The organism is Mesorhizobium sp. M7D.F.Ca.US.005.01.1.1 (assembly GCF_003952545.1).
GTDB classification, from domain to species: domain Bacteria; phylum Pseudomonadota; class Alphaproteobacteria; order Rhizobiales; family Rhizobiaceae; genus Mesorhizobium; species Mesorhizobium loti.
On the sequence record NZ_CP034453.1, the window covers coordinates 1,194,174 to 1,250,368 of the forward strand.

The window sequence follows — 56,195 nt, forward strand, 5'->3', positions numbered from 1 at the left end:
CAAGATCGGTCAGTCCAACGACTGAGCCAAACGGGAGGTTGAACATGAAATCCTTGATACGAAATGCATCCGTAGCCGCGACCGCGCTGCTGCTTGGCCTGTCGGCCACGGCAATCGCGCGCGCCGACGACAAGCCGACGCTGGCCTTCGTCGTCAACGGCGCTTCCGATTTCTGGAAGGCCGCCGAAGCCGGCGTCAAGAAGGCACAGGGCGAGCTGCCCGACTACAATCTCGAGCTCAAATATCCCGAGCAGTCCTCGGTCGCCATCCAGCAGCGGCTGATGGACGATCTGGTGACGGCCGGCGTCAAGGGCATCATGGTCTCGGCGGTCGATCCGAAGACCTCCACCGATGGCCTCAACAAGATCGCCTCGGAAACGGCGCTGTTCACCACCGATAGCGACGCCCCGCAGACCAAGCGCGTCGCCTATATCGGCTCGTCCAATGTCGATGCCGGCAAGCAGGCGGCCGAAATCGCCAAGAAGGCGATGCCCAATGGCGGCAAGTGCCTCGGCTTCGTCGGCCTGCTCGGCGCCGACAATGCCAAGGAGCGCATCCAGGGCATGAAGGACGGCCTGGCCGGCACCAAGATCGAGCTGATCGATGTGCGCGGCGACGACATCGACCAGGCGCGCGCCAAGAAGAATGTCGAGGACGCGCTGGTCGCCAGCCCCGACGTCACCTGCATGGTCGGCTTCTACTCCTACAACACGCCGCGCATCTATGAAGCGCTGCGCGACGCCGGCAAGCTCGGCTCGATCACCGTCGTCGGTTTCGATGACGATCCGATCACGCTGGGCGGCGTCAAGGAAGGCACCGTTGCCGCCACCGTCGTGCAGCAGCCCTTCGAATGGGCCTATCAGGGCATGAAGCTGATGGCTGCCTATCTCAAGGGCGACAAGTCGGGCATCCCGGAAGGCGGCCTCATCATCATCCCGACCAAGATCATCGGCAAGGATGACGTCGACGCCTACGCCGCCAATTTGAAGGCGATGTCTGGAAACTAAGACTTGAAGCAGTTCAGCCGGCTCAACGTCGCTTGGGCCGGCTGCTCGCATTGACGAACACCGCGAGGATCGTCAGTCTGCCAAAAGGTCGGCCCGCCAATCGCTGTCAGGCATGATGAATTATTCCGATACATCCATCGTCGCGACTACTCCGTTCCTCAGCCTTGAGAACGTGCGCAAGACCTATCCCGGCGTTGTCGCGCTCGACGGCTTCTCGATGGAGGTCAGGCCGGGCGAGGTCATCGGCCTCGTCGGCGAAAACGGCGCCGGCAAATCGACCTTGATGAAGATCCTTGGCGGCGTCACCACGCCTGACAGCGGCACGATCACGGTCGACGGCACCGCGCATGACAGGCTCTCCGTTGAAGCCAGTATCGGTTCGGGCATCGCCTTCGTCCACCAGGAACTCAATCTGTTCGACAATCTCGATGTCGCCGCCAACATCTTCTTTGGCCGCGAGCCGCTGCGCGCCGGGCCGCTCAAGCTCGTCGACCGCGCAAAACTGCGCACCATGGTGGCGCCGCTGCTGAAGCGCGTCGGCGCCAATTTTTCCGCCGACACACAGGTCGCGACCCTGTCGCTGGCCCAGCAGCAGATGGTCGAGATCGCCAAGGCGCTGTCGATCGAGGCGCGGCTGGTAATCCTCGACGAGCCGACATCGAGCCTGCCGCTCGCCGAGACCGACAAATTGCTCGACGTCATCAAGGCGCTGAAGGCGGACGGCATCAGCGTCATCTTCATTTCGCACCGCCTGCACGAGGTCGAACGCGTCGCCGACCGTGTCGTCGTGCTGCGTGACGGCATGCTGGCCGGCACTTTGCAAAAGCGCGACATCGGCCACGACCAGATGGTCAAGCTGATGATCGGCCGCATGCTGAAGGAGCGCGAAAAGGCCTCCGAGGCGGCGCGTGCGCCCGGCGCCACGGCGCTTTCGGCCAAGGCCATCCGCACCCCGGCCTATCCCGGCCGGCCGGTCGATCTCGACGTCAGGCGCGGCGAAATCCTCGGCCTTGCCGGCCTTGTCGGCTCCGGCCGCACCGAACTGGCGCGGGTGTTCTTCGGCATCGATAGCAGCCTTGGCGGCGCGCTCGAGCTCGACGGCAAGCCGCTTGCGCTGGCTTCCGCGGCCGATGCCGTCGCGCATGGCATCTTCCTGGTCCCGGAAGACCGCAAGCTGACCGGCATCCTGCTCGACCTGTCGATCGCCCAGAACATTTCGCTGCCCAATCTGCCGGCGCATGCAAAGCGCTCCCTGGTTTCGGCCAGCGCCGAGACCGCCACCGCCGAGAAGCAGAAGAGCAATCTCGGCATCAAGGCGCCGTCGGTGCAGACGCGCACCGGCACGCTGTCGGGCGGCAACCAGCAGAAGGTCGTGCTCGGCAAGTGGCTGGCCATGAATCCGAAAGTGATGATCCTCGACGAGCCGACGCGCGGCATCGACATCGGCGCCAAGGCGGAAATCTATGGCCTGATGCGCGCATTGGCCGATGCCGGCGTCGCCGTGCTGATGATCTCCTCGGACATGGAAGAGGTGATCGGCGTGTCCGACCGCATCGCCGTCATGCATGAGGGCCAGATCTCGGGCATTCTCGACAAGGACGGGTTCAGCCAGGAAAACGTGCTGCTGCTGGCGGTGGGCAAGCAGCCGAAATAGTTTTTTGTTTTTGCCGCAGGTCTCGCGGAACCTGCCCGGGCAGGCATTGGGGAGAAGACGATGAGCAAGAAAGATCTCGGCCTGCTGATCCTGATCCTGGTGGTCGGCGCGATCGTTGCGATCATCAATCCGCGCTTCCTGTTGCCGATCAACCTCGCCAACACCTCGAACCTGATCGGCCTGTTCGGCATCCTGTCGATCGGGCAGGCCTTCGTCATCATCACCGGCGGCATCGAACTGTCGGTCGGCTCGGTGGTCGCGCTCCTAGGGACGCTGTTCATCGACTTCATCGCCGTGCGCGAGGTGGCGTGGCCGCTGGCCTTCGTGCTGATCCTCGTGCTCGGCGCCATCATCGGCCTGGTGCATGGCTGGCTGATCACAAGGCTCAAGCTGCAGCCCTTCGTCGTCACACTGTGCGGCCTGTTGATCTATCGCGGCGTCGCCCGTTTCTACACCGCCGACGGCACCGCCGGCTTCGCCTTCGGCCAGAACTTTCCCGACCTCGAATTCCTCACCGCCGGGCGCTCCTATGGCGTGCCCAACAGCTTCATCGCGCTGATCGTCATTTCCATCGTCATGTGGGTGGTGCTGCACCGCTCGGTGTTCGGCCGCTATCTCTACGCCATCGGCAAGAACGAGGAGGCGGCGAAGTACTCCGGCATCCGCACCGGCCGCGTCGTCATGGCGGCTTACGTCATCTGCGGCGTGCTGACGGCGCTGTCGGCGATCTATTTCGCCATGTACACGCGCTCGATCTCGCCGGCCAGCCACGGCCAGTTCTACGAGCTCTATGCCATCGCAGCCGCCGTGCTCGGCGGCTTCTCGCTGCGCGGCGGCGAGGGCTCGCTGATCGGCGTCATCCTCGGCACGGTGCTGCTGCAGGAGCTGCAGAACCTCGTCAACCTGCTCGGCATCCCGTCCTCCCTCAACTTCGCGGTGATGGGCGGCGTCATCCTCATCGGCGTGCTGGTCGACCAACAATGGGGCGTATTCCGGGAACGGCGGCTGATGGTCGACGCCACCCGCAAAAGCGCTGCCGGCGCGGCCGCGGAATAACCGCCGGCCGCGACACGACAGCTTGTCCGCGCTTTGAGATTATTATAATAGCATAACCCGAACTGGTCGGGGACGGACGAGACATGCGCTGCGATTTGCGAGGCAAGGTAGCGCTGGTCACCGGAGCCGCGGGCGCGATCGGCAGTTCCATCGCCAAACGCCTGTCCGACAATGGCGCCGCGGTCGTCGTCGCCGACATCAACAGCGAAGGTGCGAGCCAGGTCGCGGCCGGTTTGAGCGATGCGATCGCCTGCACCGTCGACATCCGCGATGCCGCCTCGGTCGACAGCGCCGTCGCCGCCATCATGGAGCGCTACGGCCGGCTCGACATCCTCATCAACAATGCCGGCGTCAACACGCTGGCGCATCGCGTCACATTAGACGAATTCCCGGCCGACGAGTGGGACCGCATCACCGGCATCGATCTCGACGGTCTCTACATCATGAGCCGCGCCGCACTTGCGCCCATGCTCGCCGCCGGCAGGGGCGGGCGCATCGTCAACATCGCCTCGGTCGTCGGCCTTGCCGCCATGCGGCTGCAAAGCCCCTTCGTCGCCGCCAAGGCGGGCATCATCCATCTGACGCGGTCGATGGCCATCGAACTGGGCGCCAAGGGCATCCTGACCAACGCGATCGCGCCGGGCTCGGTGATGACGGCGCTGACCGCAAAACTGTTTTACGGCGATGACGGCAAGTTTGCCGGCCGCACGCAGGAATTCCTCGCCCATGTCCCGCTCGGCCGTCCGGCCCAGCCCGAGGAAATCGCGGAAACCGTGCTGTTCCTGGCCTCGCCGGCCGCCAGCTACATCAACGGCCAGGTGCTGGCCGTCGATGGCGGCTGGACGGCGGGGTACATGATGTGAGTGCTGCCATGGAAATCGACCTCGATGGCGCAGCGATCGCGCTCGATGGCGACAGCAACCTGATCGCCGAGGCAGCGCTTGTTGCGTTGCAGGCCAATGGCGGCCAGCTGGTCGAAGGCTCGCATGCGCGGGAAGCCGATATCCTGCTGATGTCCTGTCCGCTGCGGCCGGGAACGGTGGCGGGCGATCCGAGAGCGCTCTACGCCGATGCGCGCAAGGCTGCCGTGACCATGACCGAGCGTGGGCGCGGCCGCATCGTCTTCCTGCTGTCGGCCACGGCCGGCATGCCGATGCGCCGCCACCCGCGCTTTTCCATGGACAACGCCTCGATCCTTGCCGGTATGCGCACGCTGGCCATGGAGTTCGGCCCCAAGGTGCTGGTCAACGCCGTCGGCGTCGGCGCGGTCGCGGATGAAACCATGGTTTCCGGCGACAAGGCGATGCTCAGCCACACCCCAGTCGGCCGCGCCGGCGGCATCGAGGAAGCGGTTGCAGCCGTGCTGTTCTTCTGCGATCCCCTGAACACCTACACGACAGGCCAGATGCTTTGTGTCGATGGCGGCTGGATGGCAGGCTATGGGCGCAATTTCTGAGCCGTTGACGCTCAAGGCCGGAGTGCTGGAGGTCGAGCTCGCACCGCAAATCGGCGGCAGCGTGAGCGCGCTACGCTGGCGCGGTATCGATCTCATGCGCCGGCTTTCGGACCGGGATCGCGAAGCCGGCAATGTGCTTGGCGTCGCCATGTTTCCGATGACGCCCTATGCCAATCGCATCGCTGGAAACGCCTTCGACTTCGCATCGAAACGCTGGCAGGTCCTGCCCAACAACCCGCCGGAAAAATTCAACGTGCATGGCAGCGGCTGGCAGCACGCCTGGGCTGTCACTGAGGCAGGAGCCGCCAGCGCGACGCTGGCGCTGGACATCGCCGCCGGTGCCGAGCCCTATTCCTACCGCGCGACGCAGGCTTTCGCGGTTACCGGCGAGGGTCTGAGCGTGACAACGACACTGACCAACGCCGGGCCGGCTTCCCTTCCGTTCGGCTTTGGCCTGCATCCCTGGTTCGATCGCGACCAGGACGTGACACTGCAGTTCAGGGCCCGGCGCTTCTATCTCGAAGAGCCCGAGGGCATTTCGGGCGACCCGGTCACGCTTCCGCCCGAACTCGACTTTGCTGATGCCCGGCCTTTGCCGAACGGCTGGCGCAACAATGATTATGGGGGCTGGGCCGGGGAAGCGACGCTTCGCTTTCCAAGCCGCGGGATGGGCCTGCGGATCAAGGCCGATCCCATCTTCAAGCACCTGATGTTCTACGCCGATCCGACAAAGCCGTATTTCTGCGTCGAGCTGCAAACCAACGCTTCCGGCGCCTTCAATCGTGGCGGATGGGATGATCCGGACGAGGGCGTGATCGTGCTCGCCTCCGGCGAAAATGCCGCCGGCACCGTCTCGTTCCTGCCTTTTGAACTAGAGTAGCCGCGCCAGCAGACCGCCATCCACCTGCATGGCGCTGCCGGTGACGAAGGATGCGGCATCCGAGATCAGGAAGCCTATTGCCGTGGCGATCTCTGAAGGATTGGCGATGCGGGCGATCCGGTTGGGCTCGAAGGACAGTCCCAGCGCTTCCGCACCGCCCGCTGCCTCCAGCCCGTCCAGCGTCATTCTTGTGGCAACGGAGCCGACCAGCACGGCGTTGACGCGGATGCGGTCGACGGCATAGTCCAGCGCCATCTGCCGTGACAAGCCGACGACCGCCGCCTTGGTCGCGGCATAGGCTGGCACGCCGGGCACCGTGGCGTCGGCATGCACGGAGGCGATGTTGACGATCGATCCGCCCCCGGCCGCGCGCAACAGCGGCAGGGTCGCGCGGCAGACCCGGAAAATGGCTGTCAGGTTGACGGCAATGGTCCTGTCCCAGTCCTCGTCGGAAAGCTCTTCGAGCCGCTTGCCGGTCGGATAGATACCGGCGCAGTTGACGACCGCGTCGAGCCTGCTGAATTGCTGGGTCGCCGCCGCCACGGCCGCCTGCACCTCGACTTCACGCGTGAGATCGCACTCGCGGAAGATCAATTGGCTCTCGGCGTATCGGCCAGCAAGCCCCTTTCCTTCTTCCGCATCCAGCCCGGCCCCAAAGACCCTGGCGCCCTGCGCGACGAGGTACTCTGCGGTTGCCCGGCCGATGCCGGTCGCAGCCCCCGTGACGAAAACGCGTTTGCCGGCAAACATCATGGTGAAACCTGGGAAGCCATGGCGTGGCGCTGCGCCTGCGCCGCGGTCACCGAACGCAGCACGCGATCCTCGCCGCCCTCGCCGCGGCTGAATTCGTCGACGATGTGGCCATCGGCGACGACGAGGCAGCGATCGCAAAGGCCGATCAGCTCTTCGAGTTCCGACGCAACAATGAGGAGGGCCACGCCCTTTTCGGCCAACTCGACCACGAGCCGGTAGATTTCGTGCCGGGTCGCCGCGTCGACGCCCTTGGTCGGCTCGTCGAGCAGCAGCACTTTCGGCGCCCGCATCAGCACGCGGGCAAACAGCAGTTTCTGCTGGTTGCCGCCCGACAGATGCGTGACCGCGGCCTGCGGCGACGACGCCTTGACGTTGAGCGCGCGCATGGCGCTCAGAATGGAACTCCGTTCCCGCCCGCCGCGCACCATGCCGTGCCGCGACAACGGCGCGAGATTGCCGATGGTGATATTGGCGCCGACAGGGAGATTGAACAGCAAGCCATCGCGCTTGCGGTCCTCGGTCAGCAGCGCAATGCCGGCGGCACGAGCGTCGCCCGGTGATCTGATCGGGACGGGCTCGCCGGTAACACGGATTTCGCCCTCTGCCGGCACGCGGCCATAGATGCCATGCAGGATCTCGCTGCGGCCGGAGCCGAGCAGGCCTGCCAGCCCGACGATCTCGCCGGCGGCTACGGAGAGGTTGATATCCTTGGCGCCATGAACAGCGCCGCCGTGACCGGCGACCGTGAGCCGGCGAACCTCCAGCGCGGTCGGTGCGCCGACGGGCGCCGCATGCTCTGGAAACAGCCGCTGCAGCCGCTGGCCCGACATCGAGAAGATGAAGGTTTCGGCGTCAAAGTCCTCCCGCGCGATCCGCACGGCCACTTGCCCATCACGCAAAACGGTGGCGCGGTCGCAGATGGCGAGCACTTCAGGCAGGCGATGCGTAATGTAGATCATCGCCACGCCTTGCACCTTGAGGCGGCGCAGCACGCTGAACAGCGCGTCGACCTCAGTGCCGGAGAGCGAGGCGGTCGGCTCGTCCAGCATCAGCACGCGCGGCTTCAGCACGATGGCACGCGCAATCATCACCAGATGCCGCTGCGCCGAGGTCAGCGACGCCACATAGGCCCTCGGATTGATGTCGATGCCAAGCTCGGCAAAGATTGCGCCGGCCCGCTGTTCGAGCTTGCGCTGGTGCACCAGCATGCCGTCGCCCAGCCCGGTGCGGCCGGCAAAGACGTTCTCGGCGACCGAGAGCTGTTCGAGCACTTCGATTTCCTGCGGCACATAGCCGACGCCGTTCGACCGCGCATCGGCGGGCGAGGCAAAACTGACGGGTCGGCCGTCGAGTTGGATGGTGCCGGTGTAGGAGCCGGCCGGGTGCACGCCGTTGAGGATCTTGACCAGCGTCGACTTGCCGGCGCCGTTCTGACCAAGCAGAGCGTGGATTTCGCCCGGGATCACATCGAAATCGACACCGCGCAGCGCCTGCACGCCGCCGAAATTCTTGGCGATGCCGGTGGCAGCAAACAGCGGCTCTTGCGTGGTGTTGGACACGACGATCCTCTCAGGAGATGCCGGATCCACGCAAGGCGCGGACCCGGCGGCAGGCGTTACTGGCCGGCGCTGTCCAGCATCTTGTAGTAGGGGTCGAGATCGGCAGCGGTGATCACCTTGGCCGGCAGCGGGTTGCTGTAGGGCACGGTCTTGCCCTGGGCGAGATCGCCGAGCAGTTCGGCAACCTTGGCGCTCTCCTCATACAGCGGCTGAGCGACGATGCCGTAGGCGGCGCCCGACTTCACCAAATCGAGATTCTGCCTGATGTAATCCATGCCGATGATGACGACATCGCGTCCGGCCTTGCGCGCCGCACCCGACCAGGTCTGGATGCTGTTGCCGGTGGTGCCGAAGGCGGCGGTCACGTCCGGATTGCCTTGCAGGATCGCCACGGCCTTGGCCTCGGCCGCTGACGGCTCAAAACCTTCCATCTGCGTGTCGAGCACCTTGATGCCGGGATATTTCGCCGCGATGGTCTTGCGGAACGCATCCGACATGGCGTTTTCGGTGTCGTTGGAAGCACCTTGCGTCAGCGCCACCGTGCCCTTGCCGCCAAGCTTGTCGCCGATGGCGATTGCGGCATTGGCGCCGACATCGGCGATGTCTTCGCCGGTCGCTGCCTTGAGGCCGGTGACTGTGCCTTCCGGCGGCAGCACATGCCAGGTGACGATAGGGAAGCCTTCCTTGGCCAGCTTGGTGATGTAGGAATAGATCGCCGGATCCACCCCGTAGACGCCGATGGCGTCGTATTTGGTACGGGCAAGGGCTGCCTCGGCCAACGGCAATGTCGCCGGAATATCCCAGTTGGTGGCGCTCGGGTCGCCGACGACCTCGCAGGTATAGCCGAGTTCCTTGCACTTGTTGAGGAAGCCAGCCTGCATCAGCCGGTGCACGGGATGATCCTTCATCGCCTGCACCCACAGCAGATGGATGTCGGCCGCCTGGGCAAGGCTCGCCGAGCCCAGCGACGTGGCAACCACCGCCGCGGTGAGCGCAGCGCGGATCAGCCCTTTTTTCAGATCGAGTTTCATGTCTTACCTCCCTTGGTTCACCGGCCTTTTGCCGGTGTAATGTCCACGTTCTCCCGCGGGTTGCTCAAGCGCCGGCGATGAAGTAGCGGCGGCGCAATATGTCGAGGCCGACGGCCATGACCATGATCACGCCGACCGCGATCTGCTGCCAGTTGGAGTTGACGCCGATGACGACGAGGCCGCTCTGCACCACTTTCAGCATCAGGATGCCGACGACGCCGCCGGCAACCGTGCCGGCGCCGCCGAACAGGCTGACGCCGCCGACCACGACGCCGGCGATGACGGTCAGTTCCCAGCCGCTGCCGATCGAGGTGCCGCCACTGCCGAGATCGGCCATGACGAACATGCCGGCGATCGCCGACAGCGCACCAACCACGATGAAGGCGCCGATTTTGTAGGCATTGGTGTCGATGCCGACGAGATGCGCCACTTCCTTGTTGCCGCCGGTTGCATACATGTTGCGCCCGAGCACGGTGCGCCGCAGGACGAAGTCGGCGATCACCGCGGCGATGATGAAGAAAGCGAAGCTCCAGCCGAGCCCGAAGGCGAGATCGGTGCCGCCGATCGTATTGATCGTCTGTGGCAGCGGGTAGACCGGATAGCCGCCGGTCACCACTTGGATCAGGCCCTGGCCGATGAACAGCATGCCGAGCGTCTGGATGAAGGCGGGGATGCCGAGCCTGACGACGATCAGGCCGTTGACGAGGCCGATCAGCGCGCCGACGCCGACGCCACCGATTATAGCGATCGAGACCGGCAAGGCGGCTGCCGTCATCAGCTTGGCGGCGACCACGGCCGACAGTCCGGCCACCGAGCCGACGGACAGGTCGAACTCGCCGGCGACCAGCAGGATGGTCTGGCCGATGGCGATGATGCCGACAAACGACACAACGTTGAGAATGGCGCGGATGTTTCGCTCGGACAGGAAGGCCGGCTCGAGCAGCCAGAAGAAGGCGATCAGCAGGGCCATGGCGGCCAGCACGCCGACTTCGCCGACGGCAATGAAGCCGATCAGCCGCCGCCGGAACGATTGCGCGTCCCGGGGCGGCGAGCTCACGTCTGCCGCGCTGTTCATTCCTGACCTCCCTGGCGGTGCCTGCTGCCGGCTCTGCGTCCGGCACCATTTACCCGCGCCAAACCTGGCACGCCTCGACCTCATTAAGATTATAATATTATAACTTGTCAACGGCGAAATGTTTGGCGGTTGCTGCAACCGGCGCATCGCTGGAAAGCGCGCGCCGCAACCGCTATGAATGGGCTGATGTCGCGTGGTCCGGAGATTGTTTTTGATGGATCGCGCTCTCTTGGAGCATGGTGATGACCGATAGACCGCCGGCGGGCGAGAAGAAGCCGCAGCGCCTTGGCGTCCGCGAGATCGCCAAGCGCGTCGGCGTCGCGCCGATGACGGTATCGCGCGCGCTCTCCAATCCCGACATGGTCTCGCCGGAGACGCGCGCCAAGGTGCTCGAGGCCATCGAGCAGGCCGGCTTCGTGCCGAACCGGCTGGCGTCGAGCATGCGCGGCAATGGCCGCATGATCGGCACCGTGGTGCCGCCGCTGATCAATTCGGGCATCGCCGAACAGGTGCAAGGCATGTCCGACGAATGCCATGAGAGCGGCTATTCGATGCTCCTGGTCCAGGGCGAGTTCACACAGGAAGCCGAGGAGAAATCGATCCGCAATCTGCTCGGCTGGCGTCCGGTCGGCATGATCCTGCAGAGCTTCGTGCAAAGCGAGACGGCGCGCGCGCTTCTCAAGAGCAGCGGTGCGCCGGTGGTCGAGATATCCGAGATCAAGGGCCGCAAGCCGATCGACATGGTGGTCGGCGTCTCCAATTTCGAGACCGCCTATGCCATGACCATGCATCTGGCGGCCAAGGGCTACAAGCGCATCGGCTTCGTCTCGACGCCGATCCATGGCAATGACCGCCTGCAGCAGCGCCGCACCGGCTATCACGCCGCACTCACTGAACTCGGCATCAAGAACCATGACGACATGGAGGTCGAGGTGCCGATCACCGCCCAAGGCGGTGCCGAGGCGCTGGTGACATTGACCTCCCGCCACAAGGACATCGACGCCATCTTCTTTTCCAGCGACACGCTGGCCGTCGGCGCCGTGCAGGAATGCCATCGTCGGCGCTGGGCGGTGCCGGGCAGGATCGCCATTGCCGGCTATGGCGACATGGATCTGGCAGCCCAGCTCTATCCGCCGCTGACCACTGTGAAGGTCAATCGCTACGAGATGGGCCGGCGCGCGGTGCGGCAATTGCTGGCAAGGCTCGGCGGCAACACCAAGGTGCCGACCATCACCAGCCTCGGCTTCGAGATCGTCGACCGCGACAGCGCCTGATCAGTTCTTCCGCTCTTCCCGTCGCCCGAGGCGCTTTTCCCAGCCTTCGGCATGGACGTTGAGATAGGCATTGGGATCGTAGGGGTGATCCTTGATCGCATCGATGTTGAGATCGATGCCGAGCCCCGGCGCGTCCGGCAGCGACAAGTGGCCATTGTCCGGGTTGACGGCCGGATGCCAGGTGACGAGGTCGCGCGTCCACGGGTCGTTGAAGGCGTCGAAATGTTCCTGGATGAGGAAGTTCGGCACCGCCGCGGCCAGCTGCAGGCACACTGCCGTCGCCACCGGTCCGCCGCTCTGGTGGGGCGCGATATGGCTGCCATGAGCCAGCGCCAGATTGGCCACCTGCATCGACGGCGTGATACCGCCGAGCGACATCGGCTCGGGCTGGAAGATGTTGACGCCACCGCCGGCGGCAAGCGTGTAGAACTGCCCGACCGTGTCGTACATCTCGCCGGTCGCCACCGGGATCGGCGATCGATGCGCCACTTCGTGCACGGTTTCCTGCCGGTCGCGCGAGGTCGGCTCCTCCCACCAGTAGATGTCGAGATCGGCGAATTTTTGGGCCGCCTGCAACGCGGCGATCTCGGTGAAGCGGGCATGCACATCGATCAGGATCAGCGTGTCCTTGGGCAGTTCATCGCGCAAGGTCCGGCAGATCGCGTAGGACAGGTCCAGCTCCTCGCGCGCTATAAAACCTTGCGCGGTGCCGAACGGATCGAGCTTGAACGCCTTGAAGCCTTTGGCCAGCACCGCCTTGGCGGCCTCGAGAAAGGCTTCCGGCGTGCGCTCGGTGCGATACCAGCCATTGGCGTAGCCGAGCACGCTGTCGCGCACCTGGCCGCCGAGCAATTGATGGATCGGCACGCCGAGGCTCTTGCCCAGAATATCCCAGCAGGCGACCTCGACCGCCGCGATGACCGTGCGGTGGATATGGCCGCCGTCGAGCGAGACACTGTCCAGCATGCGTTTGGCCAGCGCATTGATGCGGCGGGGATCCTGGCCGATGGCCAGATGCTTGAGTTCATGCACGCCGGCTTCGGTGGTCTTGATGAAGCCGTTCAGCGTGCCTTCGCCGACGCCGTGAATGCCGCTGTCGGTATGGACTTTGACGAATAGCCAGTTCTTCCACCCGGCGCCGACGGCAAAGGTCTCGATCTCGGTGATCTTCATGCGAAAGTCCTAGCCCAGCGCAGCAATCGTTGCGATGACGGCCTCGGTGGTCAGGCCGTATTTCGCTTGCAGGGTCGGCACCGCGCCGCATTCGATATAGCGGTCGGGCAGGCCGATACGCGTTACCTTCTTCGCAATACCGGCATCGAACAAGGTCTCGACGACAAGGCTCGCTAGCCCACCGACAACGACGTGGTTTTCCGCCGTGACGATACGGCCGACGCCGGCCGCGAACTCAGCCACTGCCTCGGCGTCGAACGGTTTTATGGTCGGCACATGCAGCACGCCGGCTGACATGCCTTGTTTGCGCAAGGCGTCCGCAGCGTCCAGCGCCCGCTCGGTCATGAAGCCGGTCGAGATGATGCCGACATCCGACCCTTCGCGGAGCCGCCGCGCCTTGCCGATCTCGAAGCGATAACCGGGTTCGAACACGACAGGCACGCTGCCACGCAGCAGCCGCATGTAGACCGGACCCCGATGCTCGGCGATCGCCTCGGTCGCCGCCTCGATCTCGGTCGCGTCGCAGGGATCGATGATGGTGAGACCGGGGATCATCCGCATCAGCGCCAAATCCTCGATCGCCTGATGCGTGCCGCCATAGCCGGTCGTCAGGCCGGGCAGGCCGGCGACGATCTTGACGTTGAGGTTGGAGTGGGCGAGCGCGATGGCGACGAAATCATAGGCGCGCCGCGTTGCGAACACGCCATAGGTGGTGGCGAACGGCATCTTGCCGGCGCGCGCCAGCCCGGCGGCGACGGCCACGAGATTCTGCTCGGCCATGCCGACATTGAAGAAGCGGTCCGGGAAGGCGTCGCGGAACGGCAGGATGTCGGTGTATTTGCCGAGATCGGCGGTCAGCCCGACAACGTCTGGATGGCTCTGGCCGAGCCGGGCCAGTGCCCGGCCGAACGGCGCCTCGACGCTTCGACGGCCGCCGCCGACCGCTTCATCCTGGCCCATGGCCAGCGTGCGGCCGGCCTCCACTGCCGCGCCGCTCATGGGGCCGCTCCCGCGCTCTTCTCGAACTCGGCGATGATGCCGTCCCATTGCGCGACGTCGATGCGGAAGAAATGCGATTTCTCGCTGCTCTCGATGCGCGGCACGCCCTTGCCCGGCAGCGTGCGCAGCACGATCGCCTTCGGCTTGCCGTTGCGCTCACGTGCGCCAGCCAGCGCGCCGACCACCGCCGTCATGTCGTTGCCGTCGATCTCGAATGTTTCCCAGCCGAAGGCGCGCCATTTGTCGGCTACAGGCTCCATATCGAGCACGACAGGTCCGTCGGCCTGAATGCCGTTGCAGTCGATCAGCGCCACCAGCCCGTCGAGCCTGAAATGGCTGGCCGACATCGCCGCTTCCCAGGTCGAGCCCTCTTGCATCTCGCCATCGGAAAGCTCGACGAAGACGCGCGCGTTATAGCGATCGACGCGCAAGCCCAGTGCCTGGCCAACGCCTTGTCCCAGGCCATGGCCGAGCGAGCCGCCGATCATCTCGACGCCGGGCGTGGTGTCGAGCGTCGACATCTCCAGCCGGCTGTTGTCGGCGCCATAGGTGACCAGTTCCTCGACCGGAATGATACCGGCCTCGGCAAGTGCGGCCCAAAGCGCGATGGAATAGTGCCCGGTCGACAACAGGAAGCGGTCGCGATCGGGCCAGGCCAGATTGTGCGGGTCATAGCGCAGTTCGTGGAAATAGAGTGCGGCCAGCGCATCGGCGATACCGAGACCCTGGCCGATATAACCCTGCCCCTGGCCGCGCGCCATGGTCAGCATGTGGCGACGCAAACGTGTTGCCTTGCGTTGGAGCGCGCCGATATCGGCGGTACCAGGAGGGGAGTTTCGCAACATTTGGATCAGTCCTTGTCGAGCCCGCCCGACATGTTGAGCCGCTCGGCAGTCATGTATTTGGGCGAATCGAGGCACAGCCAGACGACCGCTTCGGCGACCTCGGAAATCTCGGCGCGTCGGCCGAGCGGAATGCGGCGGGTGCGCTCGTCGAGAAAGGCCTGCAGATCATTGCGGCCGTTGGCGCGGGCGAGATCGGCCTCTGTCGAGCGCTGCATCTCGGTGTCCATCATGCCCGGCGCCAGGCTGTTGACCAGCACGCCATAGGGCGCCAGCGCCACCGCAGCAGCCCGCGTGATGGAGTCGACGCCCGCCTTGCTGGCGGTGTAGGCGGTGTAATCGGGCAGCGCCATGCGCGAGCCTGGCGAGGTGATGTTGACGATGCGCCCCGAACGCTGCTCGCGCATCACCCGGCCGGCCGCCTTGCAGGCCATGGCAAGCGCGGTGACATTGAGCGCCAGCGTGAGCGTCCACGCTTTGAAGGTGGCGTCGAGGAACGGCTCGATCACGCCGTAGCCGGCATTGTTGACCAGGATGTCGATCCCGCCCCAGCGCGCGACCACTTTTTCCACCGCCGCTTCCGGCGCTCCCTCCAGCGTGAAATCGCCTGTTATGGCTTCGGTTTCCGCGCCGGTATCCCCGATTTGCCGGGCGGTTTCGGCCAGTCCATCGCCATTGATGTCTGCAATTGCGACGGCACAGCCGCGCCGAGCCAACTGGATCGCCACCTCGCGGCCGAGACCGCCTGCGGCCCCGGTGACCAGTGCCCTCGGTCGCGTGGTATCGTGAGTTTCGGCAGGCAAGCGAGCACCCTCCCGGTGGCCATCTTGACGGGATTGATACCGGTACCATAAATGACTGTCAACGGGGATATGCTATTGCAGGCCGAGCCACACGGCTCGTCGGAATCGGGAGGAAAGAATGAAAGTCGTCGCGCTCGAAACGCTGCAGCTGGCCGAGTTCCCGTTCCTGTTCTGGCTGCGCGTCCACACCGATGCCGGCGTCATCGGCACCGGCGAGACCTTCTGGGCGCCGGGGCCGGTCGCCTCCTATATCCACGACAATGTCGCCGCCTATCTCCTGGGCAAGGACCCGCGCGACATCGAGTTGCATGACCGCACGCTGGGCAGCGTCTATGTCGGCGCGCGCGATTCCGGCGCCGAGGTGCGCGGCAATTCCGCCGTCAACATCGCGTTGTGGGACATCTATGGCCAAGCGCTCGGCGAGCCGGTCTGGCGGCTGCTCGGCGGGCGCACCCACAGAACCGTTCCGATCTACAACACTTGCGCCGGCTACAAACATGTCCGCGCCACAAAGAAGAACGCGCTGTTCGAGCGTGGCGAGGACTGGTCGCTCAAGGCTGGCGATTCGAATGAGGGACCGTACGAGGATCTGCTTGCCTGGCGCTACAATGCCGGCGACCTCGCCAAGAGCCTGAAGTCGGAAGGCATCGGCGCCATGAAGATATGGCCGTTCGACATCGCCGCCGAAGCGTCGAACGGCGCCCGCATTTCGCTTGCCGACCTCGACAAGGCGCTGGAGCCCTTCCAGAAGATCCGCGATGCCGTCGGCCGCGACATGGAGATCATGGTCGAGCTGCACGGCCTGTGGACCCTGCCGCCAGTGCTGCGCATCGCCGAGGCGTTGAAGCCCTACGACGTCGCCTGGCTGGAGGAGCCGATCCGTTACAACGAGCTCGACGCCATGGCCGAGCTTGCCCGCCACACCTCGATACCCGTCGCCGCCAGCGAAAGGCTGGCCTCGCGTCAGATGTTCAAGCAGCTGATCGACAAGCGCGCGGCTAGCGTGATCATGATCGACCTCGCCTGGTGCGGCGGCCTCTCGGAAGCGCGCAAGATCGCCAACATGGCCGAAGCCAGCGAACTGCCGGTGACCCTGCATGACTGCACCGGGCCGATCGTCTATGCCGCCAGTTGCGCGCTCTCAGCCACCTTGCCGAACGTCAATTACCAGGAAGCGGTGCGCGCCTATTTCACCGGCTGGTACACCGAGATCGTCGCCGACATACCGCCGGTCAGCAATGGTCATGTCGCGCCGCTCGAAGGGCCGGGGCTTGGTCTCAGCCTGCGGCCCGAGCTGTTCCAGCGGCCCGACGCGACCGTGCGCATCACGAAAATCTAGCCGTCAGCGGGCTCTTTTCTGAGCCAGTAGACATTATGCTATTATAATCTATGATGGACCGAAGCGGGCGACCCACAAGCTCGCCGCCGGCGTTGTGCTGACCGGCGCAGACGGGTTCAGGGAGGCTTTGGTGGCAATTTCTGCGGCGCGCGCACGCGAGGATTCCAGGGGTGCGCCAAACCTCCCCGACCGGAAGATCCTGCTCGACCTGTTCGAACGCATGGTGCTGTTGCGCCGCTTCGAAAGCATTGCCCAGATCGCTTGCCGCAAGGGCGAGACGCCCGGCTTCCTGCATCTCTATATCGGCGAGGAGGCGACCGGGGTCGGCGTCTGCGCGCATCTGCGCCCGACCGACTGGGTCACCTCGACCCATCGTGGCCACGGTCACGCGCTGGCCAAGGGCGCCAACCCAGGGCGGGTGATGGCCGAGCTGTTCGGCAAGGCCGACGGCATCTGCGGCGGCCGCGGCGGCACCATGCATCTCTACGACCGCTCGGTCGGCCTGTTCGGCACCAATGGCATTGTCGCCGCCGGCATCGGCCATGCCGTCGGCATCGGCATGAGCGCGCGCCAGCAGGGGCGTGACGACATCGGTGTCGCCTTCTTCGGCGACGGTGCCGCCAACCATGGCGGCTTCCACGAGGCGCTCAATTTCGCCGCCGTGCAGCGGGCGCCGGCGGTCTTCGTCTGCGAGAACAACCTCTACGCCACGGCGACGCCGCTCAACTCCGTCACGCTCAATCCCGAGATCGCCACCAAGGCCGCCTCCTACGGCATGCCCGGCGTTGCGGTCGACGGCAACGACGTCTTCGCCGTCTGGCTGGCGATGAAGGAAGCCACCGAGCGCGCCCGCGCCGGCAAGGGCCCGACGCTGATCGAGGCCAAGACCTATCGCACCGTCGGCCACCATGAAGGCGACCCGGTCATCGGCACCTACCGGACGCAGGAAGAACTCGACGCCTGGATCAAGCGCGATCCGATCGACATGTTCCGCAAGAAGCTGGTCGAGGAGTATGGCGTTGCCGATGCCGAGGCATTGGCGGCCATCGAAAGCCGTATCGAGAAGGTGGTCGAGGAGGCGCTGGCCTTCGCCCGCAACTCGCCCGAGCCCGACCCGGCGACCGTGCGCCTGCATGTCTTTGCAGATCCGATCAACCCGCCGGCCGCCTTGGCTTGGCGTGCCGTCGGCGAGACGCGCACGCAAGGCTGGCTGGAGGCGGTGCGCGACGGCATCGCCGAGGAGATGCGCGCCGATCCGGCGATCCTCTATTTCGGCGAGGGCACCGGTGAACGCGGCGGTAGCTTCGCCCACACCAAGAACCTCTGGCAGGAGTTCGGCGCCGAGCGCATGGTCGACACGCCGATCTCCGAACAGGGTTTTACCGCCGCCGCCGTCGGCGCCTCGGCCACCGGTGCGCGCACTGTCTCGGACCTGATGTTCGCCGACTTCGCCTTCGAGACCGCTGGGCAGATCTTCCTGCAGGCAGCGAAGCTGCGCTACATGACCAGCGGCCTGATGAGCGCGCCGATGGTGGTGCGTGTCGGCGCCGGCGCGTTGCGCAGCTCCGGCCCGCATCACAGCGGCATCTATCACCCGGTCTTCGCCCACATGCCGGGCCTCATCGTCTGCGTGCCCTCGACCCCGGCCGATGCGAAAGGCCTGATGAAGACGGCGCTGCGGGCCGGCGATCCCGTCATCATGCTCGAACCCAAGGCTCTGTTCGCCTCCAAGGGCGAGGTGCCGGTCGGCGAACATTATGTGCCGTTCGGCGTCGCGCGCATCGCGCGGGCCGGCACCGACATCACCATCGTCGCCGCCGGCCAGATGGTGCAGCGCGCGCTGGAGGCGGCTGCGGCATTGGCGGCGGAAGGCATCGAGGCCGAGGTGATCGATCCGCGCACCATCATGCCGCTCGACATCGACACGATCGTCGCCAGCGTGCGCAAGACTCACCATCTGCTTATCGTCGACGAAGCCTGGGCGATGTGCGGCCTCGGCGGCGAGATCGCGCAGGCCATCAACGAACTCGCCTTCGACGAACTCGACGCGCCGCCCGGCAGGCTGCACACTGCGCCGACCTCTCATCCTTTCGCGCCGGTGCTGGAGCGCGCAATGCTGGTCGACACGGCGCGCATCGTCCAGGGCGTGCGCGACGTCATCGCGGGCAAGCCGCCGGTGCCGGATCACTGGTACACGGTCGGCCTGAAAAGTGCTGCGCCGGCTAAGCCTGTGCCCGCTCCAGCCAAGCCGCAGCCCGCCACGCCGGCGCTAACGACTGCACCTGCCGCCAGCGACGACGAGCCGATAACCATGCCGTTCGGCGACCTCACCGTCAGCGAAGGCACCGTCGTCAAATGGCTGAAGGCGGTCGGCGATGCGATCAAGGAGGGCGAACTGATCGCTGAGATCGAGACCGACAAGGCCGTGGTCGAGATCGAGGCGCCGATCAGCGGCACGCTAAGCGCGATCGACCAGCCGGTCGGCGCCGTCGTGCCGATGGGCGGCCGCATCGGCTGCATCAAGAAATAACCACCTCCCACGTGAAATCCGAAGGGCAAAGCATGAAGATCCTGTGCGCCAATTGGCAAGCCGCCGACGAGGCCGAACTTGAGCGCGAGCACTATCCTGACATCGAGCTCATCCTCGCCCGGTCGACCAACGACAAGGCCGCCAGTCTCGATCCGGCTGTCTGCGAGACGGTCGATGCCGTCATCAACTATTCGCCCACCCACAATGTCGCCGCCGCTCCGACCGCTTTCCCAAAGGCGAGGATCGCGGTGCGCTCCGGCGTCGGCTTCGACAACATCGACACGGCAGGCTGGGGCGCGCGCGGGATCCCTGCCTGCAATGTGCCGGACTACGGCACAACGGAAGTCGCCGACCACGCCATCGGCCTGATGCTGGCGCTGACGCGCGGCACCTCGGCCTATGGCACGGAGCTTGCCGGCCATGGCACCGAGGGCTGGCATTTCTCCAAAGCGCCGCTGGTGCGCCGGCACAAGGGCGCCATTTTCGGCATTGTCGGGCTTGGCCGCATCGGGCTGGCCACGGCGCGCCGCGCCGCCGCCTTCGACATGAAGGTGGTGTTCTACGATCCGCATCTTCTGTCCGGCGTCGACCTGTCGACCGGCTACGAGCGGGTCCATTCGCTGGCCGAACTGATGGGGCGGGCGGATGTGGTCAGTGTCCACGCGCCGTTGAGCGAGGAAACCCGCAAGCTGCTTGGCGAGGCCGCCTTCGCCGCCGCCAAGCCTGGACTTGTCCTCATCAACACGGCGCGCGGCCCGATCGTCGATCTCGACGCGCTGGAAGCCGCGATGCGCAAGGGCACAGTCGCGGGAGCGGGGCTCGATGTGCTGCCGAACGAACCCGGCGACCTCGACCATCCGTTGCTGGCGGCATGGCGCCGCCGCGAGCCGTGGATCGCCAACCGGCTGATCGTCACACCGCACGCGGCCTTCTACAGCCCGGCATCGATGCGCGACCTCAGGCTGAAATCGATCGAGGTCGTGCACGCCTATCTCGCCGAGGGCCGGCTCACCAACTGCGTCAATGCAGAGTATCTGAAATGAACATGGCGGTGGCGCAGACACCGCGGCTGGCTGTTTCGCCCTATGCACGCCGCCTGGCGCGCGAGCGCGCTCTTCTGCTCGAAACCCTTCGTGGCAGCGGACCGGGTGGCCGCATTCTGGCCGCCGATGTGCTGGGCTTCGTTCCGGTCGCCACGCCCGTAAACCTGCCTGGCATCGTCGCCCCTTCCGTTGCTGCTCCCCGCACTGCCGCCTTTGCGGCGTCGGTTGCGCTGATCGCGCTGCGAGACCTGCTGGCCGCGCTGGAGAGCACAGGGAGGGCGTTCGACTTTGACGACGTGCTGTTGCGCGCGGTGGGTCGTGTATGCGGTGAGATCCCGGATGCCGCCAAGGCCAGCGACACTTCGGTGGCGATGGAACTGGCAGGCCGGCAAGCGGTGTTTGCGACCGTCCCCGAGATGCCCCTGACGTCGCTGCACGCGACGCGGCTTGCAGGCCTGGCCGACAGTCGCGACGACGCGGAAATGCCGGCGCTGCTGTCCATCCGCCTGCTGCCGGCGAGCGACATCCGGCCGCTGATGCTGCCGCTGTTGCCGGGCCGCGCCATGCGCCTGGCTGTCTCGGTCAGCACCGCAGGCGACCATGCCGAATGCCTGCTCATCACGGATGCGGCAAGCGTTGACGAGGTTACCGCCGCGGCGTGGCTCACCGCCCTGAAATCGGCGATCGAACATCCGCTCCGCCTCTTGGTCTGATGTTGCCGATCGTCGTCGGCATCGCCTAGCCTCCGGGCAAGGAAGCTATTATAAAAGCTTCGACACAGGCGCGACGAGGCTCATGGATAACTCCGTTCCCACCATCGACAGTCTTCCCCGGCGCACGCTCGGCCGCTCGAACGGGCCGCTGTATCGCCAGCTAGCCGACATACTGCGCGAGCCGATCGGCAACGGCACCTTCCCCGTCGGCGGCGAACTGCCGAAGGAAGCGACCATTGCCGAGCACTTTGGTGTTAGCCTGATCACGGTGCGGCAAGCGTTGCGAGACCTCGAGGCCGACGGGCTGATCAGAAAACGGTCGGCGAAGCCGGCTGTGGTCACGGCGCGCAATCCGTCGGTCAATCTGAGCTGGAAATTCAAGAATTTCGCCGACATGGCGGCGTTCACCAAGGACGCGCAACTGACGGTGAAATCCTATCGCAAGGAGGTTTCCCCCGTGCTCCAGCGCCATTTCGGCATGGCCAAGGACGAGGCGGGTTACTGTCTTCGCGGCATCCTGTCGGTGGGCGAGCAGAAGAAGGCGCAGATCACCAGCTATTTCCCGCCTGCTGTCGGAGCGAAGCTGAAGCGGGACGATTTTTCCGACGTGCTGATCTTTCGCTCGGTGCAACGGCATCTCGGCCTTCGGCTGGACGTCGCGCATGTCACGGTCCGCGCCGAGATCGCCGACGAGGCCATCGCGGAAGACCTCGGCGTCGCTCTTGGCAGTGCGGTCCTGAGCGTGGAGATGCTCTATCAGTCTGCCGACCAGCAGAGCATCGAGTTCACCATAGCCCGTCATCCGGCCGATCTCTTCAGCATCAGCTACGACGCGCCGAACGACCTGGCCTGAACCCGCCCGGCGGGCCCGATCGGCGCGATTGTCCACGCGGATTTCCGTATCGCGCCCATGGACAGTTTTATAAAATTATAATAGCATCATAGCTAGGATGAAGGCCGCGCCGAGAACCACGATCGAACGTGGATGCGCGACCACATCCGCTGCCGAGCATTTGCCTGGGGCATGTCGCCCAAATGTGCGCAGCGGTTCCGGGGTAACGGCATGCACGAAACAAAGTCTGTCCATAAGGGGGCGTGCCTCGAAGGCACTTGACTAGGCGGCGGCGTTCGCGCGGCCGACAACAAACACGGGAGGAGGAAGTCATGAAAGCAGGCGCATTTTTCGCCGGCCTTGCGGTGATCGCGACGACGTTGCTGTCGATCGATGCCGTGCCGGCCAACGCACAGGACAAGAAGCCCTACACGATCTATCTCTCGAACAATTTCGTCGGCAATGACTGGCGCCAGCAGATGCTTCGCAGTGCCGACATCGCGGTGAAAAAACCGCCGCTCGCCGGTCGTGTCGATCTGAAGGTCGAAGTGGTCGAGACCACGGTCCAGGCGCAGATCAATTCCCTCAACAACATCATCCGCAACAAGCCCGACGCCATCATCATCGATGCGGGCTCGGGCGAAGCGCTCAACCCGACGATCCAGAAGGCTTGCGATGCAGGCATTCTGATTATCGCCTTCGACCAGATCGTCAGCGCGCCCTGCGCCTACACGATGGAGTCCGACTGGGGCCGAGCACCGCGCGTGGAGGCCGAATGGCTGGTCAAGAAACTCGGCGGCAAGGGCAAGATCCTCGTCGATCGCGGGCTTGCCGGCGCTCCGATCTCTGCCCAGCTGCAGGGTGGTTTCGAGGAAGTCATCAAGAAATACCCGGGCATTGAAGTGGTCGGCTATTTCAACGGCGACTATGCGCTGGGACCGGAACAGGCCGGCGTCGCCAGCCTGCTGGCGGCCCACCCGCAGGTCGACGCCATCTTCGTCCAGGGCTACGGCGCCGGAGCGATCAAGGCGCTGCAGGATGCCGGCCGTCCGATCGTTCCGATCACCGGCAGTCCCTTCAACCTGACGACGACGACCTGCGCCCAGACGCAAGGCGCCCAGTGTATCCTGGCGCCCAACCCGGCCTATCTGTCGGCCGAGGCCCTGAAGCTGGCGGTCGAGATCCTCGACGGCAAGAAGCCGGCCGAGAAGAAGATCCTGCTGCGCAATGCCTTCCTCACCACCGATCCGATCGCGTCGGAATTGTTCCCCGATGCGGCCATGCAGAAGATCGAGGTCGGCAAGAACGCCTTTCCGGACATGGCGCCCGGCCTATTTCTTCCGGTCAGCCCGGACTGGGTTGAAATCACCCCGGCCGAGGCCGCCGGCGCGAAATGAGCGGCGTCTGCCAATCGGCGGCGAAATGGTCGCCTCGAAGCGCCCCCAATGCGCCTTGGCTTAAATTGACAAGGCGTTTTGGTACCGGTATCAATTTGCATGCAGCACCCACCAAGATGGCGAAGTCCGTCGCTGGCTGATGCAGGAAACACGAAGGAGGAGAGACCATGAAACTGAAGACAGTTTGCATAGGAGTGGCAGCGCTTGCCATGTCTGCAATCGCCATCAGCACGACGCCGAGCCGCGCCGAGGACAAGAAGCCCTACACCATCTACCTCTCGAACAATTTCGTCGGCAATGACTGGCGCCAGCAGATGGAGCGCGTCGCCACCGTTTCGGTCAACAAGGGACCGCTGAAGGGCCGCGTCGACCTCAAGATCGAGAATGTCGAGAACACCGTTCAGGCGCAGATCAACTCGCTGAACAACATCATCCGCCAGAAGCCGGACGCCATCCTCGTCGATGCCGGCTCGGATTCGGCTTTGAACCCGACCATCAAGAAGGCTTGTGACGCCGGCATCGTCGTCATCAGCTTCGATCAGGTGGTGACCGAGCCCTGCGCCTATGCCGTCGCTTCCGACTGGGACCGCATCCCCTCCGTCATGGCCGAGTGGATGGCCACGCAGCTTGGTGGCAAGGGCAACATCATCCTCGACCGTGGTCTCGCCGGCGCGCCGATCTCGGCCCAATTGCAGCAGGGCTATGAGAAGGTGCTGGCCAAATATCCCGACATCAAGGTGGTCGGCTACTACAACGGCAATTACGCGCTTGGACCGGAGCAGTCGGGGGTCGCCGCCTTGCTTGCCGCCAATCCGCAGATCGACGGCATCATGACGCAAGGCTACGGATCGGGCGCCATCCAGGCGCTCAAGGATGCCGGCCGGCCGATCGTCCCGGTCGTCGGCTTCTCCTACAATGTAGCCGCCCTTACCTGCGCGCAGACTAAAGGCGCCAAGTGTATCCTCGGCTCGAACCCGGCCTATCTCTCTTCGGAATTGATCAGGCTGGCGGTCGATATTCTCGACACCGGCAAGAAGCCGGCCGAACGCTCGATCTCGGTCAAGGGCGACTTCGTCACCACCGATCCCTTCGAGTCCAAGCTTTATCCGGGCACCAAGATGATCAAGATCGCGGTCGGCGAGAATGCCTTCCCCGACCAGGCGCCCGGCCTGACGCTGCCGATCACGCCCGACTGGGTCGAGATCACCGCTGCGGAAGCCGCTGGCAGCAAGTAACATCCTGTGACCACGACCCTGTCTCCCGGCATCGCAAGATGTCGGGAGAGCTTTTCGAAGGCGCATTCATGGACCTCGTCACCGTCAAAGGCCTGTCCAAACGCTACGGCGGCATCGTCGCGCTGAGCGAGGCGACATTCAGTGCCCGCGCCGGCGAGGTACACGCGCTGCTCGGCGAGAATGGCGCGGGAAAGAGCACCTTCATCCAGATCCTATCCGGTGCTGTGCGGCATGACGGCGGCTCGATCCTGGTCGATGGCCAGGACTATCGCCCGGCCAATCCGGATGCTGCCCAGGCGCGCGGCATCGCCGCCGTCTTCCAGGAACTGTCGCTGATCCCTGATCTGAGCGTCGAGCAGAACATCTGGTTTCGCCACGAACCAAGGACGCTCCTGAGCACCGTCAATCGCGCAGAGATGCGGCGCAAGACGCTGGCGCTTCTCGACAAGTACAAGTTCCCCGCGCTGCGCCCCGAGCAGGAGTTGCGCCGGCTGACATTGGCCGAACGGCAGATCGTCGAGATCGCCAAGGGCCTGGCCAAGGATCCGCGCATCCTGATTCTCGATGAGGCGACCTCGGCGCTGCCCGCGCGCGAGGCCGAATGGCTGCTGAAACTCACCCGGCAACTGGCCGCCGAGGGCAGGCTGGTCATCTTCATCTCGCACCGCATGGCCGAGGTGCGCGCCATCGCCGACCGGCTGACCATCTTCCGCAATGGCAGCACCATTGCCGTTCATGAGGCCAATGCGGTGTCCGACAACGAGATCGTCACCCAGATGATCGGCCGGCATCTCGACAGGCTCTATCCCGAACGGATTGCCACCGCGACCGATCGCGTCGCGCTCAGCGTCAAGGGCTTTTCCAGCGGCAGCCGGCTCTCCGGCGTCGATTTTGCGCTGCGCGAGGGCGAGGTGCTCGGCGTCGGCGGGCTGCAAGGCCACGGCCAGCGCGAACTGTTCCAGTCGCTGTTCGGCGCCAGCAAGGCGAGCGGCACCGTCGAACTGTGGGGCAAGCCGGTTTCGATCGGCAATCCGCGCCAGGCGCTGACCGGCAAGGACGGCATCGCGCTGGTGCCCGAGGACCGGCGCGGGCAGGGCCTGCTTTTGACCAAGAGCGTGCGCGAGAACCTGACCCTGTCGGTCATCAAGCGCTTCACCGAAAATGGCTTGCTGAGCCGACAAAAGGAAGCTGCCCTGGTCAAGGAGATGGTCGATTTCCTGCGCATCAAGGCCGGCACGCCGGAGCAGCTTGCCGGCACGCTGTCCGGCGGCAACCAGCAGAAGGTGATCTTCGGCAAGATGCTGCTCACGCAAGCGCGCGTGCTGCTGCTCTACGACCCGACGCGCGGCGTCGATGTCGGCACCAAGGGGGAAATCTTCCAGCTGATGCGGGATCTCGCGGCCAAGGGCTATGCGATCCTGTTCCATTCGAGCGACATGCCGGAACTCGTCCATGTCGCCGACCGCGTGCTGGTGATGCGCAACGGCGGTATCGCCGCCACTCTGGAGGGTGACCGTATCTCGGAAGCAAGCATTTTGCGCGCCGCCATGCTTGAAAGCGAGGCGGCCTGAGGCATGGTGATGTCAGTCGCAGAGAGACCTGTTGAGATGGCGCAAAGGCCAGTCGAAATGAACCCCGCCAGGCCCGGCATCGATTGGCGCGGCCGCGCGCTCGACCGCGCGCCGTTCCTGGTCGCCTGCCTGATGCTGGCCTTGATCGTTGCCATCTATGGCAGCCTGCAGTCCGGTGTCTTCTCGCTGGACGAGATCAACCTCGACACGGCGGCGGCGATGACGCTGATGCTGGCGGCAACCGGCCAGACCATCGTGCTGGTGCGCGGCGGCATCGACCTGTCGATCGGCGGCATGATCAGCCTCGGCACGGTGATCGCGGCAACGCGCTTCACCGACGACCCGTCGACCGTCGCGTTGTGGACCCTGGCCATTCTGGCCCTCGGCTTCCTGATCGGCGCGCTCAACGGCCTACTGATCTCACTGCTGAAACTGCAGCCCTTCCTGGTCACGCTCGCCACCTGGTCGATCCTCAACGGCGTCGCCATGATCATCCTGCCGACCGATGGCGGCAGCGTTCCCGGCTGGTGGGTCGGCTTCGGTTATGCCCAGCTGTTCGGCCTGACCAGCCCGGTCTGGATGCTGCTGGCACTTTTGCTGTTCTGGTGGTGGTTCCGGGCGACGCGCGTCGGCGTCACCATCCAGGCGACGGGCTCCAACGAAAAGTCGGCCTTCCTGTCGGGCGTCTCGATCACCCGGGTCAATGTCATCACCTACGGTCTCTCAGGCCTGTTCGCGGCGGGTGCGGCGCTCTACCTGACGACACAGACCGGCGCCGGCTCCCCGACCATCGGCAAGGACTACATCCTGCCTTCGGTGGCGGCGGCGGTCATCGGCGGTGTCAGCCTGTTCGGCGGCCGCGGGCATCTGGCCGGCACCCTGATCGGCGCCTTCGTGCTGACCCTCATCGGCAATCTGGTCTTCGTCCTGCATGTGTCGAGCTACTGGCAGCCGGTTGCTTCCGGCGTCATCCTTCTGCTCTCGGTGCTGGCGAGTTCCGTCGCCGAAAAGGCCGCAAGGAACCGTGTCCAATGAGCGCCTTCCTCGCCCGCAACCGCCTCATCGTGCTCGGCTATGCCGGCATGGTCGTGCTGCTCCTGGTCACGGCTTTGTTCTCGCCGGGCTTCCTGTCGGTCTCCAACATGCGCTCCACCGTCGTGCTGGCGGCCTTCGTCGGCATCGTCGCGCTCGGCCAGACCTTCGTCATCATCGGCGGCGGCATCGACCTGTCGGTGCCCTGGGTGCTCAATTCGGCGGCCATCGTCATGGCGCTGCTATGCGGCGGCCAGGACGTGCCACTGGTCTGGGTCATGCCGTTGCTGCTTGCCGGCGGCGCCTTTATCGGCCTGATCAACGGCGTCGGGGTCGCCCAGTTCGGCGTACCGCCGATCATCATGACGCTGGCCACCAACGTCATCCTGCAAGGGTTGATCCTGGTGCTGACCGGCGGTTCGCCGACCCCTTCGGCGCCGGCCCTGATCCAGTTCCTGTCGGTCGGGCGCATTGGCGGTTTCCCGGTGATCGCGCTGATCTGGCTGGCTCTGACCCTGGTGGCGACGTTGCTGCTTTCCAAGGCGGCGTTCGGCCGCCATCTCTATGCGCTGGGCACCAGCGCCACCGTGGCCGAATTCTCCGGCGTGCCGACGGCGCGCACCACCATCCTGACCTATGTCATCTCGGGCCTCACCGCCGCCTTTGCCGGAATGCTTCTGACCGGCTATTCCGGCCAGGCCTATCTCGGCATGGGCGACGCCTATCTGTTCACCTCGATCGCGGCGGTCGCCATCGGCGGCGCCTCGATCCTCGGCGGCAGCGGCCACTATCTCGGCACCGTCGCCGGCGCCATGGTGCTGACGATCCTCACCGGACTGCTGCCGGCGCTCAACCTGTCGAGCGGAGCACTGCTCATCGTCTACGGCGCGGTGATCCTGCTCACCGTGTCGATCGGCAGCGAGACCTTCGCCGGCCTCGGCGGCAGGCTGCGCAGAAGAGAGGGCTGACCATGGTCGAAATTTCTTGCGTCGTCGATGCCGGAGCCGAGCTTGGCGAAGGCACGCTTTGGGACCCCAAGGCCGGTGTGCTCTGGTGGATAGACATCTGGAAGAAGCTGATCCACCGCTACGATCCGTCGACCGGCAAGGACGATGTGTTCGAGACGCCGGAATATCTCGGCTGCCTCGGCCTGCGCGAGAAGGGCGGCTTGGTCCTGACGATGACTAACGGCTTCCATTTCTTCGATCCGGCGACCGGCACGTTCGAAGCGATCGTCGACCCGGAAGCGCATATGCCGAAGACCCGCTTCAACGACGGCAAGCCTGACCGCCAGGGCCGGTTCTGGTCGGGCACCATGTTCGAGGTGCCGGGCCAGCCGATCGAATTCATCGGCGCGCTCTACCGGCTCGATCCCGACCTTTCGGTACACAAGATGATCGACGGCATCGGCTGCTCCAACGGACTGGCCTGGAGCCCGGATTCAAAGGTCATGTATTTCTCCGACAGCCATGCCGGCGCGGTCTGGGCCTATGATTTCGACCCCGCCACGGGCGACATCGAAAACCGCCGCACCTTCATCGACATGACGGTGACCGGCGGTCTCGCCGACGGCGCCACCGTCGATGCCGAGGGTTGCTACTGGGTGACCATCCCGGTGACCAGCAAGGTCTGCCGCTACGATCCCGATGGCCGGCTGATGCAGACCGTGCTGTTGCCGACCGACCTGCCGACCTGCTGCGAATTCGGCGGCAAGGATCTAGACATCCTCTATGTCACCTCGGCCGTGCTCCGGCGTCCGGCCAGCCACTTTGTCGGCCAGAAGAATCCGGGCGGATTGTTTGCGCTCGACGTCGGCGTCAAGGGCTTGACCCTGCCGGCGTTCAGGGGATGAGCTAGACAGCCGACATCACCAGCGGCGCTTCGACCTTGCGGGTCATTCCGGTAGCGAAACGACGCTCGAGATAGCCGGCATAGAGCGACAGCGGCCAGCATAGAGCGAAGTAGATCAGCGACACCGTGCCGAACACCATGACCGGCTGGAAGGTCACCGTGTTGACCTGCGTGGCGGCGCGGGCGAGCTCGGTCAGCCCGATCAGCGAGGCGATCGACGTCGTCTTGACGATCTGCACCATGAAGCCGACGGTCGGCGGCAGCATCAAGCGCACCGCCTGCGGGATGATCACCAGCCGCAGCGTTCGCGTGAAACGGAAACCGAGCGCGGTCGCCGCTTCCCACTGCCCCTTCGGGATAGCCTCGATGGCGCCGCGGAAAATCTCGCCGAAGAAGGCGCCGCCATTGAGCGAGAAGGTCACTGCCGCCGCCACCCACGGGTCCGGCCGGTAGCCGAGGAACGAAGAACCGTAATAGGCCATGAACAGCTGGATCAGGATCGGCGTGCCCATGAAGAACTGGATGTAGCCGGCGGCCAGCCAGCGCAGCGGCCGCGCCGGTGCGACGCGGATCGCCGCCACCACCAGACCGATCAGGCCGCCGCCGGCAAAGGCGATCAGCGCCAGCAGGATCGTCCAGCGCGTCGCAAGCAGCAGGAACATCAATTCGTTGGGGCCGAAATCGCGCAGGCTCATTGCTTCCACCTGAATATGAGCTTGCCGAAGCCGGCGAAGAGCAGGCTGGCGGCCTGTACCAGCACAAAATAGATGACCGCGATGATGATGTAGACCTCGAAGCTGCGGAAGGTCTGCATGACGAGGTTGTTGGCGACCGCCGTCAGCTCCTCGGCCGCAATGGCGCCTACGATCGAGGTGCCCATGATCTGCAGGATGAACTGCGCCGACAGCGACGGGTAGACCGCGCGCGCCGCCGGCACCAGGATGACATGGCGGATGATGCGGTAGCGGCTGAGACCGAGCGACTTGGCCGCCTCGATCTGCCCTTCGGGAATGGATTCAATGCCGGCGCGCAGGATCTCGGTAGCGTAAGCACCGAGATGGATCGAGAGCGCAACGACGGCCGCCATGTTGCTCGACAGTTTGAAGCCGAACAGCGGCAGCGAGAAGAAGACGAAATAGAGCTGGATCAAGAGCGGCGTGTTGCGGATCAGCTCGACATACCAGGCGATCGGCCACGACAGAAAACGCGGACCGAAGCTGCGGCCGACGGCGCCGAGGATGCCGATGGCGGTGCCGAACAGGATCGACAGCGCAGCCAGCTGGATGCTCTTCGCCAGACCGCGCAGCAGCAGGTCGAGATGGATGAGGATCGGGCCGAATTGCAAGGCGGTTTGCATGGGCATCCCGTCACGAGGTCAAGAGAGCGGGGCCGGCCTGGCCCCACCCGATAATGGATGCGTTGATCAGAACACCGGCAGCGTCGGCAGCGGCTGGTTGCGGTACTTCATCGACAGTGCATCCAGCGTGCCGTCGGTCTTCATGGCGAACAGCCAAGTGTTGACCCATTGGCGCAGATTGTCGTTGCCCTTGGCGACGCCGATGCCGAAGTAGAAGGTCTTGAGCACGTATTTCTGCTCGAAGGCATCGCCGTTCTGCGCCTTCTTCAGATAGATCTCGCCATAGTCGCCGCCGCCCATGGCGTCGATCTGGCCCGACACCATGGCTTGCAGCAGCGACGAATAATCATCGAAGCGCAGGATTTCGATGCCCGGATTGGCTTCGGCAGCTTTGGTCAACAATCCGTCCTCGCCGGTGCCGCGTGTCAGCCCGACCTTCTTGCCGACGAGGTCGGCAACGCCCTTGATAGCGGTGCTCTTCGGAGCGATCACCACAGCCGACTGTCCGGCATAAGGGATCGAATAGTCGATCTGGATGGCGCGCGCCGGCGTGATCGAGAAGATCGAGATCACGGCATCGACCTGCTTGGTCAGCAGCGCCGGAATGCGGCCGGGCGAGGTGACGGTGACGAATTCGACCGGCACGCCGAGCGCTTCGCCCATCCTGTTGGCAACTTCGATGTCGAAGCCAGTCGGCTTCAGGTTGGCGTCAAGAAAGCCGTATGGCGGCGTGGTGGTGTCGATGGCGACGACCAGCTTGCCGCGCGAGATGATCTCGTCGACCGTCTGCGCTGAAGCAATCGACGGCTTGAGCGCCGACAGCGCCAGCACAATGCCGGCCAGCAAGGCACCGGCCCCTCTCAGGAAAGTCCGCATGTTTTCCTCCCATGCATTTTTGGGCGCCTTTTGTCGGCATCGCTCGTGCGGGGCGCAGACCGCACGACGACGTAAAATGGGGTCGAAATTTCGCTCGCTGACGTCCCTTGCAAACCGGGGATAGAGCGCTCCTCCACGACTTATAATGGTATGCTATTATAATATATAAAGCCTGTCCATGAGCGCACTACCCAGTTCCGCCAACCATGACTGGTACCGGTACCATAATTTTCCATTTTATGGATGCCGTCAAGTCGCAACGGGGATTGGATCGGAGCTTGGCGCTGTCGATGTGATCGAGGAAGGATTCGATGTGGTGTGACGGGTGCGGCGACGGACAGCAGGCTCATGCGTCTCAGTCTGGGGCGGTTCAGCGGCGCATTGTTGCCTCTACGGTGGCCGGCAGCACCATGCGGTCCCCGCCGGAGCCTATCCGGCATCGAACCGCATGCCCGCCGCCGTTACCGATTGGTCGCGCGTGCCGCGCGGCGAACGCTTTGCAACAGGATGGCGAGGCAGCCCGCCAACAGCAGGCCGCCGCCAAGCAGTGGCGGGAGCGCCAGTAGCTTTACCGCCGCCGTCACTCCAGCAATGACGACCAGAGCCAGTAAGGCCAGGTTGCCGTCGTCGACAAACATGCCAATGAGTTCGTTCAGAACCAGACGGATGACGTTCATCTGGCGAGTCCTCCAGTGAGGGTGGGGTAGGTGCTGCGCAGCCAGCGCACCATGGCCAACGAGGCCAGCGCGACGGTGGCGAAAATGGCAAGCAAAGCGAGATCGGCGCCCGGCCAGTCGGCGCCGATGCCTTCGCCGGTCCAGAAGATGCCGAAGCTGGTCAGCATCAGCCCGACCACGAATTTGAGCGCATTCTCCGGTACGCGCGCCAGCGGCCGGTGGACAGCCAGGCCGATAAGCATCACCAGGACGAAAGCCGCCAGCGCGCCTAGGCTGGCGTAAAGCGTCTGCCCGTGAGCCGCGCCGACGGCAATGATGATGAACACCACCTCGACGCCCTCGAGCAGCACCGCCTTGAACGACGCCAGCCCGGCGAGGTAGTCGGCTCGGCGGTCGTTGGCCTGCTGGTGCAAGGCTGCGGTTTCCTTGGAAAAGGCTGCCCCCTCGTCATGAAGGGCGATGACGCCGACACTGCGCAGGATGGCTTTTCGCAGCCAGCGCATGCCGAACAGGATCAGCAGGACGCCAACCACGAACTGCAGCGTGGCTATGGGTACGAGTGCCAGCAGCGGGCCGAACGCCAGCACCAGGGCCGCCAGCACCGCCAGCGCCAGTGCGGCGCCGGTCAGTGCCGGGCGCCAGCCGCGCGTGACCCCCACAGCGAGCACGATGGTGAAGGCTTCGACGACCTCGACGAAGGAGGCGAGAAATGCCGCCGTGATCGTCGAAAGGATAGGTGTCAGACTATGCATCAAGGCTTCCTGTATTGCTTCATTCTACCATGATCTCTTTGAACCGTGGTCCAGGATCACCATTGCCGTCCGCACCACACAGCGCTCCGCTGGCAGCGAAAAAGCAAGCGAAGCACCAACGGACGGAGTCGAGCCGCACGCGCTGCGGCTCGAGATCGACCGCCAGCCACCAGCATCGGCCCTGGAAGGCGCTCGACAAGCGCTGGAAGCCTAGATCAGACCCGACATGTCGGAAAATGCCATCGCCTTGCGCAGCACCTCGGCAAAACGCTCGCCCGCGGCTTCGCGCGGGCCACTGTTGTCGATCGAAGTGACACCAGGGCCGGACAGGCTCACATTGGCGCTGCGCGCCAGTCGCGCCAGCACTTCGCCACGTGACTCGCGGCCGCGCATTGCCAGCCGCTCCGCCAGCACGTCCGGTGAGGCTGTGATCTCGACGATGGCCAGGTTGGCATAGCGTTCGCGCAAGGAGGGGATGATCGCGCGCGACACATTGGCGACAGCAACACGGCCATTGGCGACAGACCAGTCGACATCGGCCGGGATGCCATAACGCAAGCCGTGCGCTTCCCAGGAGATGGCGAAGGCGCCATCGGCTTCGGCTTCGATGAAGGCGGCGTCGGCCAGCGTGTCGTGATCCTCGCTGGCGGCATCGCTCGGCCGCGTGATGACGCGGCGGACAAACTCCAGCCTTGTCTCGTCGGCAAAATGGTTGCGGGCGTAGCCGATCACCGTGTCCTTGCCGGCGCCACTCGGTCCAACCACGGCGACGAAAACGCCATCGCGGATCGGAAACGTCTCGGCGGACAATTCTCGCTCGATCAGCGCCGACACCATCATGCGACCCGGCGTCCCTGCCGCCAGACGGTGCGTACGACCGGAACATGGTCGTCGACGCGCACGCGCACCAGATCGGCGCGGCGGCCCTGCTCGATGACGCCGCGGTCGGTCAGGCCAACTGCATCGGCCGGGTTCTTCGAGACCATGGCGACAGCCTGCGGCAGGGAAATGCCTTCGACGACATCGCCGAGGAAGAACGCCGACTGTATCAGGCTGAAGGGAATGTAGTCGGACGACAGGATGTCGAGCAGCCCGTCGCTGGCCAGCGTGCGGGCCGAGACGTTGCCCGAATGCGAGGCGCCGCGCATGACGTTGGGCGCGCCCATCAGCACGCCGAGCCCAGCTTCTTTCGAGGCCCTGGCGGCTTCTTCCGTGGTCGGGAACTCGGCGACGCGCACGCCCTGCTCGATCGCCTCGCCGACATGGCCAATGGTGGCGTCGTCATGGCTGGCCAGCACGATGCCGCGCTCATGGCAGGCGGCGGCGATGTGGACACGGTTCGGCCCCGAATTCACGGCCGATTCCCCCATCCGCTTTTCGCAGAACAGCTTGAAGTCACGGTCGGTCAGCTTCAGTTTGCGCTGGTAGTAATAGGCATAGGTTTCCAGGTTGACGAATTGGCGCTGGCCTGGCGCGTGGTCCATCAGCGATGCCAGCTTGACCCGTTCGTCGCCATCGAAATTGGCGAAAGCCCTGAGGCAGTCCGGTGCCGAAACCTCGCAGCGCAGATGGATGAAATGGTCTGCGCGCAGACGGTCCTGCTGGACGCTGTCCTCGATGGCATCGGCCAGCTTGCGGATGTCTGTCGACGTCAGGTCGGCGTCTTCGTCCATGCCGACACGCAAGGCGTCGAGCACGGTGGTGATGCCGGCGGTCGCCACCTGCGCGTCATGGGCGAGCACGGCGGCGATCGGGTTCCAGCGCACCTTGGGCCGCGGCGCGTAGTGGCCTTCGAGGTGGTCCGTATGGAGTTCGACCAACCCGGGAATGATGTAATCGCCGCCCATGTCCTCGCCGTTGCGGCTGGAGCCGGCTTCGATGCCGGCGATAAAGCCGTCACGCAGCACCAGCGAACCCTCGACGATCTCGTCGGCAAGCACGATGCGGGCGTTGTGGAGAACAGTTTCGGCGGTCATTTCAGGCAGTCCTTGGTTGTTCCGGGTGGAGTCATTCCGGCAGAGGTGTCAGGCAGTTTTTCTGGCCGGGCGGCGCCCGAGCGCGTGATGCGAGAGCACCATGAAAGGTGCGCCCGGTTCGGTTTCGACAAACAATGTCAGCGCATCCACCAGCACCTTCTGTCGCAGAATGTCGGCGAACAGACTGTCGATTGCTGCGCGCAAACGAGGGCTTTCCTGTGACGCTGCCCGGCCCGACAGCGTCATGTGGAAGCGAAAGGTTTCGAAGACATAGGGGTAGCCCCATTGGCAGAGGTTGCGGAACTCGGCCGGCTTCAGCGAATCCGGGCTGCGCCGCTCGATTTCCGCCTCGGTCAACGGCGCGCGAAACCGGTCGAAGCCGAGCACCACGTCATCGGCGAAGCGGTTGAGCGCCGGCAGTGGTCCTTCCGGCACCAGTGCGAAGAAGCTGTCGATCTGGCTGACGACCAGGCGGGGGATGGTCACCACCGGCGTCGCCTCGGCAAAATGGTCGAGTGCGGCGCGCAGCGAGGCTTCGGTCTCGTTGGCAGCCAGGCGGAAAGGGGCTTTCAGCGTCGCGTGAAAGCCATAACGGCGCGCCGAAGCGGTGTGGAAGGCGACTTCCGCCGCCGACAGGTCGGCCACCGCCTCGACCGGCCTTGTCGCGGCGCCAAACGGGTCGCGGCCGAGCCAGTTGGCGGCGATCCGCGCCAACGGTTCGTCCTGCCGGGGGGTGAAATAGATGGCGTAGCGCATCGGTAGTCCTCGTCAGTCCCGCTGCCATAGGTGATTTCCATGACGGATTGACGAAGCTTTGAAGGGTTTTCGAAGGCAAATCGACCTTGTGGGTCCTTAGCCGACGATTTTTTCTAGCTGGACCAATAGCTTCACCTGGGAAGGTATGATCGGTCAGGCCTTCATCAACCATTCGTGCTCGGGCGCGTTGTGGAATTTCCACGTCCGTTTCGGCCCGGCCATCACGTTGAGGTAATAGAGGTCATAGCCGTGGCAGGCGGCACAGGGGTGATAGCCCCTGGGCACCAGCACGACATCGCCGTCCTCGATCGCCATCGCCTCATCCAGCGCACGATGGCCATTCTTGTCGGCGTCGGTGTAGACGCGCTGGAAGGCAAAGCCCTGCGGCGGGTTGAGGCGGTGATAGTAGGTTTCCTCGAGGTAGGATTCAGCGGGCAGATTGTCCTGGTCGTGCTTGTGCGGCGGGTAGCTCGACGTATGCCCGCCGGGCGTGATGACTTCGACCACCAGCAGCGAATCGGCCGGCTTGCCCTCCGGCAGGATGTTGGTGACGTAGCGCGTGTTGGTGCCTTTGCCGCGCACCTCCTGGCCAAGATCGTCCGGTGCGATGACGCGAACCGGCAAGCCGCCGCCAAGGCCCGGCGCCGAGCAGACCGCCAGTTCCAGCTCGGTATTTGCGGTCACCGACCAGTCCGAGCCTTGCGGAACATAGACCGACCACGGCTTGCCCTCGAAGGGCGACATGCGCTCGCCGAGCAGGCCGAGATCCTTGCCGCCGGCTGACGCCTTGCCCTTGCCGGTGACGAACACCAGGCAGACTTCGCGATCCTCCGTTTTTCCGGAGGCGCTCTCGCCAGGCTTCAGCCGATGCAGGTCGAAACCGACATAGGTCCAACCCGCGATTTGCGGCGTCACATGGGCGACGCGGCCATGGCCCTTGTTGGCTTTGACGAGCAGCTTCGACATCCCAGTCACTCCTTCGGTTCGGGCTCGGCCGCTGCCTTGCTCTCGTCGGCCGGCTTGTAGAGATAGAAGAACTGCCAGACGGCGTAGCCGGCGAAGCCGAGCGCGATCACGCCCCAGAACGGCGTGCCGGTGGCGAACTCGATGATCGACCAGATGACGCAGACCGCGACGACGGCGACACGCCGCCACAAAGGCCGGAAGAAGGGGTGCTCGTAATCTTTCATCGGGCCAATCTACAGCAATCGGCTTCGCCGGGAACCCATCGCATCAGGCATTGAGGAAGCCCTAGGCATTGGGAAAGCCCTGCGTCTCGACCGTGTAGCCGGCGGCGGTCATGACGCGCATCAATTCCTTGTAGCCGACCTCTGCCATCCTGAGCGGCGGGTTCTTCTTCGGGTCCTGCTCGGCCTCGACCACGAACCAGCCCTCATAGCCATGGTCCGCGAACCGCTGCACGATGGCGCCGAAATCCAGCGAGCCGTCGCCCGGCACGGTGAAGGCGCCCAGCGCCACGGCGTCGAGGAAGGACTGTTTCGTGCGGTCGAGCCTGTCGATCACGCCCATGCGCACATCCTTCACATGCACATGGCTGATGCGAGTGTGATGGTTGTCGATGGCGCGCAGCACGTCGCCGCCGGCAAAGGCCAGATGTCCGGCATCGAGCAGCAGCGGAATGCCGGCGCCGGAATAGCGCATGAAGGCATCGAGTTCCGGCTCGGTCTCGACCACGGCCGCCATGTGGTGGTGATAGGAAAGCGGCATGCCCTGTTCGGCGCACCATTCGCCAAACGCGGTGAGGCGCTTCGCATAGGCCTTCATCTCGTCGTCCGAAAGCTTCGGCTTGGTGGCCAGCGGCTTCGAGCGGTCGCCCTGGATCGAGCGGCCGACCTCGCCATAGACGATGCAAGGCGCGTTCACGGCCTTGAACAGGTCGATCATCGGCTGGATGCGATCCTTGTTGTCGGCCATCTCCCCATCGACCAGCGTGCCGGAGAACCAGCCACCGCACAGCGTCACGTCGGCTGCCTTCAGGATCGGCAGCATGACATCGGGATCATTGGGAAAGCGCCGGCCCATCTCCATGCCGGTGAAACCGGCCGAGCGCGACTGGCGCAAACATTCTTCCAGCGACACGTCATCGCTGAGTTCCGCAAGATCGTCGTTCCACCACGCAATGGGGGACATGCCCAGTTTGGCTTTCAAGTCGTCGCTCCGGTCCTAAAACAGTTCATTTCTTGCCCGTTGGCGCCGCCCCCCATCTGCCTGCCGGCATCTTCTCCCCTATAGAGGCGGGGAGAAGGAGGAGCTTCAGCGCCTATATCACTCGCCAATGGTCTGCATCTGCCGCTTTTCGTCATACGCCTTGCGCGCCGCGTTAACCTGCGGCCGTGCCGACACTTCCGGCACCGCCACATCCCACCAGTGACCGCCGGCATCGGTGGAAACCAGCGGGTCGGTGTCGATGACCAGCACCGTGGTGCGCGCATTCTTCTTGGCCTTCTCCAGTGCGTTTTCCAGCCCGGCGATCGACGGCACCTTTTCGGCAATCGCCCCCATGCTGGCCGCATGCGCGGCAAAGTCGATGTCGGGCAGGATCTCGTGGCGCGAGTCCTTCAGGAGATTGTTGAAGTTGGCGCCGCCGGTCGCCATCTGCAGCCGGTTGATGCAACCGTAGCCCCTGTTATCAAGCAGCACGATGGTGAGCTTGAGGCCGAGCATCACCGAGGTGGCGATCTCCGAATTCAGCATCAGGTAGGAGCCGTCGCCGATCATGACGACGACCTCCTCGTTTGGCTTGGCCATCTTGGCGCCGAGCCCGCCGGCAATCTCGTAGCCCATGGTCGAGAAGCCGTATTCCGCGTGGTAGGAGCCGGGCGCGCCGGCCTGCCAGAGCTTGTGCAATTCCCCCGGCAAGCCGCCGGCGGCATGCAGCAGCGTCACGCCAGAGCCCATCGCGCGCTGCACGGCGCCGATCACTTGCGCGTCGGAGGGGTAGGCGGCATTGGTCGACGCCGTCACTTTCGCTGCTTCTGCCTGCCAGGCCTTCTTGCCGGTGGCCGCATTGTCGGTCCAGGTGGAAGGCGCCTTCCAGCCCTTCAGCGCAGCACCGAGTTCAGCCAAACCCTCGGCCGCATCAGCGACCAGCGGCAGCGCGCGGTGCTTGCCGGCGTCGAAGGGCTGCACGTTGAGCCCGATGATGGTCTTGCCGGAATTCTTGAACAGCGCCCACGAGCCGGTCGTGAAATCCTGCAGGCGCGTGCCGATGGCCAGCACGACATCGGCTTCTTCCGCCAGCCGGTTGGCGGCAGAAGTGCCGGTGACGCCGACCGCCGCCATGTTGAGCGGATGATCGTCCGGCAGCGAGGATTTGCCGCCTTGCGTCTCGCAGACCGGAATGCCGGCGCCCTCGGCGAATTTCGCCAGTTCGTCCGAGGCCTGCGAATAGAGGACACCGCCGCCGGCGATCACCAGCGGCTTTCTTGCTCCCTTGAGCGCGGCGACAGCAGCCGCAAGCTCATGGCGGTCCGGGCGCGGCCGGCGCTGATGCCAGACGCGCTCCGCGAAAAAACTCTCGGGATAGTCATAGGCCTCGGCCTGGACATCCTGGCACAGCGACAGCGTCACCGGCCCGCATTCGGCCGGATCGGTCAGCACGGCCATGGCGCGGCTGAGCGCCGGGATGATCTGCTCCGGCCGCGTGATGCGGTCGAAATAGCGCGACACCGGACGGAAGCAGTCATTGACCGTCGCCGTGCCGTCGGAAAAGTCCTCGGCCTGCTGCAACACCGGATCGGGGATACGGTTGGCGAAGACGTCGCCCGGCAGAAACAGGACGGGCAACCTGTTTACATGGGCGAGCGCCGCCGCCGTCACCATGTTGAGCGCGCCGGGACCGATCGAAGAGGTTGCGGCCATGAAGCGGCGGCGGAAATTGGCCTTGGCATAGGCGATCGCCGCATGCGCCATCGCCTGTTCGTTGTGGGCGCGGAAGGTCGGCAATTCGTCGCGCACCTGGTAGAGCGCCTCGCCGATGCCGGCGACATTGCCGTGACCGAAGATCGCCCAGACGCCACCGAAGATCGGGACTTTGCTGCCGTCGATCTCGGTCATCTGGCGCGACAGGAAGCGGGTCAGCGCCTGCGCCATCGTCAGGCGGATTGTCTTGCTCATGGTGGTTTCCTCCGCAGTCCTTGTGCCGGGCCTTCTTATGCCGCCTTGCGGCCGCGCGCGGCAAGCCACGCTTCGGTCAGCTGTTCGAAGCGCTGCGCCATGTCGGCGATCGCCTCGTCATCCGACATCTTGCCGGCCAGCCATTGTTCTGCCGCATGGACGAAGATGGTGCGGCCGACGGCAAAGCCCTTGACGATAGGCGCCTTGGCGGTAGCGGCGAACGCCGCTTCCAGCTCGTCCTGCGGCGCCTCCAGGCCCAGCAAGACGACGCCGCGGCACCATGGATCGTGCTTCAGGATCACCGCTTCGATCTTGGCCCACGCCGCTGCCGAAGCCTGTGGCTCGAGCTTCCACCAGTCCGGCTTGATACCGAGCGCATAGAGCTCTTCCAGCGCGCGCGGGATCGTCGTGTCGTCGAGCTTGCCATGCTTGCCAGCAATGATCTCGATGAGAAGTTCTCTGCCTACTTTCCGCGCGCCTTCGAACAGCGCGCGCAGCTTCTGCTGCTGCTCTTCCTTCAGCGCCGCCGGATCGTCGGGATGGTAGAAGCACAGGCACTTGATGCAGTGATCGACCGGCCACTCCACCAGCTGCGAGCCGATGTCCTGCGAGAATTCAAAGCGCAGCGGTCGCGACCCCGGCAATTCGACTGGCCGCCCGAGCCAGGCGAAGGAATGCCTAGCGAATTCGAACATCGCCTCGCGGCCATGCTTCTCGTCGATCAGCATGCCGTAGCCGTCGCGTCCGGCGGCGACCTTCGCCGCGGCCTTGACCGCCAGCACCTTGAAATCGTGGATGCGGGCCGGATCGGCACCGGCCTTCGCCGCCACATCCTCGAGCTGCACGCGGTGGTCGCAGGCGAGCGCCATCAGCGAGGGGATGTCGCGCCGGCGCGTCGTTGCCCAATGGATGTGGTTGATCGCCTCATCCTTGCGCAGCGCCAGATGCTTGCTGCCGTTCTTGAGGAAGAACTGGAGCTCGTCGAAGGTCGGATATTCCGGTGCGCAGAGCAGCCGCGACACGGCGAAGGCGCCGCAGGCATTGGCCCAGGTCGCTGCCGTCGCATGGTCTTCGCCACCCAGCCAGCCGCGCAGGAAGCCGGACATGAACGCGTCGCCGGCGCCCAGCACATTGTAGATCTCGATCGGAAAGCCCTTGCCGACGACACCGTCTTCCAGGTCGTCGCTGATCGGTCCGTCATAGACGATGCAGCCCATGGCGCCGCGCTTCAGAACGATGGTGGCGGACGACAGCGAGCGGATCGTCTTCAAGGCACTGAGGCAATCATCGGCGCCCGACGCGATCATGATCTCTTCCTCGGTGCCGACGATGAGGTCGCAATCGGGCAGCACCGTCTTCAGCTGGGCCGAGACCCGGTCCGATTTCACGTAGCGCTCGAAACCTTCGGCGTGGCCGGCGAGGCCCCATAGATTGGGCCGGTAGTCGATGTCGAACACCACCTTGCCGCCCTTGGCTTTCATGATGCGGATCGCCTTGCGCTGCGCGGCGTCACTGTTGGGGCGGGAAAAATGCGTGCCGGTGACGACGATCGAGCGGGCCGAGGCGATGAAGGCCTCGTCGATGTCTTCCGGCGCCAGCGCCATGTCGGCGCAGTCCGAGCGGTAGAAGATCATCGGCGATACGCCTTCGTCCTCGACCGACAGCAGCACCAAAGCGGTCAGCCGCTCCTTGTCGGTCTTCAGCCCGTCGACATTGACGCCTTCACGCCTCAGCTGCTCGCGGATGAAGCGCCCCATCTGCTCATCGCCGACGCGGGTCAGCAGCGCCGAGCGCAGGCCGAGCCTGGCCGTGCCGACCGAAATGTTGGCCGGGCAGCCGCCGACCGACTTGGCGAAAGAGGTGATATCCTCCAGCCGCGAGCCGATCTGCTGGCCGTAAAGGTCGACGGAAGCGCGACCGATGGTGATGACGTCGAGCGGCGCCTGTTTCGCGTCCACGGCTTCGCTCATTGGAACCTCCCGTCGGCCTTGTTGTCTTGGGGTACACGCGCGAGCGGCAGCGTGGCGCCGGGAATATGAAATAATAATTCCAATCCATAGTCAATATGGAATGAGCATTCCTTCTGTGAAAAGTACCACCAGGTGTCGCGTGCAGGAAGAGGCTTTGGCGGGTCTGGCTCCGTTCACCACGGAAGCGGGCCATCGTCGTTGAAGTACCCGGCGTTCGGACCATCGGCATCCAGGGTCGCCAGATGGATGACGATCTCGGCCGCTTGCTGCACGGTGCGGTGGCCCTTAAATCCATTCAGGTCGGTGGCGGTATATCCGGGCGCCGCTGCATTGATCTTGATGCCCTGCGGCGCAAGCTCGCGGGCGAACGCGACGGTGATGGCATTCAGGGCGGTCTTGGAGCTGCCGTAACCCATCAAATTGACTGACTGGTTCGGCGTGCCGGAATCGAGCGCGCGCCCAATGGATCCCGTGGAACTGCTCACCATCACGATGCGGGCGGCCGGCGCGGCAAGCAGCAGCGGCAGGAAGGCCTGGGTCACGCGGATCGGTCCGAAGACATTGACGTCATAGGTGGCCCTGACATCGGCAAGATGCTGTTGGCTCGGCGGCAGCTCGTAGTTGATGGCGATGCCGGCATTGTTCACCAGCACGTCGAGGCAAGGGCTCTCCGCCCCGACAGTCCTGGCTGCAGCCGCCACGCTTTCGTCCTGTGTGACATCCAGCCTAAGCCACTCAACATCCAGACCTTCCGCGCGCAATTCCTGCGCCGCCGCCATGCCACGCTCGGCATTCCTGGCGCCAAGCCACACCTTGAAGCCCATCGTCGCCAGACGCCGGGCGATTTCGTGGCCGATGCCCTTGTTGGCGCCCGTCACCACAGCGGTTTTCGATCTCGTCATTTGGGTTCTCCATCTCTCCATGTCGAAGACCCAGAGATGGCGCCCCGTGGGAAACGCCGCGCGCCGAAAACTCTCCAGCTCTTGCCTAATCCTCTCATATGGATTGCGCGGCGCACCTGGATGCGCGATGCTTAGGTTATGAGCGAGGCACTGCAAGAGTTGATCGATATTGCCGGCCGTCATGCGCGCGGACGACGAACGACCACGGCGATCCCCCGCGTTTCAATCGGCCGCAGCGAAGTCGCCACGGCACCAATGGCGGGGGTATGGGGGTCGGGGGTGCTGTTTGTGCTGCAGGGCGCGAAAACGGTTCTGATCGGAGACCGGACCCTTCGATACGATCCCGCCAGCTATTTCATCTACACTGTCGACACACCCACCATCAGCCAGTTGGTCGCGGCGAGCTCCAAACATCCTTACCTGGCGATCGGCTTCACTCTCGACCTGCAGGCCGTCGCCGCCCTCCTTGTCGAGCACGAGCCCGCGCTCGGCGGCGACAGTTTCTCCACCTCACCCGTCAATGAGGACCTGCTCGACGCATTGCGTCGAATAATGCGGCTGCTCGACCGGCCAGCGGAGATCCCTGTGCTTGCGGCCATGCTCGAACGCGAGATGCTGTTTCGGCTGCTGCAAGGCCCGCAGGGCGGAAAGCTTCGCCAGCTTGCGCGTGCCGACGGCCATCTGTCCCGGATTGGCCAGGCGATCGCCTGGATCCGCACACATTGCCATCAGCCGATCCGGGTCAGCGATCTGGCCGAAATCGCCCATATGAGCGACGCTGCATTCTACCGCCACTTCAAGGCGGCGACGGCCATGAGTCCGATCCAGTATCAGAAACAGATCCGGCTGCTGGAGGCCCGCCATTTGCTGCTTGCCCAGCCAGGCAATGTTGCAAGCGTCGCTTTCGCCGTCGGCTATGAGAGCGCTTCCCAGTTCAGCCGGGAGTATGCCCGCCAGTTCGGCTCGCCGCCCGCGCGCGACGCAGCGCGGCTTTCAGCGGCAGGCGAGGTGGCCGTAGAGATCATCTAGACCTTGCGCTTGCGGCTCGTGTCGCGTCGCTTCTCGCCGACGCCGACGGTCAATGCCATGGCCAGTGCCATCGTTGCCGACAGCGAACGGAAGCCGGCGAAATCCGCCTCGGCGACCTCGAACCAGACCTTGGCGAACTGGGCGAGCGGCGAAAACGAGCTGTCGGTGATGGCGACGATCGGCACGCCCTGTTCCGAAATGCTGCGCGCCTCGTCGATGGTGGCCGGGGCGTAGGGCGAGAAGGAGATGGCGATGACGGCATCCGCCGGCGTGGCGAAACCGATCATCTCGGCATTCAGGCCGGCCGCCGATTCGATCAGCTGGTTGCGGATTTTCAGCTTGCCCAGCGCATAGGCGATGTAGGATGCCACAGGATAGGAGCGGCGCTTGGCCAGCACATAGATGGTCTCGGCCTTTGCCAGCAGGGAGATCGCGTCTTCCAGATGTGCTTCGTCCAGCGTGCGCGAGATATCGTTGAGCGAGGTGCTGGCGGCGGCGACGAAGCCGTCGAAGATCGCCCGGTGGCCGGCGCCGCCTTCGGCCTTGGCGCGCAGCGCCTGCAGCCTTTCGTCATAGGATGAGTTGCGCTCGCGCAGCCGCTCGCGAAACACCTGCTGCAGGCTGGTGAACCCGTCGAAGCCAAGCTGCTGGGCAAAGCGGATCAGGGTCGATGGCTGCACGCCGGCCGAAGCGGCGATGCTGGCGGCGGTGCCGAAGGCGATATCGTCTGGATTGTCGAGCGCATAGGCGGCGATCTGGGCAATGCGCTTCGGCAGGCTTTCGCGCCGATCGAGGATCGTTGCGCGCAGCGTCTCGAAGTCGCGAGGTACCCGTTCGTCCATCGTCGCTCTGTCCAAGCTCATGCGTGAAGCGTCCCTCTGTGCCTTATCATAGCCAGCCTGCGCAAGAACGCCATAAAAAATGAGGCAGACATTCCATTCCCAGAGAAAATGGACTAATTCATCCACGCAACGCTTCAGGCAGTGGAGAAACGGAAAATGGTCGGCGTCGGTCTCATCGGCACGGGTTTCATGGGCAAGTGTCACGCCATCGCGTGGAGTGCCGTCGGCGCTGTCTTTCCGGACGTCGCCAAGCCACGGCTTGTCCATCTCGGCGAGGTCAATGAGGAGCTTGCCCGACGCAAGGCAGGCGAGTTCGGCTTCGCCAAGGCGTCCGGCGACTGGCGCGCCGTCGTCAACGATCCGGACGTCGATATCGTCTCGCTGACCACGCCCAACCAGTTCCATCCGGAAATGGCCATCGCGGTTCTTCAGGCCGGCAAGCATCTGTGGTGCGAAAAGCCGATGGCGCCGAGCTTTGCCGAAGCCGAGGCGATGGCAGCGGCGGCCAAAAAGTCCGGTAAGATCGCGGCGCTGGGCTACAATTACATCCAGAGCCCGGCCATCCGCCACATCGGTGCGCTGCTCGACGAGAAGATCATCGGCGAGGTCAACCATCTGCGCATCGAGATGGATGAGGACTTCATGGCCGACCCGGAGGCGCTGTTCTTCTGGAAGCACGAAGCCGCTTCCGGCTATGGCGCGCTCGACGATTTCGCCGTGCATCCGCTGTCGCTGGTTTCCGCCCTGTTCGGTCGCGTCGCCAGCGTCATCTGCGACATGGCCAAGCCCTATGCCGACCGCAAGGTGGCTAGCGGCGGGCGCCGCGCGGTCGAAACCTACGACATCGCGAGCGTCTTGATGCACCTGGAAAATGGCATTGCCGGCACGCTGCTGGTCAACCGCTCGGCCTGGGGCCGCAAGGGCCGCATTGCCATCCAGATTTTTGGCTCGAAGGGGGCGATCCTGTTCGACCAGGAGCGGATGAACGAATTCCAACTCTATCTCACAGCCGATCGCCCGACCGAACAAGGTTACCGCACCATATTGGTGGCGCCGCACCACAAGCCCTACGACGCCTTCCTGCCGGCGCCCGGCCATGGGCTCGGCTTCAACGATCTCAAGATCATCGAATGCCACGAACTGCTGACGCGGCTTGCCGGCAAACCGGCGCGGCTCATCGAATTCGCCGAAGGGCTGGAGATCGAGCGCACCGTGCACGCGATGGCGCGCTCCTTCGAGGAAAGGCGCTGGGTCGATGTGAAGTAGTCTCGCACCCGGTTTTCGCTTCGCGAAGGTGCTTCAGACGGCGGCGGTCGAGGTGTTTGTCTCCCAGCCGTTGACCCAGACCTGCCGCAACCGATCGCCTTCGCCCTTGAAGCGCAACCCCGTCGCCTGGCAATCCTCGATCCGGTCGCTGCGGAAATTGCGGATGGCCTGGCGCAGCTCGCACCAGGCGACGATGTTGGCGGTTTCGGCGTAATAGATCAGGGCGATCGGCCGGACGAGCCGCTCGGAGGCGCGGCCCATTTCGTCGCGATAAGAGAGGTCGAGCTTCTCCTCGTCACGGATGGCGCGGCGCACCAGCGCCAGGTCGATCGCACCGGTCGAAGGCGCGGCGAACCCCCACGCATGCAGCGCATTGGCGTCGAATGCCTGTCGCAAGGGCGGCGGCACCGCGCCGGCGATCTTTGCACTGACGCGCTTGGCCGCCTGCTTGAGTTCGCTGTCCCCCGTGCGCTCCAGCAGTGCCAGCGACAGGACGATCGCCTCCATCTCCTCGATCGAAAACATCAGCGGCGGCAGGTCGAAGCCGGGGCGCAGGATGTAGCCGATGCCGCGCCCGCCTTCGATCGGCACGCGCATCGCCTGCAGTGCTGCGATGTCGCGATAGATCGAGCGCACCGTCACTTCCAGTCGCTCGGCAATCGTCGCCGCCGTCACCGGCTGCCGCGCCAGCCGTACGATCTGGATGATCTCGAACAGGCGTGACGCCTTGCGCATTTTTCACTCGGGGTTCCGATCGCAACTGACACACCATCGTCAGTTGGGCTGACCTATAGGAGCGCTTATCGAGTTGAGAATCAACACATTCCGCTGCGGTCTGGCCGGGCGAAGCGACAGGCAACTGACATGGGCTACGCGGAAAATCTCTGGCTTTTCTGTCTCCTCCTCTTCGGCATCATCATCGTGCCCGGCATGGATATGCTTTTCGTGCTTGCCAATGCGCTGACCGGTGGCGGCAACAGGGGACTTGCCGCGACCGGCGGCATCATGCTGGGCGGCATGGTGCACACACTGAACGGCGCGCTCGGCGTCGGTCTGCTGATGCATTTCGTGCTGATCCTCTACAATCCGCTGCTGATCGCCGGCGCCGCCTACATGGCCTTTATCGGGCTGACGCTGATGCGTAGTTCGATCAAGGTCGGCCATGATGGACCTGCCGGCAGTCGCTCCGCATGGAAGGCGTTTCGCCAGGGGGTGGTGATCTGCCTGATCAATCCAAAAGCCTATCTCTTCGTCTTCGCGGTCTACCCGCAATTTCTGAAACCGGACTACGGTCCGATCTGGATGCAGGCTTCCATCATGGGATTGATGACGATCGTCATGCAGTTTGCCGTCTATGGCGGGCTAGCAATCACTGCCGGTCGCAGCCGCAATCTGCTGGTCGCAAATCCCCAGGCGACCGCCTTTGCCGGCAGGGCGGCGGGGCTGCTTCTGGTTGCGATTTCCGTGCTGACCGCATGGGAGGGGCTGAGGGCGGCGTAGTGCCGGCTGAAACCGGAACCGCCGCCCTTCCCATGCCGCCATCCGTATCCGTATCAGGCGGCTCCCTGGCGGCTGTCGATCATGGCGCGGCGCGCTGAGCGGCGCCACTCGACGGCGCCGGCTAGGCCGTGCAGCACCGTCTCGGTGGTCACCCAGTCGATGCAGCCATCGGTTATGCTCTGGCCATAGACGAGCGGCTTGCCTGCTACGACGTCCTGCCGGCCGGCGACGAGGTTGCTCTCGATCATCACGCCGATGATTCGCTCGTCGCCCGCCGCGACCTGGCCAGCGACATCAGCCGCCACCTTGGGCTGGTTCTCGGGCTTCTTCGAGCTGTTGGCGTGGCTGACATCGATCATCAGCCTGGGCGCGACGCCGATGCGGGCGAGTTCGGCGCTGGCGGCCTCGACGCTCGCCGCGTCATAATTCGGCTGAACGCCGCCGCGCAGGATAACGTGGCAGTCCTCATTGCCGGTGGTCGTCGCGATGCCGCTGCGTCCGCCCTTGGTCACCGCCATGAAATGATGCGGCTGGGCGGCGGATTTCACGGCCTCGGCGGCGATCCGCAGATTGCCGTCGGTGCCGTTCTTGAAGCCGACCGGGCAGGACAGGCCGGAAGCAAGCTCGCGGTGGATCTGGCTCTCGGTCGTGCGCGCGCCGATCGCACCCCAGGCGACGAGGTCGGCAATGTATTGCGGCGTCGTCATGTCGAGGAATTCGGTCGCTGCCGGCAGGCCGAGATTGTTGACGGCGGACAGCACATTGCGCGCCATCCTCAGTCCCTTGTCGATGTTGAAGCTGCCGTCGAGGTCGGGATCGTTGATCAGGCCTTTCCAGCCGACCGTCGTGCGCGGCTTCTCGAAATAGACCCGCATCACGATCTCGAGTCGGTCCGACAGGCTCTCGCGCAGCGCCGCCAGACGGCTGGCATAGTCCACGGCGGCGACCGGATCGTGGATCGAACAGGGGCCGACGATGACGAGCAGCCGGTCGTCGATGCCGTTCAAGATGGCATGGGTTGCGTTGCGTGATGCACTGACGGTGCGCGTCGCCGTCAAGGTGCGCGGGATTTCCCGCATCACCTCGTCCGGTGTGCTCAGTTCTCGGATTTCCTTGACCCGGAGGTCGTCTGTGGTGGTCAACACGGCTTTCTGCTCCTGTTTGGGAAACCTGCCGGCTGAAAACAAAAAAGCCGCCAGGTATGGCGGCTGTTTGGATCTTGTTGCTGCAATCTTCAGATCGAGCGCAATCCTCCCGCCGCCAGCGAGCTCCTAAAGTACCAATACGTGGCGGTCAGGTTGATCATGCGGCTCATATAGTCGAAGCGGAGGCGTTTGTCACGTGCCCTGATGGCAACCGAGCAACAACCTCACAACGGCAGATCACACGGTTCGTCACGCTGACGCCCAAGGGTGAGATCGGCGCCGCGCAGCGGCGACTTCAGCAGGAACTCCGCCAGCGTACCCTTGCGCGCGGTCTTGCGCTGCCATTCCTCGGCCGAGACGACAACCACGCTTGGTTTGCCGTTTCTGGTGATCGTCTGCGGCGAAGACTGCGCGCGCTCGATCACCTCCGAGAGCCGGGCTTTTGCCCCCGCGACCGTCCAGTTGGTACTCTCTTTGGGCGCAGACGGCATCTCGACCTCCGTGACCATTCTGACCATATGGAATGGCGATGCGGCGGCAACAGGGGGCTGATTTGCTTCTGGACGTGAGGCCTACTCGGGCGACGACCCCGCAATGCTCTGGTCGTAGTCGACCAGCGATCCGGTCATGACGCCCGACTGCGGGCTGACCATATAGCTGATCAGCCGGGCAAGCTGGTCCGGCTTCACCAATTGCCCCATCGGCTGCGCAGCCTCGGCCTTTGCCAGCCAGTCGTCGGGTGCATCGTGCCATTTCCTCTGGACGATATCCTCACCCTCGGTGTCCATCCAGCCGGGCAGCACCGCGTTGCAGCGGATGCGGTTATAGCGATAGGCGTTGGCGACGTTCTTGGTCAGCGTCATCAGCGCTCCCTTGCTGGTCGAATAGGGCGTCAGGAACGACTGGCCGGTATGCGCCGACATCGACAGCACGTTGACGATGGAGCCGGGCGCCTTCTTCTCCAGCAGATGCGCCACCACGCCCTGCATCAGGAAGAACGGCCCCCGCACATTGGTGTCGAAAATCATGTCGAACAGCTCTTCGCTGGTTTCGACCAGCGAACCGCGCGCCGATGTCGCGGCGGCATTGACCAGGGCGTTGATGGTGCCGAAATGCGAGATCGCGGTGGCGACCGCGCGCTTGCAGTCCGCCACTTTTGACACATCGGCGCTGATGAAGATCGCATCGACGCCTGACTTCTTGAAATGGGCGACGGCCTTGTCGCCCTTCTCCTGCGAGCGGCCGATAAGCGCCAGTGCCCGGCAGCCTTCGTCGGCCAGTGCCTCGGCGACGGCAAAGCCGATGCCTTGCGCGCCGCCGGTGACGATGGCGCGCGTTTTTGAATTGCGATCGGCTGTTGCGCTCATCGCTCTGCTCCTGTGCCTTGGACCCGAATTCTTACTTGTCGAGGCGGACGGTCTTGCCTGTCGTCGCTGACTTCAGCGCCGCATCCGCCAGCTTCAGGGCCACTAGCCCGTCCGCGCCGCTTGGTGCCGCCTTCTTGCCTGACGTTGCCGCTGCGATGAAGGCAGCGATCTCATTGGCATAGGCGTCGAGGTAGCGGGTCATGAAGAAGTCGTGCAACGGTGGACGCGTATAGCCCTTCTCGTTGGCCAGCTCGATCGACACTGGGCGCTGGTTCTCGGCCGCGACCATGCCTTTCGAGCCATGCACCTCGATGCGCTGATCATAGCCATAGGTGGCGCGGCGCGAGTTGGAGATGACGGCCTGCTTGCCGGAAGCGGTTTCGAGGATGACGCTGACGCTGTCGAAATCGCCGGCCGCACCGATCTTCTTGTCGACCAGCACCGAGGCATGCGCGCTGACCGCCACCGGCTCTTCGCCGAGCAGGAAGCGTGCCATGTCGAAATCATGGATGGTCATGTCGCGAAAAATGCCGCCCGAACGCTTGATGTAGTCGATCGGCGGCGCGCCGGGATCGCGCGAGGTGATGGTGACCATCTCGACGGTGCCGATGGCGCCGTCGTCGATCGCCTTGCGCACGGCGGCGAAGTGCGGATCGAAGCGGCGGTTGAAGCCGACCATCAGCGTCGCCTTGGTCTTCTCGACCACGGCCAGGCACTTCTCGACGCGCTTGACGTTGAGGTCGATCGGCTTCTCGCAGAAGATAGCCTTGCCGGCCTTGGCGAAACGCTCGATCAGGTCGGCATGGGTGTCGGTCGGCGTGCAGATGACGACGGCGTCGATGTCCTTGGATTTCTCAATAGCGTCGATTGTGCGCACTTCGGCGCCATAGGCCGTCGCCAGCTCGGTCGCTGCCTTCTCAAACGCATCGGCGACGGCAACCAGTTTGGCCTGTGGGTTGGAGCCGACGGCGCGGGCGTGGACCTTGCCGATGCGGCCGGCACCGAGGAGGGCGAAGCGGAGAGTCATGGAATGTCCTTTGAGGGTGGTTCGAAGCGGGGCGCCGGTCATGGGCGCGGGTGATTTGCGGTCAAGACAAGATCGACAGGGAGGCGGTGACCACCGCCTCCGCGCCCGGCCTCAAGCCGCGAGTTCGGCCTCGCCGGTCTTGGCGCCGGTGATGTAGGAGACGATATCGTTTCCGTCGGTGTCCTGCTTGCGCAGATTGGCGACGATGCGGCCGCGCCGGAACACGACGATGCGGTCGCAAAGGTCGAACACCTGGCGCATGTTGTGGCTGATCAGGATCAGCGGCTCGCCATTGTCCTTCAGCGTGCGGATGATGTTTTCGACCTGCGCGGTCTCCTGAACGCCGAGTGCGGCCGTCGGCTCGTCCATGATGATCAGCTTGGAGGCGAAAGTCGCGGTCCGGGCGATCGCTACGCACTGGCGCTGGCCGCCGGACATGTGGCGGATGGTGTTGGACAGATTGGGGATCTTCACCGCCGTGCGGATCAGCGCCGCTTCCGTCGCCTTGCGCATGTACTTGCGGTCGAGGATCGAGAACGGCCCGAGGTTGAACAGCACCTTTTCGCGGCCGAGGAACAGGTTCGACGGCACGTCGAGATCGTCGGCCAGCGCCAGGTTCTGGAACACGGTCTCGATGCCCGCCGTGCGGGCCTCGATCGGCCCGGTGAAATTCACCTCCTTGCCGTCGAACCAGATCTGGCCGCTGGTGCGCTGCTCGACGCCGGTGATCTGGCGCACGAAGGTCGACTTGCCGGCGCCGTTGTCGCCCATGATGGCGACATGCTCGCCCTTGCGCAGCTCGAAGTTCGCGCCTTCCAGCGCATGCACGCCGCCATAGCGCTTGGTCAGGTTTTCGGTCTTCAGGACGATGTCTGACATGGTCAAGCCCTCATTGCCCGCAGGCGTTGGCGCCACTGGTCGAGAACCACCGCACCGACGATGATCACGCCCTTGACCATCTCCTGGTAGTAGGCGTCGAGGCGCAGGAAGGTGAAGCCGGAGATGATGACGCCGAAGATCAGCGAGCCGATCACCGTGCCGATGATCGAGCCGCGGCCGCCTGACAGCGAGACGCCGCCGATGACCGCCATTGCAATGGCATCGAGTTCGTACATCACGCCCATGCCGGACTGAGCGGTGAGGTTCTTGGAGCTCAGCACCACGGCGGCGAGTGCTGCAAGCACGCCGGCGATGACGTAGACGAGGATCTTGTGGTTGGCGATCTTGATGCCGGACATGCGCGCGGCGTCCTCGTTGGAGCCGATCGCGTAACAGTGCTTGCCGTATCGTGTGTAGGTCATGATCAGCTGGAACAGCACCGCCAGCGACAGGAAGATGATGACGGGCATCAGGCCCTTGCCGATGGCCGCGAAACCCTCGGTGGGAAACGAGATCGGCTGGCCCTTGGACCACCATTTGGCGATGCCGCGCGCGGTGACCATCATGCCGAGCGTGGCGATGAAAGGCGGAATGCGCGTGTAGGCAATCAAGGCGCCGTTGACCAGGCCGGCAAACAGGCCGCAGCCGATCGCCACCAGCACCGGCACGATGACGGGCAGGTCGGTCCAGCCCTGGGCAAGGAACATCGCCTTGGGATTGGGGTTGCCGTTGACCGTCGCCACCTGGGCAAAGCTCATGGCGATCATGGCGGTCGCGCCGACGATCGAACCCGAGGACAGATCGATGCCGCCGGTGATGATCACTTGCGTCACGCCGATGGCGATGATGCCGACGATCGAGACCTGCAGGATGATGATCTGCAGCCGTGCCTCGTTGAAGATCGCGCTGACGTCGCTGCGGGTGTTGAACAGGAAGCTGTCGCCGAGAAAGATGCGGCCGATCAATTCGAAGACGACAACAAGAATGACGAGCGCCAGGAAAACATTGAATTCGGCCGGCCATGTGCGCTTCTTCGCATCATAACTGACCCCGCCGACGCCATGAGATGTCTGTGCCACGTATTCTGTCCTCCGTCGGCCGCGGTCGCCCCTCGCTGCCTTGCCGGCGCTGAGGGAAAGAGGAGCGGCGCTGCGTGAGCGCCGCTCCGTATGCCCGCTGCTCAGTTCTTCTTCAGGAACTTGTCGATGTTGGCCGGCGTCACCAGTTGGAAGGGGACGTAGACCTTGTGTTCGACCTTCTCGCCCTTGGCCAGCTTGAGCGCCGCATCCAGTGCGCCCGCGCCCTGGCCGGCCGCGTCCTGGAACACGGTTGCGTCGAGGTCGCCCGCCTGCATCGCGGCAAGCGCGTCCTGGGTGGCGTCGACGCCGCCGACGACAACCGACTTCATGTCGATGTTGGCGGCCTTCATCGCCTGGATGGCGCCGATGGCGCTTTCGTCATTGTTGGCGATCACGCCATCGAACTTCTTGCCAGTCGACAGCCAGTTGGTCATCAGGTTCTGGGCCTCGTCGCGGTTCCAGTTCGACGTCTGCTTGTCGATGATCTTGATGAAGCTGCAATCCGGCGTCGCGATCACCTCTTCGATATCCTTGGTGCGCTGCACGGCGGCCTGGTTGGAAAGCTCGCCCATGATCACATAGACATTGGCTTCCTTCTTGCCGGCTTCCTTGAACAGGCGGCAGACTTCCTTGGTCTCGAGCGTGCCGGAATCGGCCTCGTTCGAAGCGACGAAAGCCTGGTTGTCCGGCAGTGTGTCGACATTGACCGGCTGGCGGTTGACATAGACGAGCGGGATCTTGGCGGCCGCCGCGGCATCCGACATCGCCTGCGTGGCCGAGGTGTCGACCGGATTGACGATGATGGCGTCGACGCCCGAGGCGGCGAAGTTCTTGATCTGGTCAAGCTGCTTGGCAACGTCGTTCTGCGCGTCCTCGACCTGCAGCTCGACGCCGCTCATGCCCTTGGCCTGCGCGATCATGCCGTTGCGCAGCACGGTCAGGAAGTTATCGTCGAATTTGGCCATCGACACGCCAACCTTGGCGGCCATGGCGGATGAGCTCATCAGCGCCGCGAAAGCGACGCCCAAAATCAGTTTCTTCATTGTCTCTCTCCTCCACATGCTGGTGTCCGGTTTCACCGATTTATCCGGAATCCCCGATCTCCCCGGGGAACCTCTCCCTGATGTCGTTTCTGTTCCGGGTGACGCCTTGCCGTTTGCTGGAACGCCAGGCCCTCTGTTTGAACCAGATGCGCCGGAACGAAAGAACCAAAATACACAGTTGGTGAAATATTTATTCCATTTTGCCGTGAGGCGTCAAGGGAGATTCCAAAATCCGATGCGCGATTTTCGGACGATGGGCACTTGCCGCCGGTCGCCGGCGATCAGCCGAGGCCCTCGCAGCATCGCCAATGGCACTACGGTCGAATTCGAAGCTCGAGAGCCTAAATATTCTCAGGCAGATAGATGTCGAACGGCAGGAAGGTCTGGCCAGGCGCGTTCGCGGCACCCGTCTCGATGGCGTGCGCCATCAGGTCGACCAGTTCGCGGCAGAGTGCCGCCAGCGGCGTGGAGATCACCATCGTCAGGATGCCATCCGCCAAGGCGGAACGCGATGTCGCGTTGATCTCGTTGCAGATGACCGCGGGCATCTCGGCCGGTTTTGCCTGCCTGAGCGCTGCGACCGCGCCTTCCATGCCGCCGCCGGCGACATAGCAGCCAACCAGATCAGGGTGGCGGCCAAGGAGATCGAGCAGCGTGTCCTGCGTGATCTCGTTGGCTTCCAGATTGACCAGTGTTTCGAGCAAGGTGAATTCCGGCGCCTGCTCGCGAAAGAAGGAGCGAAAGCCGATCTCGCGCAGCTCGTGGCCATGGAAGCGATGGCTGCCAACAAAAAGGGCAACCTTGCCCGGCCGTTTCGCCGCCTTCGAGATCATCCAGGCCGCGCTGCGGCCGACCTTGCGGTTGTCGAGGCCGACATAGCCCTCGCGGATGCCGGCGGCGAAGTCGGACAGCAGGGAAAACACCGGCAACCCTTTGGCCTTCATCTCCTCGACGGCGACCGTCAACGTCGGGTGATCCGGCCCGACCAAAGCGACGGCCCTGCATTTGGCCGCCAGTCTGCGCGCGCGCTCGACGATTTCATCGGGGGTCAGCGAATCCGCAAAGTCGATTGTGGCAACGCCGCGGAAACGTGGCGATCGCGACACGGCAAGTTCAAGCTCGCGGGCGAACTCGCTGTAGAAGACATAATTGCCCTTGAGCAGCAGGAAGCCGAGCCGGTACTCGGGCAATTCATGCCGCATCCGCTGCTTGATCAGGCCTGCGGCGTGATAGCCGATCTCGGTCGCCGCCTCGTAGACGCGGCGCGCCGTTTCCTCGCGCACCGGCAGGCGGCTGTTGAGCACACGGTCCACTGTGGCAACACTGACGCCGGAGATGCGCGCCAGGTCAGTGATGGTCGGCCGTTTCGCCATGCTTGCCTCATTGGATTGCCTGAGGCTTTCTACATCATTCTGATAGGAAATGATAGAAACTATCTTTGTGATGTTGAGTCTATCATGGGCTAGCGCTATTTTCAGGCTCGAAGCCAATGAGTGGCTGGCATTCGCTATGGCGAGCGCCGTTTGCCGTGGGAGGCAATCATGACCGCAACACCGTCCCGGCGGGACTACAGCCTGACCGGCCGCGACGCGAAGCTCGCCGTCGAGACCGGCCTGTCGGCGGCCGAATGGTATCACACCGATGTGTCCCGCAAGCAGATGAAGGAGCTGATGCAGCGCTCCGACGGGCCGGCGATCCGCGATACCATCATCTGGTTTGCCGCCCTGATCGTCAGCGGTGCCGGCGGCGCCTGGTTCTGGGGTAGCTGGTGGTGCGTGCCGTTCTTCTTCGTCTATGGCGTCCTTTACGGCTCCTCCACCGATTCACGCTGGCATGAATGCGGTCATGGCACCGCCTTCCGGACGCAATGGATGAATGATGCGGTCTATCAGATCGCCTGCTTCATGATCATGCGCAATCCGGTGACCTGGCGCTGGAGCCACACGCGTCACCACACCGACACCATCATCGTCGGCCGCGACCCGGAAATCTCCGTCATGCGGCCGCCGGACCTGGTTCGCGCCATGCTGGGCTTCGTCGGCGTGCTCGACGCCTGGCATGCGATATCAGACATGCTGCGCAACGCCGCCGGCAACATCAGCGCGGCGGAAAAGACCTTCATTCCCGAACAGGAGCAGCCCAAGGCGATCCGCATCGCCCGCATCTGGACGGCGATCTACGCCGCCACCATCGCGCTGGCGCTGTATTCCGGTTCGTTCCTGCCCCTGATGCTGGTCGGCCTGCCCAGGCTCTATGGCGCCTGGCATCACGTCATGGTCGGGCTGCTGCAGCATGGCGGCCTGGCCGACAATGTCACCGACCATCGGCTCAACAGCCGCACCGTCTACATGAATCCGATCAGCCGCTTCATCTACTGGAACATGAACTACCATGTCGAGCATCACATGTTCCCGATGGTGCCGTATCATGCGCTGCCGAAGCTGCACGAACTGATCAAGCACGACCTGCCGGCGCCGACACCGTCGATCCTGGCCGGCTACCGCGAGATG

54 protein-coding genes (1 of these 54 only partly in view) are annotated in these 56,195 nt (G+C 64.3%); 22 read left to right on the forward strand and 32 right to left on the reverse strand.

Annotated elements, in window-relative coordinates:
* The first annotated feature begins 44 nt into the window (after positions 1 to 44).
* The 6 genes from EJ076_RS05800 to EJ076_RS05825 all read left to right on the forward strand — a co-directional run bounded on the left by EJ076_RS05800 (position 45) and on the right by EJ076_RS05825 (position 6,053).
* Complete coding sequence (locus EJ076_RS05800) at positions 45 to 1,007, forward strand: sugar-binding protein (protein ID WP_126067219.1); 963 nt, start codon at positions 45 to 47, stop codon at positions 1,005 to 1,007.
* Positions 1,008 to 1,122: 115 nt separating this feature from the next.
* Positions 1,123 to 2,661 carry a sugar ABC transporter ATP-binding protein gene (locus tag EJ076_RS05805; protein WP_126070969.1) on the forward strand — a complete coding sequence of 513 codons (1,539 nt, stop codon included), beginning with the start codon at positions 1,123 to 1,125 and terminating at the stop codon, positions 2,659 to 2,661.
* A 60-nt stretch (positions 2,662 to 2,721) separates the two neighbouring features.
* Positions 2,722 to 3,717, forward strand: a complete 996-nt coding sequence (locus EJ076_RS05810; RefSeq protein ID WP_109667096.1) for an ABC transporter permease — start codon at positions 2,722 to 2,724, stop codon at positions 3,715 to 3,717.
* Between the two features lie 83 nt (positions 3,718 to 3,800).
* Positions 3,801 to 4,580: an SDR family NAD(P)-dependent oxidoreductase gene (locus tag EJ076_RS05815; RefSeq protein ID WP_126067220.1), complete on the forward strand. Its 780-nt coding sequence runs from the start codon at positions 3,801 to 3,803 to the stop codon at positions 4,578 to 4,580.
* A gap of 8 nt (positions 4,581 to 4,588) precedes the next feature.
* Positions 4,589 to 5,173: an SDR family oxidoreductase gene (locus tag EJ076_RS05820; protein WP_126067221.1), complete on the forward strand. Its 585-nt coding sequence runs from the start codon at positions 4,589 to 4,591 to the stop codon at positions 5,171 to 5,173.
* Positions 5,157 to 6,053 carry an aldose 1-epimerase gene (locus EJ076_RS05825; protein WP_126067222.1) on the forward strand — a complete coding sequence of 299 codons (897 nt, stop codon included), beginning with the start codon at positions 5,157 to 5,159 and terminating at the stop codon, positions 6,051 to 6,053. The genes EJ076_RS05820 and EJ076_RS05825 overlap by 17 nt, the downstream gene beginning before the upstream one ends.
* Here EJ076_RS05825 and EJ076_RS05830 read toward each other — a convergent pair.
* The 4 genes from EJ076_RS05830 to EJ076_RS05845 all read right to left on the reverse strand — a co-directional run bounded on the left by EJ076_RS05830 (position 6,045) and on the right by EJ076_RS05845 (position 10,471).
* On the reverse strand, positions 6,045 to 6,806 hold the full coding sequence (locus tag EJ076_RS05830; protein WP_126067223.1) for an SDR family NAD(P)-dependent oxidoreductase: 762 nt from the start codon (positions 6,804 to 6,806) through the stop codon (positions 6,045 to 6,047). The genes EJ076_RS05825 and EJ076_RS05830 overlap by 9 nt on opposite strands.
* The gene (locus tag EJ076_RS05835; RefSeq protein ID WP_126067224.1) at positions 6,803 to 8,365 is read right to left on the reverse strand and encodes a sugar ABC transporter ATP-binding protein; all 1,563 of its coding nucleotides are present in this window, start codon (positions 8,363 to 8,365) and stop codon (positions 6,803 to 6,805) included. The genes EJ076_RS05830 and EJ076_RS05835 overlap by 4 nt, the downstream gene beginning before the upstream one ends.
* Before the next feature lie 56 nt (positions 8,366 to 8,421).
* A complete protein-coding gene (locus tag EJ076_RS05840; protein ID WP_126067225.1) occupies positions 8,422 to 9,396 on the reverse strand; it encodes a substrate-binding domain-containing protein in 975 nt (324 codons plus the stop codon).
* A gap of 64 nt (positions 9,397 to 9,460) precedes the next feature.
* The gene (locus EJ076_RS05845; protein ID WP_126067226.1) at positions 9,461 to 10,471 is read right to left on the reverse strand and encodes an ABC transporter permease; all 1,011 of its coding nucleotides are present in this window, start codon (positions 10,469 to 10,471) and stop codon (positions 9,461 to 9,463) included.
* A gap of 242 nt (positions 10,472 to 10,713) precedes the next feature.
* On the opposite strand from EJ076_RS05845, the gene EJ076_RS05850 reads away from it, so the two are divergent.
* Positions 10,714 to 11,745 (forward strand): substrate-binding domain-containing protein, encoded by a 1,032-nt coding sequence (locus tag EJ076_RS05850; protein WP_245462961.1) that lies wholly within the window; start codon positions 10,714 to 10,716, stop codon positions 11,743 to 11,745.
* On the opposite strand, the gene EJ076_RS05855 is transcribed toward EJ076_RS05850, so the two are convergent.
* The 4 genes from EJ076_RS05855 to EJ076_RS05870 are packed head-to-tail and all read right to left on the reverse strand — an operon-like array spanning position 11,746 to position 15,562.
* Positions 11,746 to 12,918, reverse strand: a complete 1,173-nt coding sequence (locus EJ076_RS05855; protein WP_126067228.1) for a mandelate racemase/muconate lactonizing enzyme family protein — start codon at positions 12,916 to 12,918, stop codon at positions 11,746 to 11,748.
* A 9-nt stretch (positions 12,919 to 12,927) separates the two neighbouring features.
* The gene (locus EJ076_RS05860) at positions 12,928 to 13,917 is read right to left on the reverse strand and encodes a transketolase C-terminal domain-containing protein (protein ID WP_126067229.1); all 990 of its coding nucleotides are present in this window, start codon (positions 13,915 to 13,917) and stop codon (positions 12,928 to 12,930) included.
* Positions 13,914 to 14,762, reverse strand: coding sequence for a transketolase (locus EJ076_RS05865; protein ID WP_126067230.1), 849 nt, complete (start codon positions 14,760 to 14,762; stop codon positions 13,914 to 13,916). Before EJ076_RS05865 ends, EJ076_RS05860 begins: the two co-directional genes overlap by 4 nt.
* Before the next feature lie 5 nt (positions 14,763 to 14,767).
* Positions 14,768 to 15,562 carry an SDR family oxidoreductase gene (locus EJ076_RS05870; protein WP_109667078.1) on the reverse strand — a complete coding sequence of 265 codons (795 nt, stop codon included), beginning with the start codon at positions 15,560 to 15,562 and terminating at the stop codon, positions 14,768 to 14,770.
* A 118-nt stretch (positions 15,563 to 15,680) separates the two neighbouring features.
* On the opposite strand from EJ076_RS05870, the gene EJ076_RS05875 reads away from it, so the two are divergent.
* From EJ076_RS05875 to EJ076_RS05925, 11 genes are all read left to right on the forward strand, one after another.
* Complete coding sequence (locus EJ076_RS05875; RefSeq protein WP_109667076.1) at positions 15,681 to 16,901, forward strand: mandelate racemase/muconate lactonizing enzyme family protein; 1,221 nt, start codon at positions 15,681 to 15,683, stop codon at positions 16,899 to 16,901.
* Between the two features lie 130 nt (positions 16,902 to 17,031).
* The gene (locus EJ076_RS05880) at positions 17,032 to 19,431 is read left to right on the forward strand and encodes a thiamine pyrophosphate-dependent enzyme (RefSeq protein ID WP_126067231.1); all 2,400 of its coding nucleotides are present in this window, start codon (positions 17,032 to 17,034) and stop codon (positions 19,429 to 19,431) included.
* A 32-nt stretch (positions 19,432 to 19,463) separates the two neighbouring features.
* Positions 19,464 to 20,474: a C-terminal binding protein gene (locus EJ076_RS05885; protein WP_126067232.1), complete on the forward strand. Its 1,011-nt coding sequence runs from the start codon at positions 19,464 to 19,466 to the stop codon at positions 20,472 to 20,474.
* Positions 20,471 to 21,187, forward strand: coding sequence for an E3 binding domain-containing protein (locus EJ076_RS05890; RefSeq protein ID WP_126067233.1), 717 nt, complete (start codon positions 20,471 to 20,473; stop codon positions 21,185 to 21,187). Before EJ076_RS05885 ends, EJ076_RS05890 begins: the two co-directional genes overlap by 4 nt.
* A gap of 82 nt (positions 21,188 to 21,269) precedes the next feature.
* Positions 21,270 to 22,040 (forward strand): GntR family transcriptional regulator, encoded by a 771-nt coding sequence (locus tag EJ076_RS05895; RefSeq protein WP_126067234.1) that lies wholly within the window; start codon positions 21,270 to 21,272, stop codon positions 22,038 to 22,040.
* A 311-nt stretch (positions 22,041 to 22,351) separates the two neighbouring features.
* Complete coding sequence (locus tag EJ076_RS05900; RefSeq protein ID WP_109667067.1) at positions 22,352 to 23,416, forward strand: sugar ABC transporter substrate-binding protein; 1,065 nt, start codon at positions 22,352 to 22,354, stop codon at positions 23,414 to 23,416.
* Between the two features lie 167 nt (positions 23,417 to 23,583).
* The gene (locus EJ076_RS05905; RefSeq protein ID WP_126067235.1) at positions 23,584 to 24,651 is read left to right on the forward strand and encodes a substrate-binding domain-containing protein; all 1,068 of its coding nucleotides are present in this window, start codon (positions 23,584 to 23,586) and stop codon (positions 24,649 to 24,651) included.
* A gap of 68 nt (positions 24,652 to 24,719) precedes the next feature.
* Complete coding sequence (locus EJ076_RS05910) at positions 24,720 to 26,222, forward strand: sugar ABC transporter ATP-binding protein (RefSeq protein WP_245462962.1); 1,503 nt, start codon at positions 24,720 to 24,722, stop codon at positions 26,220 to 26,222.
* Positions 26,223 to 26,279: 57 nt separating this feature from the next.
* A complete protein-coding gene (locus tag EJ076_RS05915) occupies positions 26,280 to 27,257 on the forward strand; it encodes an ABC transporter permease (protein ID WP_245462963.1) in 978 nt (325 codons plus the stop codon).
* Entirely contained in the window at positions 27,254 to 28,222 is a 969-nt protein-coding gene (locus tag EJ076_RS05920; RefSeq protein WP_126067238.1) for an ABC transporter permease, read from the forward strand. The genes EJ076_RS05915 and EJ076_RS05920 overlap by 4 nt, the downstream gene beginning before the upstream one ends.
* A gap of 2 nt (positions 28,223 to 28,224) precedes the next feature.
* The gene (locus tag EJ076_RS05925; RefSeq protein WP_126067239.1) at positions 28,225 to 29,106 is read left to right on the forward strand and encodes an SMP-30/gluconolactonase/LRE family protein; all 882 of its coding nucleotides are present in this window, start codon (positions 28,225 to 28,227) and stop codon (positions 29,104 to 29,106) included.
* A gap of 1 nt (position 29,107) precedes the next feature.
* Here the strand turns inward: EJ076_RS05925 and EJ076_RS05930 are convergent, their stop codons facing one another.
* From EJ076_RS05930 to EJ076_RS05995, 14 genes are all read right to left on the reverse strand, one after another.
* On the reverse strand, positions 29,108 to 29,800 hold the full coding sequence (locus EJ076_RS05930) for an amino acid ABC transporter permease (RefSeq protein ID WP_126067240.1): 693 nt from the start codon (positions 29,798 to 29,800) through the stop codon (positions 29,108 to 29,110).
* Positions 29,797 to 30,462 (reverse strand): amino acid ABC transporter permease, encoded by a 666-nt coding sequence (locus EJ076_RS05935; protein ID WP_126067241.1) that lies wholly within the window; start codon positions 30,460 to 30,462, stop codon positions 29,797 to 29,799. Before EJ076_RS05935 ends, EJ076_RS05930 begins: the two co-directional genes overlap by 4 nt.
* Positions 30,463 to 30,528: 66 nt before the next feature.
* Positions 30,529 to 31,338 carry a transporter substrate-binding domain-containing protein gene (locus EJ076_RS05940; protein ID WP_126067242.1) on the reverse strand — a complete coding sequence of 270 codons (810 nt, stop codon included), beginning with the start codon at positions 31,336 to 31,338 and terminating at the stop codon, positions 30,529 to 30,531.
* Positions 31,339 to 31,799: 461 nt separating this feature from the next.
* Positions 31,800 to 32,015: a hypothetical protein gene (locus tag EJ076_RS05945; RefSeq protein WP_109667049.1), complete on the reverse strand. Its 216-nt coding sequence runs from the start codon at positions 32,013 to 32,015 to the stop codon at positions 31,800 to 31,802.
* Positions 32,012 to 32,767, reverse strand: a complete 756-nt coding sequence (locus EJ076_RS05950) for a COG4280 domain-containing protein (protein WP_109667047.1) — start codon at positions 32,765 to 32,767, stop codon at positions 32,012 to 32,014. The genes EJ076_RS05945 and EJ076_RS05950 overlap by 4 nt, the downstream gene beginning before the upstream one ends.
* 210 nt (positions 32,768 to 32,977) lie before the next feature.
* Entirely contained in the window at positions 32,978 to 33,607 is a 630-nt protein-coding gene (gene phnN, locus EJ076_RS05955; RefSeq protein ID WP_164548551.1) for a phosphonate metabolism protein/1,5-bisphosphokinase (PRPP-forming) PhnN, read from the reverse strand.
* On the reverse strand, positions 33,604 to 34,743 hold the full coding sequence (locus EJ076_RS05960) for an alpha-D-ribose 1-methylphosphonate 5-triphosphate diphosphatase (RefSeq protein WP_126067243.1): 1,140 nt from the start codon (positions 34,741 to 34,743) through the stop codon (positions 33,604 to 33,606). Before EJ076_RS05960 ends, phnN begins: the two co-directional genes overlap by 4 nt.
* 48 nt (positions 34,744 to 34,791) lie before the next feature.
* The gene (locus tag EJ076_RS05965; protein WP_126067244.1) at positions 34,792 to 35,499 is read right to left on the reverse strand and encodes a DUF1045 domain-containing protein; all 708 of its coding nucleotides are present in this window, start codon (positions 35,497 to 35,499) and stop codon (positions 34,792 to 34,794) included.
* Between the two features lie 153 nt (positions 35,500 to 35,652).
* Positions 35,653 to 36,465: a 5-deoxy-glucuronate isomerase gene (gene iolB, locus EJ076_RS05970; RefSeq protein ID WP_126067245.1), complete on the reverse strand. Its 813-nt coding sequence runs from the start codon at positions 36,463 to 36,465 to the stop codon at positions 35,653 to 35,655.
* A gap of 5 nt (positions 36,466 to 36,470) precedes the next feature.
* Positions 36,471 to 36,689, reverse strand: coding sequence for a hypothetical protein (locus tag EJ076_RS05975; protein ID WP_109667036.1), 219 nt, complete (start codon positions 36,687 to 36,689; stop codon positions 36,471 to 36,473).
* Positions 36,690 to 36,750: 61 nt separating this feature from the next.
* Positions 36,751 to 37,668 (reverse strand): myo-inosose-2 dehydratase, encoded by a 918-nt coding sequence (gene iolE, locus EJ076_RS05980; protein WP_126067246.1) that lies wholly within the window; start codon positions 37,666 to 37,668, stop codon positions 36,751 to 36,753.
* A 117-nt stretch (positions 37,669 to 37,785) separates the two neighbouring features.
* Complete coding sequence (gene iolD / locus EJ076_RS05985; protein WP_126067247.1) at positions 37,786 to 39,636, reverse strand: 3D-(3,5/4)-trihydroxycyclohexane-1,2-dione acylhydrolase (decyclizing); 1,851 nt, start codon at positions 39,634 to 39,636, stop codon at positions 37,786 to 37,788.
* A 35-nt stretch (positions 39,637 to 39,671) separates the two neighbouring features.
* Positions 39,672 to 41,606: a 5-dehydro-2-deoxygluconokinase gene (gene iolC, locus EJ076_RS05990; protein WP_126067248.1), complete on the reverse strand. Its 1,935-nt coding sequence runs from the start codon at positions 41,604 to 41,606 to the stop codon at positions 39,672 to 39,674.
* A gap of 173 nt (positions 41,607 to 41,779) precedes the next feature.
* Positions 41,780 to 42,508, reverse strand: a complete 729-nt coding sequence (locus EJ076_RS05995) for an SDR family oxidoreductase (RefSeq protein WP_126067249.1) — start codon at positions 42,506 to 42,508, stop codon at positions 41,780 to 41,782.
* 138 nt (positions 42,509 to 42,646) lie between these two features.
* On the opposite strand from EJ076_RS05995, the gene EJ076_RS06000 reads away from it, so the two are divergent.
* Positions 42,647 to 43,537, forward strand: a complete 891-nt coding sequence (locus EJ076_RS06000) for an AraC family transcriptional regulator (protein WP_126067250.1) — start codon at positions 42,647 to 42,649, stop codon at positions 43,535 to 43,537.
* Here EJ076_RS06000 and EJ076_RS06005 read toward each other — a convergent pair.
* Entirely contained in the window at positions 43,534 to 44,379 is an 846-nt protein-coding gene (locus tag EJ076_RS06005) for a MurR/RpiR family transcriptional regulator (protein ID WP_164548822.1), read from the reverse strand. The genes EJ076_RS06000 and EJ076_RS06005 overlap by 4 nt on opposite strands.
* Positions 44,380 to 44,535: 156 nt before the next feature.
* On the opposite strand from EJ076_RS06005, the gene EJ076_RS06010 reads away from it, so the two are divergent.
* Complete coding sequence (locus tag EJ076_RS06010; protein ID WP_126067252.1) at positions 44,536 to 45,645, forward strand: Gfo/Idh/MocA family oxidoreductase; 1,110 nt, start codon at positions 44,536 to 44,538, stop codon at positions 45,643 to 45,645.
* A gap of 33 nt (positions 45,646 to 45,678) precedes the next feature.
* Here EJ076_RS06010 and EJ076_RS06015 read toward each other — a convergent pair whose 3' ends face one another.
* Positions 45,679 to 46,380, reverse strand: coding sequence for a YafY family protein (locus tag EJ076_RS06015; protein ID WP_109667022.1), 702 nt, complete (start codon positions 46,378 to 46,380; stop codon positions 45,679 to 45,681).
* 129 nt (positions 46,381 to 46,509) lie between these two features.
* Between EJ076_RS06015 and EJ076_RS06020 the strand changes: the two genes are divergently transcribed.
* A complete protein-coding gene (locus EJ076_RS06020; RefSeq protein WP_126067253.1) occupies positions 46,510 to 47,145 on the forward strand; it encodes a LysE family translocator in 636 nt (211 codons plus the stop codon).
* 53 nt (positions 47,146 to 47,198) lie between these two features.
* On the opposite strand, the gene EJ076_RS06025 is transcribed toward EJ076_RS06020, so the two are convergent.
* The 8 genes from EJ076_RS06025 to EJ076_RS06060 all read right to left on the reverse strand — a co-directional run bounded on the left by EJ076_RS06025 (position 47,199) and on the right by EJ076_RS06060 (position 55,058).
* A complete protein-coding gene (locus EJ076_RS06025; RefSeq protein WP_126067254.1) occupies positions 47,199 to 48,290 on the reverse strand; it encodes a 3-deoxy-7-phosphoheptulonate synthase in 1,092 nt (363 codons plus the stop codon).
* Between the two features lie 224 nt (positions 48,291 to 48,514).
* Positions 48,515 to 48,781, reverse strand: a complete 267-nt coding sequence (locus EJ076_RS06030; protein WP_109667723.1) for a type II toxin-antitoxin system Phd/YefM family antitoxin — start codon at positions 48,779 to 48,781, stop codon at positions 48,515 to 48,517.
* 81 nt (positions 48,782 to 48,862) lie between these two features.
* Positions 48,863 to 49,657: an SDR family oxidoreductase gene (locus tag EJ076_RS06035; RefSeq protein WP_126067255.1), complete on the reverse strand. Its 795-nt coding sequence runs from the start codon at positions 49,655 to 49,657 to the stop codon at positions 48,863 to 48,865.
* Positions 49,658 to 49,688: 31 nt separating this feature from the next.
* Entirely contained in the window at positions 49,689 to 50,684 is a 996-nt protein-coding gene (iolG, locus tag EJ076_RS06040) for an inositol 2-dehydrogenase (protein WP_126067256.1), read from the reverse strand.
* Positions 50,685 to 50,795: 111 nt separating this feature from the next.
* The gene (locus EJ076_RS06045) at positions 50,796 to 51,563 is read right to left on the reverse strand and encodes an ATP-binding cassette domain-containing protein (RefSeq protein ID WP_126067257.1); all 768 of its coding nucleotides are present in this window, start codon (positions 51,561 to 51,563) and stop codon (positions 50,796 to 50,798) included.
* Positions 51,564 to 51,565: 2 nt separating this feature from the next.
* Complete coding sequence (locus EJ076_RS06050; RefSeq protein ID WP_126067258.1) at positions 51,566 to 52,642, reverse strand: ABC transporter permease; 1,077 nt, start codon at positions 52,640 to 52,642, stop codon at positions 51,566 to 51,568.
* A 101-nt stretch (positions 52,643 to 52,743) separates the two neighbouring features.
* Entirely contained in the window at positions 52,744 to 53,685 is a 942-nt protein-coding gene (locus EJ076_RS06055; RefSeq protein WP_126067259.1) for a sugar ABC transporter substrate-binding protein, read from the reverse strand.
* 341 nt (positions 53,686 to 54,026) lie between these two features.
* Positions 54,027 to 55,058 carry a LacI family DNA-binding transcriptional regulator gene (locus tag EJ076_RS06060; RefSeq protein ID WP_126067260.1) on the reverse strand — a complete coding sequence of 344 codons (1,032 nt, stop codon included), beginning with the start codon at positions 55,056 to 55,058 and terminating at the stop codon, positions 54,027 to 54,029.
* 168 nt (positions 55,059 to 55,226) lie between these two features.
* Between EJ076_RS06060 and EJ076_RS06065 the strand changes: the two genes are divergently transcribed.
* Positions 55,227 to 56,195, forward strand: the 5' portion of a protein-coding gene (locus EJ076_RS06065; protein WP_126067261.1) for a fatty acid desaturase family protein. It continues 123 nt past the right edge of the window; 969 of the gene's 1,092 nt are visible here — the first part of the coding sequence; the start codon lies at positions 55,227 to 55,229; the stop codon falls past the right edge of the window.

Excerpts from the sequence above, each read along its gene's own strand:
- phnN (WP_164548551.1), bottom strand. The coding sequence starts at position 33,607 with ATGATGGTGTCGGCGCTGATCGAGCGAGAATTGTCCGCCGAGACGTTT.
- EJ076_RS05850 (WP_245462961.1), top strand. The coding sequence starts at position 10,714 with ATGACCGATAGACCGCCGGCGGGCGAGAAGAAGCCGCAGCGCCTTGGC.
- iolC (WP_126067248.1), bottom strand. The coding sequence starts at position 41,606 with ATGAGCGAAGCCGTGGACGCGAAACAGGCGCCGCTCGACGTCATCACC.
- EJ076_RS05830 (WP_126067223.1), bottom strand. The coding sequence starts at position 6,806 with ATGATGTTTGCCGGCAAACGCGTTTTCGTCACGGGGGCTGCGACCGGC.
- iolD (WP_126067247.1), bottom strand. The coding sequence starts at position 39,636 with ATGAGCAAGACAATCCGCCTGACGATGGCGCAGGCGCTGACCCGCTTC.
- EJ076_RS05890 (WP_126067233.1), top strand. The coding sequence starts at position 20,471 with ATGAACATGGCGGTGGCGCAGACACCGCGGCTGGCTGTTTCGCCCTAT.
- EJ076_RS05840 (WP_126067225.1), bottom strand. The coding sequence starts at position 9,396 with ATGAAACTCGATCTGAAAAAAGGGCTGATCCGCGCTGCGCTCACCGCG.
- EJ076_RS05995 (WP_126067249.1), bottom strand. The coding sequence starts at position 42,508 with ATGACGAGATCGAAAACCGCTGTGGTGACGGGCGCCAACAAGGGCATC.
- EJ076_RS06035 (WP_126067255.1), bottom strand. The coding sequence starts at position 49,657 with ATGAGCGCAACAGCCGATCGCAATTCAAAAACGCGCGCCATCGTCACC.
- EJ076_RS05800 (WP_126067219.1), top strand. The coding sequence starts at position 45 with ATGAAATCCTTGATACGAAATGCATCCGTAGCCGCGACCGCGCTGCTG.
- EJ076_RS06020 (WP_126067253.1), top strand. The coding sequence starts at position 46,510 with ATGGGCTACGCGGAAAATCTCTGGCTTTTCTGTCTCCTCCTCTTCGGC.
- EJ076_RS05855 (WP_126067228.1), bottom strand. The coding sequence starts at position 12,918 with ATGAAGATCACCGAGATCGAGACCTTTGCCGTCGGCGCCGGGTGGAAG.
- EJ076_RS06060 (WP_126067260.1), bottom strand. The coding sequence starts at position 55,058 with ATGGCGAAACGGCCGACCATCACTGACCTGGCGCGCATCTCCGGCGTC.
- iolB (WP_126067245.1), bottom strand. The coding sequence starts at position 36,465 with ATGTCGAAGCTGCTCGTCAAAGCCAACAAGGGCCATGGCCGCGTCGCC.
- EJ076_RS05935 (WP_126067241.1), bottom strand. The coding sequence starts at position 30,462 with ATGCAAACCGCCTTGCAATTCGGCCCGATCCTCATCCATCTCGACCTG.
- EJ076_RS05805 (WP_126070969.1), top strand. The coding sequence starts at position 1,123 with ATGAATTATTCCGATACATCCATCGTCGCGACTACTCCGTTCCTCAGC.
- EJ076_RS05900 (WP_109667067.1), top strand. The coding sequence starts at position 22,352 with ATGAAAGCAGGCGCATTTTTCGCCGGCCTTGCGGTGATCGCGACGACG.
- EJ076_RS06045 (WP_126067257.1), bottom strand. The coding sequence starts at position 51,563 with ATGTCAGACATCGTCCTGAAGACCGAAAACCTGACCAAGCGCTATGGC.
- EJ076_RS05940 (WP_126067242.1), bottom strand. The coding sequence starts at position 31,338 with ATGCGGACTTTCCTGAGAGGGGCCGGTGCCTTGCTGGCCGGCATTGTG.
- EJ076_RS05820 (WP_126067221.1), top strand. The coding sequence starts at position 4,589 with ATGGAAATCGACCTCGATGGCGCAGCGATCGCGCTCGATGGCGACAGC.
- EJ076_RS05945 (WP_109667049.1), bottom strand. The coding sequence starts at position 32,015 with ATGAACGTCATCCGTCTGGTTCTGAACGAACTCATTGGCATGTTTGTC.
- EJ076_RS05875 (WP_109667076.1), top strand. The coding sequence starts at position 15,681 with ATGAAAGTCGTCGCGCTCGAAACGCTGCAGCTGGCCGAGTTCCCGTTC.
- EJ076_RS05810 (WP_109667096.1), top strand. The coding sequence starts at position 2,722 with ATGAGCAAGAAAGATCTCGGCCTGCTGATCCTGATCCTGGTGGTCGGC.
- EJ076_RS05905 (WP_126067235.1), top strand. The coding sequence starts at position 23,584 with ATGAAACTGAAGACAGTTTGCATAGGAGTGGCAGCGCTTGCCATGTCT.
- EJ076_RS06015 (WP_109667022.1), bottom strand. The coding sequence starts at position 46,380 with ATGCGCAAGGCGTCACGCCTGTTCGAGATCATCCAGATCGTACGGCTG.
- EJ076_RS06030 (WP_109667723.1), bottom strand. The coding sequence starts at position 48,781 with ATGCCGTCTGCGCCCAAAGAGAGTACCAACTGGACGGTCGCGGGGGCA.
- EJ076_RS06055 (WP_126067259.1), bottom strand. The coding sequence starts at position 53,685 with ATGAAGAAACTGATTTTGGGCGTCGCTTTCGCGGCGCTGATGAGCTCA.
- EJ076_RS05865 (WP_126067230.1), bottom strand. The coding sequence starts at position 14,762 with ATGTTGCGAAACTCCCCTCCTGGTACCGCCGATATCGGCGCGCTCCAA.
- EJ076_RS05885 (WP_126067232.1), top strand. The coding sequence starts at position 19,464 with ATGAAGATCCTGTGCGCCAATTGGCAAGCCGCCGACGAGGCCGAACTT.
- EJ076_RS05960 (WP_126067243.1), bottom strand. The coding sequence starts at position 34,743 with ATGACCGCCGAAACTGTTCTCCACAACGCCCGCATCGTGCTTGCCGAC.
- EJ076_RS06000 (WP_126067250.1), top strand. The coding sequence starts at position 42,647 with ATGAGCGAGGCACTGCAAGAGTTGATCGATATTGCCGGCCGTCATGCG.
- EJ076_RS05895 (WP_126067234.1), top strand. The coding sequence starts at position 21,270 with ATGGATAACTCCGTTCCCACCATCGACAGTCTTCCCCGGCGCACGCTC.
- EJ076_RS05845 (WP_126067226.1), bottom strand. The coding sequence starts at position 10,471 with ATGAACAGCGCGGCAGACGTGAGCTCGCCGCCCCGGGACGCGCAATCG.
- EJ076_RS06010 (WP_126067252.1), top strand. The coding sequence starts at position 44,536 with ATGGTCGGCGTCGGTCTCATCGGCACGGGTTTCATGGGCAAGTGTCAC.
- EJ076_RS05965 (WP_126067244.1), bottom strand. The coding sequence starts at position 35,499 with ATGCGCTACGCCATCTATTTCACCCCCCGGCAGGACGAACCGTTGGCG.
- EJ076_RS05925 (WP_126067239.1), top strand. The coding sequence starts at position 28,225 with ATGGTCGAAATTTCTTGCGTCGTCGATGCCGGAGCCGAGCTTGGCGAA.
- EJ076_RS05910 (WP_245462962.1), top strand. The coding sequence starts at position 24,720 with ATGGACCTCGTCACCGTCAAAGGCCTGTCCAAACGCTACGGCGGCATC.
- EJ076_RS05920 (WP_126067238.1), top strand. The coding sequence starts at position 27,254 with ATGAGCGCCTTCCTCGCCCGCAACCGCCTCATCGTGCTCGGCTATGCC.
- EJ076_RS05915 (WP_245462963.1), top strand. The coding sequence starts at position 26,280 with ATGAACCCCGCCAGGCCCGGCATCGATTGGCGCGGCCGCGCGCTCGAC.
- EJ076_RS05930 (WP_126067240.1), bottom strand. The coding sequence starts at position 29,800 with ATGAGCCTGCGCGATTTCGGCCCCAACGAATTGATGTTCCTGCTGCTT.
- iolG (WP_126067256.1), bottom strand. The coding sequence starts at position 50,684 with ATGACTCTCCGCTTCGCCCTCCTCGGTGCCGGCCGCATCGGCAAGGTC.
- EJ076_RS06005 (WP_164548822.1), bottom strand. The coding sequence starts at position 44,379 with ATGGACGAACGGGTACCTCGCGACTTCGAGACGCTGCGCGCAACGATC.
- EJ076_RS05860 (WP_126067229.1), bottom strand. The coding sequence starts at position 13,917 with ATGAGCGGCGCGGCAGTGGAGGCCGGCCGCACGCTGGCCATGGGCCAG.
- EJ076_RS05815 (WP_126067220.1), top strand. The coding sequence starts at position 3,801 with ATGCGCTGCGATTTGCGAGGCAAGGTAGCGCTGGTCACCGGAGCCGCG.
- EJ076_RS05975 (WP_109667036.1), bottom strand. The coding sequence starts at position 36,689 with ATGAAAGATTACGAGCACCCCTTCTTCCGGCCTTTGTGGCGGCGTGTC.
- EJ076_RS05950 (WP_109667047.1), bottom strand. The coding sequence starts at position 32,767 with ATGCATAGTCTGACACCTATCCTTTCGACGATCACGGCGGCATTTCTC.
- EJ076_RS05825 (WP_126067222.1), top strand. The coding sequence starts at position 5,157 with ATGGGCGCAATTTCTGAGCCGTTGACGCTCAAGGCCGGAGTGCTGGAG.